50 protein-coding genes and 1 tRNA gene (2 of these 51 running past the window's edge) are annotated in these 57,671 nt (G+C 49.8%); 47 read left to right on the forward strand and 4 right to left on the reverse strand.

The genetic code is table 11. From position 1 onward, the window contains the following. A protein-coding gene (gyrB, locus tag ESZ91_RS10990) for a DNA topoisomerase (ATP-hydrolyzing) subunit B (protein ID WP_129227241.1) crosses the window boundary here: on the forward strand, positions 1 to 1,135 show its 3' portion. 773 nt of this gene lie to the left of the window's left edge; 1,135 of the gene's 1,908 nt are visible here — the last part of the coding sequence; its start codon lies off the left edge, out of view; it ends in the stop codon at positions 1,133 to 1,135. Between the two features lie 68 nt (positions 1,136 to 1,203). Further along, the gene (gene gyrA, locus ESZ91_RS10995; protein ID WP_129227432.1) at positions 1,204 to 3,699 is read left to right on the forward strand and encodes a DNA gyrase subunit A; all 2,496 of its coding nucleotides are present in this window, start codon (positions 1,204 to 1,206) and stop codon (positions 3,697 to 3,699) included. A gap of 43 nt (positions 3,700 to 3,742) precedes the next feature. Here the strand turns inward: gyrA and ESZ91_RS11000 are convergent, their stop codons facing one another. Beyond that, positions 3,743 to 6,532, reverse strand: coding sequence for an HAD-IC family P-type ATPase (locus ESZ91_RS11000; protein ID WP_161971152.1), 2,790 nt, complete (start codon positions 6,530 to 6,532; stop codon positions 3,743 to 3,745). 202 nt (positions 6,533 to 6,734) lie between these two features. Between ESZ91_RS11000 and serS the strand changes: the two genes are divergently transcribed. From serS to ESZ91_RS11085, 17 genes are all read left to right on the forward strand, one after another. Further along, a complete protein-coding gene (gene serS / locus ESZ91_RS11005) occupies positions 6,735 to 8,021 on the forward strand; it encodes a serine--tRNA ligase (protein WP_129227245.1) in 1,287 nt (428 codons plus the stop codon). Between the two features lie 51 nt (positions 8,022 to 8,072). Further along, the gene (locus tag ESZ91_RS11010; RefSeq protein ID WP_129227247.1) at positions 8,073 to 9,146 is read left to right on the forward strand and encodes a sensor histidine kinase; all 1,074 of its coding nucleotides are present in this window, start codon (positions 8,073 to 8,075) and stop codon (positions 9,144 to 9,146) included. Beyond that, positions 9,139 to 9,822, forward strand: a complete 684-nt coding sequence (locus ESZ91_RS11015; RefSeq protein WP_129227249.1) for a response regulator transcription factor — start codon at positions 9,139 to 9,141, stop codon at positions 9,820 to 9,822. Before ESZ91_RS11010 ends, ESZ91_RS11015 begins: the two co-directional genes overlap by 8 nt. A 133-nt stretch (positions 9,823 to 9,955) precedes the next feature. Next, positions 9,956 to 10,855 carry a 4-hydroxy-tetrahydrodipicolinate synthase gene (dapA, locus tag ESZ91_RS11020; RefSeq protein ID WP_129227251.1) on the forward strand — a complete coding sequence of 300 codons (900 nt, stop codon included), beginning with the start codon at positions 9,956 to 9,958 and terminating at the stop codon, positions 10,853 to 10,855. Further along, entirely contained in the window at positions 10,852 to 12,189 is a 1,338-nt protein-coding gene (locus ESZ91_RS11025; RefSeq protein WP_161971153.1) for an aspartate kinase, read from the forward strand. The genes dapA and ESZ91_RS11025 overlap by 4 nt, the downstream gene beginning before the upstream one ends. 87 nt (positions 12,190 to 12,276) lie before the next feature. Next, positions 12,277 to 12,600 carry a hypothetical protein gene (locus ESZ91_RS11030; protein WP_129227255.1) on the forward strand — a complete coding sequence of 108 codons (324 nt, stop codon included), beginning with the start codon at positions 12,277 to 12,279 and terminating at the stop codon, positions 12,598 to 12,600. Positions 12,601 to 12,606: 6 nt separating this feature from the next. Next, on the forward strand, positions 12,607 to 12,696 hold the full coding sequence (locus ESZ91_RS11035; protein ID WP_129227257.1) for a potassium-transporting ATPase subunit F: 90 nt from the start codon (positions 12,607 to 12,609) through the stop codon (positions 12,694 to 12,696). 26 nt (positions 12,697 to 12,722) lie between these two features. After that, complete coding sequence (kdpA, locus tag ESZ91_RS11040; protein ID WP_129227259.1) at positions 12,723 to 14,408, forward strand: potassium-transporting ATPase subunit KdpA; 1,686 nt, start codon at positions 12,723 to 12,725, stop codon at positions 14,406 to 14,408. Between the two features lie 12 nt (positions 14,409 to 14,420). Further along, a complete protein-coding gene (kdpB, locus tag ESZ91_RS11045; RefSeq protein WP_129227261.1) occupies positions 14,421 to 16,496 on the forward strand; it encodes a potassium-transporting ATPase subunit KdpB in 2,076 nt (691 codons plus the stop codon). 12 nt (positions 16,497 to 16,508) lie between these two features. Further along, on the forward strand, positions 16,509 to 17,153 hold the full coding sequence (locus tag ESZ91_RS11050) for a potassium-transporting ATPase subunit C (protein ID WP_129227263.1): 645 nt from the start codon (positions 16,509 to 16,511) through the stop codon (positions 17,151 to 17,153). Continuing rightward, positions 17,150 to 18,676, forward strand: coding sequence for a hypothetical protein (locus ESZ91_RS11055; RefSeq protein ID WP_129227265.1), 1,527 nt, complete (start codon positions 17,150 to 17,152; stop codon positions 18,674 to 18,676). The genes ESZ91_RS11050 and ESZ91_RS11055 overlap by 4 nt, the downstream gene beginning before the upstream one ends. A 121-nt stretch (positions 18,677 to 18,797) precedes the next feature. Beyond that, the gene (locus tag ESZ91_RS11060) at positions 18,798 to 19,916 is read left to right on the forward strand and encodes an aldo/keto reductase (protein WP_129227267.1); all 1,119 of its coding nucleotides are present in this window, start codon (positions 18,798 to 18,800) and stop codon (positions 19,914 to 19,916) included. An 11-nt stretch (positions 19,917 to 19,927) separates the two neighbouring features. After that, on the forward strand, positions 19,928 to 20,512 hold the full coding sequence (locus tag ESZ91_RS11065) for an ECF transporter S component (RefSeq protein ID WP_129227269.1): 585 nt from the start codon (positions 19,928 to 19,930) through the stop codon (positions 20,510 to 20,512). Continuing rightward, on the forward strand, positions 20,505 to 20,915 hold the full coding sequence (locus ESZ91_RS11070) for a DUF1893 domain-containing protein (protein ID WP_129227271.1): 411 nt from the start codon (positions 20,505 to 20,507) through the stop codon (positions 20,913 to 20,915). The genes ESZ91_RS11065 and ESZ91_RS11070 overlap by 8 nt, the downstream gene beginning before the upstream one ends. 330 nt (positions 20,916 to 21,245) lie before the next feature. Further along, positions 21,246 to 22,136 (forward strand): Fic family protein, encoded by an 891-nt coding sequence (locus ESZ91_RS11075; RefSeq protein WP_129227273.1) that lies wholly within the window; start codon positions 21,246 to 21,248, stop codon positions 22,134 to 22,136. Positions 22,137 to 22,153: 17 nt separating this feature from the next. Next, positions 22,154 to 24,493, forward strand: a complete 2,340-nt coding sequence (locus tag ESZ91_RS11080; protein ID WP_129227275.1) for a UvrD-helicase domain-containing protein — start codon at positions 22,154 to 22,156, stop codon at positions 24,491 to 24,493. Positions 24,494 to 24,737: 244 nt separating this feature from the next. Further along, complete coding sequence (locus ESZ91_RS11085; RefSeq protein WP_129227277.1) at positions 24,738 to 25,769, forward strand: hypothetical protein; 1,032 nt, start codon at positions 24,738 to 24,740, stop codon at positions 25,767 to 25,769. A gap of 70 nt (positions 25,770 to 25,839) precedes the next feature. Here ESZ91_RS11085 and ESZ91_RS11090 read toward each other — a convergent pair. Further along, positions 25,840 to 25,914, reverse strand: a tRNA-Arg gene (locus tag ESZ91_RS11090). A gap of 427 nt (positions 25,915 to 26,341) precedes the next feature. Here ESZ91_RS11090 and ESZ91_RS11095 point away from each other — a divergent pair. From ESZ91_RS11095 to scpB, 23 genes are all read left to right on the forward strand, one after another. Next, positions 26,342 to 28,051, forward strand: a complete 1,710-nt coding sequence (locus tag ESZ91_RS11095) for a VanZ family protein (protein WP_161971154.1) — start codon at positions 26,342 to 26,344, stop codon at positions 28,049 to 28,051. 118 nt (positions 28,052 to 28,169) lie between these two features. Continuing rightward, the gene (locus ESZ91_RS11100) at positions 28,170 to 29,555 is read left to right on the forward strand and encodes a carboxyl transferase domain-containing protein (protein ID WP_129227281.1); all 1,386 of its coding nucleotides are present in this window, start codon (positions 28,170 to 28,172) and stop codon (positions 29,553 to 29,555) included. Positions 29,556 to 29,565: 10 nt separating this feature from the next. After that, a complete protein-coding gene (locus tag ESZ91_RS11105) occupies positions 29,566 to 29,904 on the forward strand; it encodes an OadG family protein (protein WP_129227283.1) in 339 nt (112 codons plus the stop codon). A 12-nt stretch (positions 29,905 to 29,916) separates the two neighbouring features. Then, the gene (locus ESZ91_RS11110) at positions 29,917 to 30,276 is read left to right on the forward strand and encodes a biotin/lipoyl-containing protein (protein ID WP_129227285.1); all 360 of its coding nucleotides are present in this window, start codon (positions 29,917 to 29,919) and stop codon (positions 30,274 to 30,276) included. A 12-nt stretch (positions 30,277 to 30,288) separates the two neighbouring features. After that, a complete protein-coding gene (locus tag ESZ91_RS11115) occupies positions 30,289 to 31,482 on the forward strand; it encodes a sodium ion-translocating decarboxylase subunit beta (RefSeq protein WP_201270910.1) in 1,194 nt (397 codons plus the stop codon). A 58-nt stretch (positions 31,483 to 31,540) separates the two neighbouring features. Further along, the gene (locus tag ESZ91_RS11120; protein ID WP_129227287.1) at positions 31,541 to 32,959 is read left to right on the forward strand and encodes a pyruvate carboxylase subunit B; all 1,419 of its coding nucleotides are present in this window, start codon (positions 31,541 to 31,543) and stop codon (positions 32,957 to 32,959) included. A 66-nt stretch (positions 32,960 to 33,025) separates the two neighbouring features. Next, the gene (locus ESZ91_RS11125; protein ID WP_129227289.1) at positions 33,026 to 34,246 is read left to right on the forward strand and encodes a BaiN/RdsA family NAD(P)/FAD-dependent oxidoreductase; all 1,221 of its coding nucleotides are present in this window, start codon (positions 33,026 to 33,028) and stop codon (positions 34,244 to 34,246) included. Positions 34,247 to 34,271: 25 nt separating this feature from the next. Then, positions 34,272 to 35,273: a (d)CMP kinase gene (gene cmk / locus ESZ91_RS11130; protein ID WP_129227291.1), complete on the forward strand. Its 1,002-nt coding sequence runs from the start codon at positions 34,272 to 34,274 to the stop codon at positions 35,271 to 35,273. Positions 35,274 to 35,282: 9 nt separating this feature from the next. Beyond that, a complete protein-coding gene (locus ESZ91_RS11135; protein ID WP_129227293.1) occupies positions 35,283 to 35,912 on the forward strand; it encodes a lysophospholipid acyltransferase family protein in 630 nt (209 codons plus the stop codon). Then, a complete protein-coding gene (ispH, locus tag ESZ91_RS11140) occupies positions 35,909 to 38,032 on the forward strand; it encodes a 4-hydroxy-3-methylbut-2-enyl diphosphate reductase (protein ID WP_129227295.1) in 2,124 nt (707 codons plus the stop codon). Before ESZ91_RS11135 ends, ispH begins: the two co-directional genes overlap by 4 nt. A 59-nt stretch (positions 38,033 to 38,091) precedes the next feature. Beyond that, positions 38,092 to 39,924: a molecular chaperone HtpG gene (htpG, locus tag ESZ91_RS11145; RefSeq protein ID WP_129227297.1), complete on the forward strand. Its 1,833-nt coding sequence runs from the start codon at positions 38,092 to 38,094 to the stop codon at positions 39,922 to 39,924. A 101-nt stretch (positions 39,925 to 40,025) separates the two neighbouring features. Beyond that, positions 40,026 to 40,829: an NAD(+)/NADH kinase gene (locus ESZ91_RS11150; RefSeq protein WP_129227299.1), complete on the forward strand. Its 804-nt coding sequence runs from the start codon at positions 40,026 to 40,028 to the stop codon at positions 40,827 to 40,829. A 6-nt stretch (positions 40,830 to 40,835) separates the two neighbouring features. Then, positions 40,836 to 41,288 carry an arginine repressor gene (gene argR / locus ESZ91_RS11155; RefSeq protein WP_129227301.1) on the forward strand — a complete coding sequence of 151 codons (453 nt, stop codon included), beginning with the start codon at positions 40,836 to 40,838 and terminating at the stop codon, positions 41,286 to 41,288. Between the two features lie 4 nt (positions 41,289 to 41,292). Beyond that, positions 41,293 to 42,987, forward strand: a complete 1,695-nt coding sequence (gene recN / locus ESZ91_RS11160) for a DNA repair protein RecN (RefSeq protein WP_129227303.1) — start codon at positions 41,293 to 41,295, stop codon at positions 42,985 to 42,987. Between the two features lie 117 nt (positions 42,988 to 43,104). Beyond that, entirely contained in the window at positions 43,105 to 44,118 is a 1,014-nt protein-coding gene (locus tag ESZ91_RS11165) for a SpoIVB peptidase S55 domain-containing protein (protein WP_129227305.1), read from the forward strand. Between the two features lie 35 nt (positions 44,119 to 44,153). Further along, positions 44,154 to 44,756, forward strand: a complete 603-nt coding sequence (locus ESZ91_RS11170; protein WP_129227307.1) for a stage II sporulation protein M — start codon at positions 44,154 to 44,156, stop codon at positions 44,754 to 44,756. Positions 44,757 to 44,765: 9 nt separating this feature from the next. Continuing rightward, positions 44,766 to 45,965 (forward strand): phosphopentomutase, encoded by a 1,200-nt coding sequence (locus tag ESZ91_RS11175; protein WP_129227309.1) that lies wholly within the window; start codon positions 44,766 to 44,768, stop codon positions 45,963 to 45,965. Next, on the forward strand, positions 45,946 to 46,776 hold the full coding sequence (locus tag ESZ91_RS11180) for a purine-nucleoside phosphorylase (protein WP_129227311.1): 831 nt from the start codon (positions 45,946 to 45,948) through the stop codon (positions 46,774 to 46,776). Before ESZ91_RS11175 ends, ESZ91_RS11180 begins: the two co-directional genes overlap by 20 nt. Before the next feature lie 111 nt (positions 46,777 to 46,887). Further along, positions 46,888 to 48,048 carry a D-alanyl-D-alanine carboxypeptidase family protein gene (locus ESZ91_RS11185; RefSeq protein WP_129227313.1) on the forward strand — a complete coding sequence of 387 codons (1,161 nt, stop codon included), beginning with the start codon at positions 46,888 to 46,890 and terminating at the stop codon, positions 48,046 to 48,048. 138 nt (positions 48,049 to 48,186) lie between these two features. Further along, positions 48,187 to 49,512 (forward strand): diaminopimelate decarboxylase, encoded by a 1,326-nt coding sequence (gene lysA / locus ESZ91_RS11190; protein ID WP_129227315.1) that lies wholly within the window; start codon positions 48,187 to 48,189, stop codon positions 49,510 to 49,512. Positions 49,513 to 49,595: 83 nt separating this feature from the next. Beyond that, the gene (locus tag ESZ91_RS11685) at positions 49,596 to 50,273 is read left to right on the forward strand and encodes a site-2 protease family protein (RefSeq protein WP_161971155.1); all 678 of its coding nucleotides are present in this window, start codon (positions 49,596 to 49,598) and stop codon (positions 50,271 to 50,273) included. Then, complete coding sequence (locus ESZ91_RS11195; protein ID WP_161971156.1) at positions 50,273 to 51,064, forward strand: segregation and condensation protein A; 792 nt, start codon at positions 50,273 to 50,275, stop codon at positions 51,062 to 51,064. Before ESZ91_RS11685 ends, ESZ91_RS11195 begins: the two co-directional genes overlap by 1 nt. Next, complete coding sequence (gene scpB, locus ESZ91_RS11200; RefSeq protein WP_161971157.1) at positions 51,057 to 51,770, forward strand: SMC-Scp complex subunit ScpB; 714 nt, start codon at positions 51,057 to 51,059, stop codon at positions 51,768 to 51,770. Before ESZ91_RS11195 ends, scpB begins: the two co-directional genes overlap by 8 nt. Before the next feature lie 55 nt (positions 51,771 to 51,825). Here scpB and groL read toward each other — a convergent pair whose 3' ends face one another. Further along, a complete protein-coding gene (gene groL / locus ESZ91_RS11205) occupies positions 51,826 to 53,451 on the reverse strand; it encodes a chaperonin GroEL (protein ID WP_129227322.1) in 1,626 nt (541 codons plus the stop codon). Between the two features lie 42 nt (positions 53,452 to 53,493). After that, on the reverse strand, positions 53,494 to 53,778 hold the full coding sequence (locus ESZ91_RS11210) for a co-chaperone GroES (RefSeq protein ID WP_129227324.1): 285 nt from the start codon (positions 53,776 to 53,778) through the stop codon (positions 53,494 to 53,496). 246 nt (positions 53,779 to 54,024) lie between these two features. On the opposite strand from ESZ91_RS11210, the gene ESZ91_RS11215 reads away from it, so the two are divergent. The 5 genes from ESZ91_RS11215 to ESZ91_RS11235 form a co-directional block, all read left to right on the forward strand. Then, on the forward strand, positions 54,025 to 54,486 hold the full coding sequence (locus tag ESZ91_RS11215) for a deoxycytidylate deaminase (RefSeq protein ID WP_129227326.1): 462 nt from the start codon (positions 54,025 to 54,027) through the stop codon (positions 54,484 to 54,486). Position 54,487: 1 nt separating this feature from the next. After that, entirely contained in the window at positions 54,488 to 55,015 is a 528-nt protein-coding gene (locus ESZ91_RS11220; RefSeq protein ID WP_129227328.1) for a peptidylprolyl isomerase, read from the forward strand. Positions 55,016 to 55,096: 81 nt separating this feature from the next. Beyond that, on the forward strand, positions 55,097 to 55,876 hold the full coding sequence (locus ESZ91_RS11225; RefSeq protein WP_161971158.1) for a dipeptidase: 780 nt from the start codon (positions 55,097 to 55,099) through the stop codon (positions 55,874 to 55,876). 4 nt (positions 55,877 to 55,880) lie between these two features. After that, complete coding sequence (purB, locus tag ESZ91_RS11230; protein ID WP_129227332.1) at positions 55,881 to 57,317, forward strand: adenylosuccinate lyase; 1,437 nt, start codon at positions 55,881 to 55,883, stop codon at positions 57,315 to 57,317. Positions 57,318 to 57,394: 77 nt separating this feature from the next. Further along, positions 57,395 to 57,671: the start of an amidohydrolase gene (locus ESZ91_RS11235; RefSeq protein WP_129227334.1), read on the forward strand. 1,286 nt of this gene lie beyond the right edge of the window; the window shows 277 of its 1,563 coding nt (coding positions 1-277); it begins with the start codon at positions 57,395 to 57,397; its stop codon lies beyond the right edge, outside the window.

The following is a 57,671-nucleotide window of genomic DNA, read 5'->3' on the forward strand; positions in this document are numbered from 1 at the left end:
CGCCATTCAGTACAATGACGGTTACAGCGAACTCATCATGAGTTACGCCAACAATATCCATACCGAAGAGGGCGGCACGCATCTGGAAGGCTTCAAAGCCGCGCTCACCAAAGTCATCAACGACGCGGGACGCCGTCTGAACATCCTGAAAGAAAACGACAAACTTTCGGGCGACGACGTGCGCGAAGGCATTACCGCCGTCGTTTCCGTCAAACTCACCGAACCGCAGTTCGAGGGGCAGACCAAAACAAAACTCGGCAACAGCGCGATGCGCGCGTTCGTCATGAAGGCGACGACCGAGCATTTGGGCACCTATCTCGAAGAAAATCCCTCGGTGGCAAAAGAACTTATTCTCCGCTGTATCACCGCGCAGAAAGCGCGCGACGCCGCGAGAAACGCGCGCGAACTGACGAGGCGTAAGGGTATCCTGGAAAGCACGACGCTGCCCGGCAAACTTGCCGATTGCAGCGAAAAGCGGGCGGAACTGTGCGAGATCTATATCGTCGAGGGCGACAGCGCAGGCGGCACCGCAAAACAGGGCCGCGATCGCCGTTTTCAGGCGATTTTGCCCCTTCGCGGCAAAATATTGAACGTGGAAAAGGCGCGTATCAACCGCGTTCTGGAAAATCTGGAGATCAAGAGCATGATCACCGCGTTCGGCTGCGGCATTTCCGAAGATTTCGACGAGAGCAAACTGCGCTACGACCGCATCATCTGCATGACCGATGCCGACGTAGACGGCAGCCATATCAGGATTTTGCTTTTGACTTTCTTTTTCCGCTATATGCGTCCCCTGGTCCAGAACGGGCACGTTTATATCGCACAGCCGCCGCTGTACAAGGCGACGCGCGGGAAAGAGGAAAAATATATGTATTCGGACCAGGAATTGGACGAGTACAGAAATTCCAATCCAGGAAAATTCGACTTGCAGCGTTACAAGGGCCTCGGCGAAATGAACAAGGAACAACTTTGGGAAACGACGATGAATCCCTCCACGCGCACGCTGCTTCGCGTCACCATGAAAGACGCGGTGGAAGCGGATGAAATGTTTTCGCTCCTGATGGGCGAAAAGCCCGAACTTCGCAGACAGTTCATCGAAGAGAACGCGAAACTCGTTGCCGAACTGGATATCTGAGGTAAAAGAATATGGCTAAAAAAGAAACCAGTCCCGAACTTACCGAAGAGTTTAAAAAAACTCTTGAAATGACCAATATGATCAACGTCGAAGTGGACGACGAGTTAAAAAAATCCTTCATCGCCTATGCGATGGCGGTCAACGTCAGCCGCGCCATTCCGGACGTGCGCGACGGGTTGAAACCCGTCCATCGACGTATTTTGTATTCCATGCACGAAATGGGGCTGTACAACGACAAGGCGTACCGCAAATGCGCCCGTATCGTCGGCGACGTTCTCGGTAAATATCACCCGCATGGCGACTCAGCCGTGTACGACGCGCTCGTGCGGCTTGCACAGGATTTCACCATCAATTTTCCCTTGGTAGACGGGCACGGAAACTTCGGTTCCGTCGACGGCGATCCTCCCGCGGCAATGCGTTATACCGAGGCGAGAATGTCCAAACTCGCGGCGGAAATGCTGCGCGATCTGGATAAGGAAACGGTGGATTATTATCCCACGTTCGACGATACTTCCATGCAGCCGTGCGTATTGCCCGCGCGCTTTCCCAACCTGTTGGTCAACGGCAGCGACGGCATCGCAGTCGGCATGGCGACGAACATTCCGCCGCACAATCTTGCGGAAGTCATCGGGGCGGTCATCGCGCAGATAGACAATCCCGAGATCACCATCGACGAACTGATGGAATACGTACCCGCTCCCGATTTTCCTACGGGTGCCATTCTGATGGGGCGCGCGGGCGTAAAGCGTGCATACCGCACGGGCCGCGGCAGTTTCGTTCTCAGGGCGAAGTGCGAAATCGAAGATTACAATTCGGGCAACACCGTCCGTTCGAGGATCATCGTCACCGAGATCCCGTATCAGGTAAATAAGGCGCGTCTGATCGAAAATATCGCCGACCTTGTCAAAGAAAAACGGATCGAGGGTATTTCCGATATCCGCGAGGAATCCGACCGTGACGGTATGCGCATCGTCATCGAGATCAAAAAGGACGCGAACCCGCAAGTTGTTTTAAATCTTTTGTACAAACATACCGCGTTGCAGACTTCCAACGGCATTATTTTCCTCGCTTTGCGCGACGGCGAGCCGAAAGTCCTCAATCTAAAAGAGATCATCGACTGCTATATCCGTCATCAGATCGATGTTATCGTGCGCCGTACCAAATTCGATCTGAACAAAGCGGAAGAGCGCGCCCATATCGTCAGCGGACTCGTGCTCGCTCTGGCGAACATCGACGAAGTGATCGCCATTATCAAGGGATCGAAAGATAAATTCGTCGCGATCGACAAGTTGATGGCTACGTTCGAACTTTCCGAAAAGCAAGCCAACGCCATCATGGAAATGCGCCTGCAAAGACTCACTTCGCTGGAAGTCGATAAACTGGAAGAGGAACTGACGCAGTTGCAGGCGACCATCGCCGATTTACGGGATATCCTCGCCAACGAAACGCGCGTTCTGGAGATCATCAAGACCGACCTTCGCACGATCATGGAAAAGTATCCTTCCGAGCGCCGCACCGAACTTTCCTACGACTACGGCGAAATCGATATCGAAGATCTGATCGAGCGCGAGGACGTCGTCATCACCATGACGCATTCGGGCTACATCAAGCGTCAGCCTGTTGCCGAATACAAGGCGCAAAGGCGAGGCGGCATGGGCATTACGGCGCATAAGCCCAAGGACGAGGACTTTGTCGAACGACTGTTCATTTCTTCCACGCACGACGAAATTCTTTTCTTCTCCAGTTTCGGAAAAGTGTATTCCATCAAGGCGTATGAAATTCCCGAAGCGCAGCGCCAGGCGCGCGGCAGAGCGATCGTCAACCTTCTGCAGATCGAGCAGGACGAAAAAATCACCGCCGTCATTCCGCTGACGGAAGGGACCGAAGGCTATATCGCCATGGCGACGCACAAGGGACTTATCAAAAAGACGGCGCTCGAAGAATTTGCGAATATCCGCAAAGTGGGCAAGATCGCCATTAAGATCACCGAGGGCGACGAACTCATTTCCGTGCAGTTCACCACGGGCGAAGACGAATTGATCATCGCTTCCAAAGAGGGCAAGTGTATCCGGTTCAGCGAAAAGGATGTGCGCCCGATGGGACGCGACACGCAGGGCGTCAAGGCGATGAGCCTCAACGACGACGATTATCTCGTGGATATGCTGATCGTGAAACCCGACTGCGAGATCCTGACGCTCACTTCCAACGGCTACGGCAAGCGCTCCGACGTGGAGGATTACAGATTGCAGGGCCGCGCGGGCAAGGGGATCAAGGCGGGCGTGTTCAACGAAAAGACGGGCTATCTCGTCAATCTGAAGATCGTCAGCGAGCAGGAAGATATCATGATCATCACCGGCAACGGGACGATCATACGCATGCACGTGGCGGACATCACCAAGATCGGCCGCAATACGCAGGGCGTGCGCGTCATGCGCGTCAAAGACAGCGAAGTCGCAACCGTGGCGATCGCGCCGCGAGAGGACGACGAAGAGCAGTCTGATGCGGAAATTCCCGAAACGGAAACGCCGCAGGAAACCGCGGAAGAAACCAACGATAACGAATAACAAAAAAGGCATCGGATTTATCCGATGCCTTTTTAAGTGTTTTTTAATACAGTTTGTTGAGATTGAATCTGTCGTCGTACGATTTTTTACCCGACGTGAGTTTATTGGTAAAGGCGATCAGTATGCCCGACAGCGGTACGCAGATCATGACCACGCACATTACGAACATGATGCGTATCCAGTCAAGGTGGGCGTAGTCTTCGCCGAAGAACATAGAAGGCAGGAACACTAGCCCTAATATGCAGACGGTCGCCATCAGCAAGAGCAGCATCGCGCGGCTGAAATTGATGGGCTGACACAGTCTGTACAACATCACAAGTCCCGAAAAAGTGATCATAAGCACGGCAATTTCCTGATAACAGTCGGTAAAGTACGCGGGCTGCAACAGCCTCATCAGATTGACGGAGAGCACTGCCGAAACGAGCACGAGCGCCCCGGGAACGGATTTGCCGATGACATAAGATAAAAATTTGCCTTTCACTCGGTCTGTATTCGGCTGCAGGGATAAGAAGAAAGAGGGGATCCCGATGACGAACACTTCCAGAAGCAGCATATTGTTGGTCTTGAAAGGATAGGAGGAAGTCAGACAAATGGATATGATGGCGAACACCAGCGTAAACAGTGTCTTCATCAGGTACAGCGAGGAAGAATTCTGAATGTTGTTGATGACGCGCCGCCCTTCGTACACGACTTTGGGCATCGATGCGAAGTTGTTGTCCATGAGCACCAGATGGCTCACGTTCTTTGCCGCCTCGCTGCCCGAGGCGACGCTCACCGCGCAGTCGGCTTCCTTGAGGGCGAGAATGTCGTTCACGCCGTCGCCCGTCATCGCAACGGTATTTCCCGCCGCCTTGATGGATTTGACCAGAATGGCTTTCTGTTCGGGCGTCACGCGGCCGAACACGGTATATTTGTTGGCGATGGAAACGACTTCTTTTTCGTTGAGGCCTTCCAGCGAAATGTATTTATCCGCGTTCAATACGCCCACGCGGCGCGCCACTTCCGAAACGGTAACGGGATTGTCGCCCGAAATGACCTTTACCGCGACGTCGTTTTCCTTGAACCAACGGATCGTCTGCGCCGCGTCTTCGCGGATATTGTCGGAAATGGAGATGATCGCCAGCGGTTTGAATCCCGCGGGGAGTTTATCGCCGTTGATCTGTCCCGAAGAGAGGGCGACGACGAGCACGCGCAGTCCCATCGCGGCGTATTGGTTGATGATCTTGTTCAGTTTTTCGGGCACGGAAGAAAGCACGAATTCGGGCGCGCCCATCGCCACGGTCCCCACTCCGTCGAACGTGACGGCCGAAAGTTTTCGTTTGGAAGAGAAGGGCATTTTTTTGACGGCTTTCAGTTCGGTGCTGTGCCCGAAATAATTGTAGAGCGCGATCGAGGTCTGGTTGTTGTCTTCCAAAGAATGCAGACAGGAGCCCACGATCTCGTTGATGGTGTAGTCGGTCGGGTTATTGAGCAGCATACAGTCGTTGACTTTCATGCGCCCGTCCGTAATCGTACCGGTCTTATCGAGGCACAGCACGTTTACGCGCGCGAGCATTTCCAAAGAATACAGATCCTGTACGAGCGTGTTGTGCGAGGCGAGCCGTAAAATACCCACCGTCAGCGCGAGGCTGGTCAAAAGCAGCATTCCCGAAGGGATCATGCCGATAATGACCGATACGGTTCTCTGAATGGTTTCGGCAAGGCGGTCTACGCCTGCGGCATCCGCAAGATTCTGCCAGTTGACGAGGAACATACCGATCGCGATGGGGATAATCAGAACGCCGATGACGGAAATAATGAGTTTTGTCGAGCGCATCAGTTCCGAATTAGGCTTCTTGTACTTTTTCGCTTTTGCCGATAGGGTGTTGAGGTAAGTATTTTTTCCCACCTTGTCGGCGCGCACTTTGCAGGTACCGCTGGAAATGAAACTGCCCGCGTAGAGAATGTCGCCCGTTTCCTTTTTGACGGGAACGGATTCCCCCGTCAGAAGAGATTCGTTGACTTCCACGAAGCCTTCCGCCAAAAAGCAGTCGGCGGGCACCTGGTTTCCCAAAGACAGCACGATCACGTCGTCCAGAACGATATCCTTTGCGGGGATCTCGACGGCGGCGCCGTCGCGTATCACCTTTGCGGTGGGGGCGGACAGCAGCGAAAGTTTATCGATCTTGCGCTTTGCCTTGATCTCCTGCCATATGCCGATCGCGATATTCAGCGAAAAGATGATGACGAAGAAAAACTGCGAGATGCCCGCGCCCGAATAAGCAAGCGCGATGGTGGCGAGCACGCACAACAGGTTGAAGAAGGTGCAAAGGTTCCCGACAAAAATACTCGCGTAGGACTTTGAGTATTTCTGATTGGTATCATTGAACAGGAACTGCGAAAATCTCGTATTGACCTGTGCGCTCGTCAGCCCTTCTCCGATATCGGGGGTAAAACGCTGCACTTTATTATAGGAAGGGACTTCTGCTTTTTTCTTTTTGAATTTGGATTTGATGAGGGAGATATCGATCTCTTCCTCTTCTTCGGGCGCGGCGGTGGAGGCGCATTCCAGTTTCTGCGTCACGAAATCCTGCACGTTCACGATTTCGGGCGCTTTCTGTTCCTCCTGCAAGGGTCCCGCGTCCTGCGCGGGCTTGCCCGCCGTTTTCCGAGGTCTTGCGGCGGCGGGTTTTGCCGCAGCCGAACCGCTCTTTCCGGACGAGGTCGGCTTTGCCGCGCCTGCGCGCGTTCCCGCGGATTTTTGTTTCGCACGGGGCGCCGCGTCGATTTTTTCTTCCGCGTCGGCTTTTGCTTTATCGGAAGGAGTTTGCGAAGTATTGTTACTGCGAGTCATAATTTCTCCATTAAGCATATCTGAACGAAACTGTTCGAAATCATTATATCATAATCGCGTATGTTTTTCAAACATTTCACGCTCTTTTTCTTTGGCGGAGAAAAAGTAGTTTTGTCAAAAATTTCATGCGCATGCGTGATTGACTTGCAAAAATTTGCGGAATGGTTTAAAATAGAAAAGAATTTATTGCGGAGGCGAAAACATGATCGACATCAATTTGCTGCGGAACGATCCCGACCTGGTGAGAGAAAATATCAAAAAGAAGTTTCAGGATAAAAAACTGCCGCTCGTCGACGAAATATTGGCGCTCGACGAAAAACGGCGCGATCTGCAGAAAGAGGGCGATTCCAGAAGAGCGATGCGCAACGCTCTTTCCTCGAAGATCGGCTCGCTGATGAAAGAGAAAAAGACGGAAGAGGCGCAAAAAGTCAAGGCGGAAGTCGTGGAAAACAACGCCCGCATCGCTGAGATCGAAAAAGAGAGCGAAATCGTCGCCGCCGGTCTGAAAGAAAAGATGATGGCGATCCCCAATATCATTGCGGACGACGTGCCTATCGGCCGCGACGACAGCGAAAACGTCGAGCGCAAGCGTTTTCTGGAACCCAAGGACAAGCCCTTCGAAGTGCCGTATCATCTGGATATTTTAGAAAAATTGTGCGGCATCGATCTGGACAGCGCAAGGCGCACGAGCGGGCAGGGCTTTTATTATCTTTTGGGCGACGTGGCCAGACTGCATTCCGCCGTGCTCACCTACGCGCGCGACTTTATGATCGATAAGGGCTTTACCTACTGCATTCCGCCGTTCATGATCCGCAGCGACGTTGTTTCGGGCGTCATGAGTTTCGAAGAAATGGACGGCATGATGTACAAGATCGAGGGTGAGGATCTCTACCTGATCGGCACGAGCGAACATTCCATGATCGGCCGCTTTATGAATACGGTCGTGAACGAGAGCGATCTGCCGCTCACGCTTACGAGTTATTCGCCCTGTTTCCGCAAAGAAAAGGGCGCGCACGGCATCGAGGAGAGAGGTATTTACCGCATACACCAATTCGAGAAGCAGGAAATGATCGTCATCTGCAAGCCCGAAGAGAGCGCCGCGTGGTTTGAAAAACTGTATAATTACACGGTGGAACTGTTCGTTTCCATGCAGATACCCGTGCGTACGCTGGAATGTTGTTCGGGCGATCTTGCCGATCTGAAATATAAGAGTATCGACGTAGAGGCTTGGAGCCCGCGCCAAAAGAAATATTTCGAAGTTGGCAGTTGCTCCAATCTGACGGACGCGCAGGCGAGAAGGCTCGGCATCCGATACAAGACGGAAAAGGGCAACGCGTTCGCGCACACGCTCAACAATACCGTGGTGGCGCCGCCCCGTATGCTGATTGCCCTGCTCGAAAATCATCTCAACGAGGACGGCAGCGTGAATATTCCCGAAGTTCTTCAAAAATATATGGGCGGTAAAAGCAAAATAGAACCTAAAAAGTAATACCGACAAGCCGCTGTTTCGAATACAGCGGCTTTTTTGAGGAGGTATTCTATGATGAAAAAATCAGATATCTTAAAAAATATCGGGCTGACGCTCCTTGTCTTTGCCGTATGCACGGGACTCTGTTTTCTGTTGGATTTTTTCAAGATCAACGACTTGAATTTTTTGATCCTCTACGTACTGGGGATTCTTCTCGTTGCCGTCTTTACCAAGGGCTACGCCTATTCTGCGTCACTTTCGGTCGCCAGCGTGCTCGGCTATAATTTCTTTTTTACCGTCCCGCGGTTTACGCTGAAAATCGACGACCTTATGTACCTTGTCACGTTCTTTCTGATGCTCGCGGTAGGGCTTGGCATCAGCGCGGTAACTTTTCAGTTGAAAAAAAAGATGGCGCAGATCAACGCTCTCAACCTGGAAAAGATACGCCTGAAAAACAACGCGGACAAAGAATTGCTCAAAGCGACGCTTCTTCGCAGCATATCGCACGATCTGCGTACGCCGCTCACCGCCATCAAAAACGGCGCGGAGATTTTAAGAGACAATCCCTCGTTGGATGAAAAAGACCGTGGAGAAATTCTGGACGATATCCGCTCCAAATCCGACTGGACCATCCGCCTCGTGGAAAATCTTCTCTCGCTCACGAGGATCGACGGTGAAAATCTGACAGTGAAAAAGTCCTTCGAAGTTCTGGAAGAGATCTTGCCGCAGGCAGTACGCAATGTGAGCGGCGTTTTGGGAAACCGAAAGATTCATTACGATACGCCCGCGGATATGATGCTCATACCCATGGACGGCACGCTCATCATTCAGGTGCTCGGCAATATTTTGAACAACGCAGCAAAACACACGGACGACGACGGCAATATCTGGATCAAAGTGTGGAATACGGGCAAAAACGCGGTTTTCCGTATCAGCAACGACGGTCCGTGCATACGGGAAGAGGATCTTCCGCACCTGTTCGAAATGTACTATACGGCGGCGGATTCCAAAAGCGAAGGCGTGGGGCTGGGGCTGGCCATCTGCAAACTGATCATTACGGCGCACGGGGGCAATATTTCCGCCCGCAACGCAGACGGAAAAGCGGTATTCGAATTTAATCTTCCCATGGAGGAGTACAATGGCTGATATTTTAGTGATCGAGGATGACAAGGCGATCCAGAACCTTTTGAAGATCGCCTTAAAGCAGGAAAATCATACGGTCGCTGCCGTCCGGACGGCGCGCGAGGGGATAGACTACGTCGTCAAAAATATCGTCGATCTTATCGTGCTCGATTTGGGGCTCCCCGATATGGACGGCATCAACGTAGTGGAGACGGTGCGCGGCTTTTCGGAAAATCTGCCCATTATCGTGGTGAGCGCGCGCGACGACGAAAATGAAAAAATAAAATGTCTTGACGCGGGCATCAACGACTACGTGCAGAAACCTTTTTCGACCGCGGAACTGATGGCGCGCATTCGCGCCGCCCTGCGCCACAGCGCGGCGGGCACGGAAACGCAGGCGAGTACCTTTACCAACGGAAGGCTGACGATCGACTATGCCGCGCACAGCGTATTTCTGGACGATGCGGAAGTACATCTGACCAACTATGAATATAAGATCTTGTGCCTTCTCGCGCAAAACGTCGGAAAGACGCTGACGCATAACTTTATTATATCCAAAGTCTGGGGTGCGGGCGGAAACGACGCGAGCGGACTGCGCGTCTTCATGGCGGGAATACGCCGAAAGATCGAAAAAGATCCGTTTTTACAGGAACTGATCCGTACCGACGTGGGCGTCGGTTACAGAATGAACAAAATTTAATACCGAGCGTTTGAAGAACCTCGCCATTACGGCGAGGTTCTTTCTTTATACAATCTTAACGCCGCACAAGTATTTCTTTATGAGAAACGAATCCGATTTATTTTATAATGTAAAAAAATCAAAAGGAGTTTACATGCAAAATTTGATATTTAAGGGCGTTGCGACCGCCCTCGTAACGCCCTTTTTGCCGACAGGCGAAATAAATTTTACTGCGTTGGAAAATCTCATCGAATCTCAGATCGAAGGCGGGTGCGACGCTCTCCTGGTCGGCGGCACGACGGGCGAAAGCGCCGCGTTGTCCGATGAAGAAAAGAGCGCGATCGCGTCGTTTGCGGCAAAGATCATCCGTAAACGCGTGCCTTTGATCGCGGGCGCGGGTTCGAATTATACCGCCAAAGCCGCGAAAAACTGCGCAGAGATGGAAAAAGCGGGCGCGGACGCGCTCCTGCTCGTTACGCCGTACTACAATAAATGCACGAAAAAGGGGCTGATCGCCCATTATAAAGAATGCGCAAAAGCGAGCGCGCTTCCGTTTATTTTATACAACGTCCCCCAGCGTACAGGCGTAAATATTCTTCCTGAAACTTATGAAGATCTGTTGAAGATACCCAACGTGAAAGCAGTGAAAGAAGCGTCGGGCGACGTTCGGCAGGCGTCGCGAATTCGCAATCTGTATAAAGACGATCTCGCGCTGTATTGCGGCTGCGACGAACTGATGCCGTCCATGTTGGCGATCGGCGCGTCGGGCGCGATTTCCGTTTTATCCAATATCTGCCCGAGAGGGGTACATGATATCTGCGCCCGCTATTTTTCGGGCGATTCGGAAAAGAGCCTGGAATTGCACAACGCCTACTCGAAACTTACCGAGGCGCTCTTTCGTGAAGTCAATCCCGTTCCCGTAAAGGCCGCCTTAAATATATTAAAGAAAGACGCGGGAGGACTGCGGCTGCCCCTCACGGAAGCGGATAAAGAAACAAAGAACATTCTGAAAAAGGAGATCGCGCTGTTGCAATGCGCGGGATTGTGTCAATGAACGATATGGAAGAAACGCAGGCGTGCATCGTCTGTAAATTCGGCGGAACGTCGATGGCGGACAGTGAAAGTACGGAGCGTGTCGCAGAGATCGTGAAAAGTAATCCGCTGCGGAGGATCATCGTCGTTTCCGCACCGGGGAAAACCGAAAACAGCGAAAAAGTAACGGATCTTTTAATTGAATGCCATCGGGAAATCGAGGCGTGCGGAAAGTGCGATCAGACTTTTCCTCTGGTAGCCGCCCGCTTTTTACAAATTGCAACCGATACAAAAGACGCAGAGCGCGAACTGGCAAAAATAAAGTCGCAGATGGAAAACAGCGGGCAATATGATTTCTGCGTTTCCCGCGGAGAATATTTAAGCGCCTATTTTTTTGCGAAACGTCTGGGATTTGCCTTTATCGACGCCGCGGAGTTGATACGGTTTCACCGCTACGACGGATACGATTCGAAGGAAAGCGAGAAACTGTGCCGCGCGAAACTGAAAAACGGGTATGCCGTCGTTCCCGGATTTTACGGCGCGGACGAAACGGGCGCGATCGTCACGTTTTCCCGCGGCGGATCGGATATTACGGGAAGTATCGTTGCGGGCGCGATCAAAGCCGATCTATATGAAAATTGGACGGATGTGGACGGAATTCTGAATGCTGATCCGCGCATCGTGGAGAACGCCCGCATTATTCCCAAAATGACATACGGGGAACTCCGCGAACTTTCCTATCTGGGCGCCTCGGTTTTACATACGGACGCGCTCGTGCCTTTGATAAAAAACAGGACTCCGTTGCAAGTGCGCAATACGTTCTGTATGAGCAAGCGCGGAACCGTCATTTATCCGTGTCTGAAAGAACCCGAAAAAAAGCCGGTTACGGGCATCGTCGGCAAGAAAGATATTCTCGTGCTGTTCATCCATAAAATCGGTATGAACCAACAAAAAAGCATCGTGCGGAAAGTCTTATCCGTACTCGAATATTACGGGGTTTCGTTCGAGCATATGCCGTCAAGCATCGACGCGGTCAATTTCCTGATTCCGAAATCTTCTATCAACGACGCGATACGCTCCGCCGTATTGTCTGAGATCAAAAAGTCTATACGCCCCGACGAGATCAAATTTATCGATCGGCTTTCCATCGTATCCGTCGTGGGCAGGAATATGTATCAATGCGTGGGCGTAGCCGAAAAAATGTTCGCCGCGCTTGCGCGCGAAAAAATCAATATCCGCATGATCATACAGGGTTGCCGCGAACTCAACATTATTGCAGGAGTCGACGAAGACCGCTATGAAGACGCAATACGCGCGCTGCATCGCGCTTTTTTGGAGGAAGAAACTCCTTCTTAATACAATTTTAATGCGGTCGTGAAAAATCCATACGTACTTTTAATGTATTTTATTATAAAATTGTCATGAATCAAGGAGGTGGAGCGCATGCTGACGAAAAAAGCACAGCCGCCCGTCGACCCCGTTCTGGGGCTTGCGGCGCAGGCGATCGAAACGGGCGAATATTCCCGCGCCCGCCAACTGCTCAAAGAGTCGATGGCGAACGATATGGAAAATCCCGAAACGTATAATCTGCTCGGGATCAGTTATGAAAAAGAGGGCAATTTATTGAAGGCCTCGCGGTTTTACAGGGTCGCATATTATATGGATCAGACCTTTCAGGCGGCCGCGGATAATCTGGAGCGGGTATGCCAGTTCTGGCGCAAAGATTCCAAAGATATTCAATGGGGCTTATCGATCGACGGGAGGTAATGGAACATGGTTGTCGTAACGATCATATCCGCAATTCTGGCTGCGGGACTGCTCGGATACTTATTCTTTATGCTGTTTCACAGCGACAAGCGGTAAGACAAATTTTAACGGAGGCTTTTTGAATGATCGAAAGTGTTATCTTCACCGCCATACAGGACATCGTGTTTTTCGCGCTGTTCGTCGGGATCGCGATTTTCTTCGGGTTTGCCTTTTTCAGGATCTATAAAGGGCAGCCCGTTTTCATGAAGAGAGCGAGTATGGCGACGGAAAAAGGATTTTACAAGGCAATGGGCGTTTCGCCCCGCGAAGAGATGACGGCAAAAAAATATGCGTTCAGCGTGTTGCTGTTCAGCCTTTTCGGTTTGATACTGATGATGGCGATTCTGATGGGGCAGGCGTTTTTGTTCATGAACCCCGAACAGATCGGCGGCATGAGTTGGCATCTGGCCTTCAATACGGCGGCGAGTTTTATCACCAACACCAACTGGCAGGCATATTCGGGTGAAACGCAGGCGAGTTATCTTTCGCAGATGCTCTGCATGACCGTGCAGAACTTCTTGTCCGGCGCGGTGGGCATCGCCGTATTGTTTGCGCTTGTGCGCGGTTTTACGCGCAAAGAATGCAAAACGGTCGGCAATTTCTGGGCGGATCTCACGCGTATAACGCTCTTTATGCTGCCCGTATGTTTTATCGGCGCGCTGGTGCTCGTTTCCCAAGGCGTGCCCCAGACGATGAAGGGCGCGGTCACCTATGTGTCTTTGGAAGGGGAAACTTCAAAACTCTATTTGGGACCCGCGGCGGGACAGATCATCATTAAACAACTGTTTACCAACGGCGGCGGATTTTGGGGCGTCAATTCGGCATATCCTTTTGAAAATCCCACGCCGTTCGCGAACCTTTTGGAAACGCTCTCACTCGTGGTGATTCCGGGAGGTCTGTGCTTCACGTTCGGCAGAGCGGTCCTGGATAAGAAACAGGGCGTCGTTCTCTTTAAAGCGATGTCTTTCATTTTCTTCGCCTGCCTCATCGTCTGCACGACCTTCGAATATCTGTTTTCGCAATTTCCGCAGAGCGTGTCGGGTATCGGCAATATGGAAGGTAAAGAGGTGCGTTTCGGCATAGGCGGCTCATCTTTATGGGCGGTCGCGACCACTTCCGTTTCCAACGGTTCCGTAAACGCCATGCACGACAGTTTTACTTCCATCGGCGGAATGATCCCCATGTTTTTGATGATGCTCGGCGAGATCGTGTACGGCGGCGTCGGCTGCGGGCTATACGGCATGATCGCGTTTGCTATCCTTACCGTGTTTATCGCGGGGCTGATGGTGGGCAGAACGCCGGAATATATCGGCAAGAAAATCGGCGCGTTCGATATGAAAATGGTTTGTCTTGTCATTCTTACGCCTGTTTTGTGCCTGCTTTTGGGCACGGCGTCGACCGTTCTTCTGGAAGAGGCGCCCGAATGGCTCACCAACAGCGGCGCGCACGGATTTTCCGAGATACTGTACGCTTTCGCCTCGATGGCGAATAACAACGGCTCGGCGTTCGCAGGTTTTTCCGCGAATACGGTCTGGACGAACGTAGTGGGCGGCGTCGTCATGCTGCTCGTGAGATTTATCCCCATGACGGCCACGCTGTTCCTTGCCGGCAGTCTGGGCAGAAAGAAGATCGTGCCGCAGTCGGACGGAACGCTCTCCACGAGCAATTCCATGTTCGTCGGGCTTTTGATCGCCGTCATCATTATCATCGGCGCGCTGAGTTTCTTCCCCGCGCTGGCATTGGGACCCATCGCTGAATTCGTAGGCTAAGGAGAATTCGATATGAAACGTGAAAAACAAAAAAAGAGCGGCTTGATCGATAAAAAGATCGTGCTCGGCGCGACCGTGCAGTCGCTAACTAAACTCAATCCGAAAGTGCAGATACAAAACCCCGTCATGTTCATCGTCTATTTAGGCGCAATCTTTACGACGATCTTGTTTTTCCTCTCTCTGGGCGGCATAAAAGACGGAGGCAGTTGGTACATATTCGGAATTTCCATCATCCTTTGGCTCACTTCGCTGTTCGGTAACTTTGCCGAAGCAGTTGCGGAGGGCCGAGGCAGGGCGCAGGCGGAAAGCCTGAAAAAGGCGCGCCGCGACGTCATTGCCCGAAAACTTGTGCGCGCCGAACTCGAATCGGAATATTCGGAAGTCAAGAGCAATCAACTGCGGGCGGGCGATATCGTGCTCGTCAAGGCGGGCGAGCAGATCCCCATGGACGGCGAGGTTATCGTCGGCGTGGCGAGCGTGGACGAAAGCGCCATTACGGGCGAATCCGCTCCCGTCATCCGCGAATCGGGCGGAGACAGGAGCGCGGTCACGGGCGGGACTACGATCACGAGCGACTGGCTCATCATCCGCGTCACGGCGGAGGCCGGTAACAGTTTTTTGGATAAAATGATCGCCATGGTCGAAGGCGCCAGCCGTAAAAAGACGCCCAATGAAATCGCGCTGCAAATACTGCTCATCACTTTGACCATTATCTTTTTGGTCGTCAGCGCCTGTCTTTTGCCCTTTTCGAAATTTTCGGTGGATCTTGCGGGGCAGGGGGAGCCGGTCAGCCTGACGAATATCGTCGCGCTGCTCGTTTGCTTAGCCCCGACGACCATCGGCGCGCTGCTCTCTTCGATCGGTATCGCGGGCATGGCGAGGCTCAACAAAGCCAACGTCCTCGCCACGAGCGGACGCGCCATCGAGGCGGCGGGCGACGTGGACGTGCTCTTATTGGATAAAACGGGTACCATCACTCTGGGCAACCGCAGGGCGAGCGAATTTATCCCCGTCGGCGATACGAGCGAAAGCGATCTCGCCGCGGCGGCGCAACTCTCTTCCATTGCGGACGAAACCGCAGAAGGGCGCAGCATCGTCGTGCTTGCGAAAAACAGATTCGGTATGCGAGGCAAAGAGATTGCCAAACTGAATGCGAAATTTATCGAATTTACAGCCAAAACGCGCATGAGCGGCGTGGATATCGGCGACGTCCATATCCGAAAAGGCAGCGCAGATGCGATCAAAGCGTATGTACAGGCGCAGGGAGGCGTTTGCGACAAATCTTGCGATGAGATCGTGGAAAGAGTTGCGAACGAAGGCGGCACGCCGCTTCTCGTTGCGCAGAACGAAAAGATCCTCGGCGTCGTTTACTTAAAAGACGTCGTAAAAGAGGGTGTCAAAGAGAAATTCGAAGATCTGCGCAAGATCGGTATCAAGACGATCATGATCACGGGCGATAATCCCATGACGGCTGCGGCGATTGCCGCCGAGGCGGGCGTGGATGATTTCGTTGCGGAAGCGACGCCCGAAACCAAACTCGCGCTCATCAAAAAATTACAGGAAGAAGGTCACCTCGTGGCAATGACGGGCGACGGGACCAACGACGCGCCCGCGCTCGCGCAGGCCGACGTTGCGGTCGCCATGAATTCGGGAACGCAGGCGGCGAAAGAGGCGGGAAATATGGTCGATCTGGATTCCAGCCCGACGAAACTCATCGAGGTCGTGCGGATCGGAAAACAACTCCTGATGACGCGCGGCGCGCTCACGACCTTTTCCATCGCGAACGATATCGCCAAATACTTTGCCATTATTCCCGTATTGTTTGCGGGCATCTACCCCGGACTGGAAGCGCTTAATTTCATGCGGCTGACCAGCCCTACGACCGCGATCCTTTCTTCGGTCTTATATAACGCGCTCATTATCGTGGCGCTGATACCGCTTTCCCTCAAAGGCGTTCGTTATAAGGAACAGCCCGCGGGTAAAATGCTGAAACATAACCTTTTGATCTACGGGGTAGGAGGGGTGATCGCGCCTTTTCTGTTCATCAAATGTTTCGATTTGCTGCTCACCGTCTGCGGCGTGGCGTAAAGGAGGTCAACTATGCAGGAAATTACCGAAATCGCGGGCGAGGCGCCCGTCAAAAAGAAACGCTTTCAAACGGCCCGTGCGGCGATCGTTTGCCTTCTGATCTTCACGGTCCTGTGCGGCGTGGTTTATCCCATTACCCTGACTTTGGTATCGAAAGCGGCGTTTCCGTACGAGGCCGAAGGTTCGCAGATCGTCGTGACGTTGCCCGACGGTACACAGAGAGTTTACGGCAGCGAACTGATCGGGCAGAATTATGAAAATCCGAAATATATGTTCGGTCGTGTGAACACGGGCGCGCCGAGCAATCTGTCGCCCGAAAGCGACGAATATCAGGATCTTTTGAACGAGCGCATTGCCGAACGCAAGGAAAAACTTGCGAAGATCGGATACGCCGATACCGATAAAATTCCTTCCGAACTCATCACAGCGAGCGGCAGCGGCGTCGATCCGCACATTTCGCCGGCAACGGCTGAATTCCAGATCCCTGTGATCCTGGCGGCGAGAAACGCGGATAAGGGCGAGGATGAGGAAAAACTGACCGAAGAAGATCTGCGCGCGATCATTGATAAATATACCGAAGGCAGATTCCTCTGGATATTCGGGGAAAAGCGCGTCAACGTGCTTCTCGTGAACCTTGCTCTGGACGGACTGCTATGATTGCCGCGCGGGGCAAACTGAAAATCTTTTTCGGTTATTCGGCTGGCGCGGGCAAGACCTACGCCATGCTGAAAGCCGCCCAAGAGGAAAAAAGCGCGGGCGTAGACGTGGTGATCGGATATCTGGAACCGCACGATCGGCCCGAAACGCTGAAAATGGCGGAGGGACTGGAAGTTCTTCCGCTGAAAAAAATACAGTACCGCGGCATTACGCTCAACGAATTTGACGTGGACGCTGCGGAGCGCCGCCGCCCGAAGTTGCTGCTTGTCGACGAGTTGGCGCATACCAACGCGCCCGACTGCAAAAACAGAAAACGCTATCTGGATATAGAGGAAGTGCTCAACTGCGGGATCGACGTCTATACGACCGTGAACGTACAGCATATCGAAGGTCTGCACGATCTGGTGGATTCGGCGACGTCGGTAGATGTCAACGAACGCATCCCCGACGAGATTTTCGACTATGCGGACGAAGTCGTATTGGTGGATATCGAGCCCGACGCTTTGATCGAGCGCATGCGCGAGGGAAAGATCTATCCGAAAACGCGTGCGAAAGCGGCGCTGGAAAATTTTTTCCGCGCGGACAATCTCTCTTCTTTGCGCGAACTGTTCATGCGGCGGAGTGCCGACCGCATCGAAAAACAGGTGAATCACGGCGAGCGACGCACGAGAATACTCGTTCTGATCAGCCCGTCGCCCTCCTCGCAGAAGACCATCCGCGTGGCGGCGCGCACAGCGGAAGCGTTTCATTGCAAATTTTCCGCCATGTATGTGGAAACGAACGGCGCGCTGAGCGACGAAGCGGCGGCAAATCTCAAAAAACACATGAATCTCGTGCGCGATACGGGCGGAGAGATCATCGTAAAATACAGCGATGACGTTGTTGAAACGGTAGCGGATTACGTGCGGCTTGCAGGCGTCACGCATCTTATCCTCGGTAAGACCTGGCAGTCGGCAGGCAAAAAAGTTGGGCTGGAAGATAAATTTATCGAAAGGCTACCAAATCTGGAAATTCTGATCGTGCCGGATAACCAAAGGTTTTACGCGAAAAGAGCGTACAGGCAAACGCTGTTTGCCCGACTGTTCAACCGCAATAAATTACTGCAAAAATATAAGACGGCGAACAGGATACTCGATATCGCGCATTTACTCGAACGGGCTTCTTTGGAAGAATCGGAAAAAAATAAGCGGCAGGTACAGATCGCGCATATTTTGTCGCGCGCTTTTGACCGAAGCGTCGCTATATTGTCCGTAAAAGGAAAAAGCACCGCCGCTGTAAAGGGGGAGAACGTCGGATTTTTCGGCGAAGGCAACGAAACCGCCGTTGCGGAATGGTGCAGAAAAAATCATAAAGCGGCGGGGCGGGGAACGGATACGCTGCGAGAATCCAAAGCAATTTACTTTCCCGTAACGACGAATACGGAAACGGTCGTCGTAGCCTTTTCCTGCATGGAAAGGAAACTTACGGTGACGGAAAGACTGATTTTTTATCAGTTGGAAAATTTACTGCGCATGATTTTATAAAAGAGGGCGATCGCCCTCTTTTTATGCATACGGCGCATGATATAATATGAAAAATAAGTATTGGACATTGCGACGTTCATGTAGTATAATAATCCCGTGAAATTTTAACGGGAGGAAATTTATGGCTTATCTGGGAGAAGATATCAAAAAATTAGGCTTCGGAATGATGCGCCTGCCGCAGAAAGACGGGGCGATCGATATCGGGCAGACCAAAGAAATGGTCGATCTGTTTCTCGGCGCGGGATTTACATATTTCGATACCGCCTGGGCATATGCGGGCAGCGAAGATGCCGTCCGTCAGGCACTGGTCGAGAGATATCCGCGCGAACGGTTTCAACTGGCGACCAAAAACGCGGCTTGGATCAACTGCAAGACGCGCGAAGAAGCAATTTCGCAGTTCGATACTTCCTTAAAGCAGACGGGCGCGGGCTATTTCGATTTTTACCTTTTGCATAATCTCGGGGAAAGCAGAACGCGCTGTTTCGACGAATTCGACCTTTGGACGTGGATACTGCAAAAAAAGGAAGAAGGGGCGATACGCCACGCGGGATTTTCTTTCCATTCCACGCCGCAGGAATTGGACGAGATCTTAACGGCGCATCCTGAAATGGAATTCGTGCAGTTGCAGATCAACTATGCCGATTGGGAAAACCCCGCCGTACAGTCGCGCGCGTGCTACGAAGTCGCCCGAAAACACGGTAAACCCGTCGTTATTATGGAACCGGTCAAGGGAGGAATGCTCGCGTCGCCGCCCACGGAAGTGGAAAAGATTTTAAAAAACGCCGAGCCGAATTCTTCCAACGCTTCATGGGCGATCCGCTTTGCGGCGAGTCTCGACGGAGTCGTCACCGTTCTTTCGGGCATGAGCGATCTTGCGCAGATGCGCGACAATCTTTCCTATATGACGAATTTTACTTCGCTGAGCGATAAACAGAAAGCGACGCTTGCCGCCGCACAGCAAGAACTGAATAAAATGCCGCTCATTCCCTGTACGAACTGCAACTACTGCGCGAAAGTCTGCCCGAAAAACATCGGAATATCAGGCACTTTCACGGCGATGAATTATCTGACGATGTATCGAGACAGAGCACTCGCCGCGTCGCAGGAAAACTGGCTCGTGGAAGGTCACGGCAAGTCGCGGGCGGCTGATTGTATCCGTTGCGGCAAGTGCGAGGTTGCCTGTCCGCAGCACATATCCATCCGTCGCGAACTGGAAAAAGCGGCTGCTGCATTATATTGAGAGGAAAAAAAATGATCGAATCGATTTTAGTAAAGAAAAATGTTTCGTTAAAGGCAAAAATTACGATCAAAAGCCTGATATCTGCGGGCGTCGTTGCGTTTGCCGTTCTTTTGCCGCAACTGGTGCACATATGGGCAGGCTCTGCGGGCGGAGTACAGTGGCTGCCCATGTATCTTCCCGTCCTGCTCGGCGCCTGTCTTTTAGGCGTTTGGTGGGGGCTCGGCGTGGGGATCGTTTCGCCTGTCGTCAGTTTTTTAATTACTTTCGCCATGGGCAACCCCATGCCTGCGGCTGCGCGTTTGCCTTTCATGATCGCGGAACTTGCGATGATCGCAGCAATCGCCGGTTTATTTTCCCGAAAAATAAGTCAAAACGGATGGATGGCATTTCCCGCCGTGCTTCTCGCCTTTGTCGGAGGGAGAATATTTTTTCTCCTGCTCGCCGCGATCTTCCAAAATATCGCGCCCTTTACGGCGGCAGCCGTATGGTCGCAGATCACGACGGGGCTTCTCGGACTCGTTGTGCAGGCGGTTTTGGTGCCGTTTTTGATCTTGGGGATCCGTTATCTTGCCGATCGGGACAAAAATCATGACTGATTTGGAAATGGCCGTGCAGAATCTGGCGGGGCATACGCTCTGCCTTTGCCGCGATGGTATGTGCATATTTTCGGAAAGACGCGGGATTGCCCCGATGATGGATTTGATCGCCTCGCATGCGGACGTGACAGGATATGCGGCCGCCGACCTGGTCGTCGGCAAGGCGGCGGCATTGCTGTTTGTTTATGCGGGTATCCGCGAAATTTATGCGGAAGTCATATCGGATGGCGCAGTCCGCATCTTAAAAAAGTACGATATTCCTTTTCGTTTCAGCAGGCGTACGAAACAGATCGTGAACCGAAAGGGCGACGATATCTGCCCCATGGAAAAAGCCGTTCAATATATCGATGAACCCGAACCGGCGCTTTCGGCGCTTACAAACGCTATACGCAATATGACGTAAAAAGAGACCGCTGCCACCAGCGGTCTCTTTGGTACTCCCGCTGGGAATCGAACCCGGAACGGCCCCTTAGGAGCAATTAGAAAGAGCGTTTATCGCGTACAATTCAGGCATATTCAGCCGTTTTGTGCGTTATGAACGCTTATTTTTTTACTCTTTTTTCGTAATGTTTGGTAACTTTCATCTTGTATATTTCTGTTCGGGTGTAATTCGGGTGTAAAATTGAAGGTGTAAAGATCTTCCGACAACGGCAAAAATATTGTAAATTTGGTGTGTTGACTATTGCTTTTTTGCCGATAAAGTGCTATACTTATAAGCGAGGTGTTTTTGTATATGAAATATTTATCTGTAACCGAAACGGCAAAGAAATGGAATATATCGGAACGGAGCGTCCGTAACTACTGCGCATTGGGAAAGGTTGACGGTGCGTTTTTAACGGGCAAGACTTGGAATATCCCCGAAGACGCGCAAAAGCCCGACAGAGTTAATAAGAAAATAGAATTGCCGACTACCCTTTTGGAAGTGCTTACGGCGGAAAAAAAGGCAAAACTTTCGGGCGGAATTTATCACAAGGTACAAATCGAATTGACGTACAATTCCAACCATATCGAAGGCAGCCGCTTAACGCATGACCAAACGCGCTATATTTTTGAAACGAACACAATCGGTATTGACGGCGGAGCGGTAAAGGTTGACGACATTGTGGAAACGGCAAATCACTTTAAGTGTATCGACTTGATTATAGAAAACGCTAAAAAGCCGATTACGGAAACTTTTATAAAAGAATTACACCGCACATTGAAAAGTGGAACGACGGACGCACGTCAGGATTGGTTCGCCGTCGGCGATTACAAACGATTGCCGAACACCGTTGGCGATATGTTCACGGCGCAGCCCGAAGAAGTTGCCGAAAAAATGAAGGAACTGCTTTTCGAGTATAATGCGAAGAAAGAAAAAACTTTCGACGCCCTTTTGGACTTTCATTACAAATTCGAGTGTATCCACCCTTTCCAAGACGGCAACGGACGCATCGGCAGACTTTTACTATTCAAAGAGTGCCTAAAATACAATATCGTTCCGTTCATTATCGACGAAGAATTAAAACTGTTCTACTATCGCGGCTTAAACGAATGGCAAAACGAGCGCGGTTATTTACGCGATACCTGCCTAATGGCGCAAGACAAATTCAAACTTTACCTTGATTATTTCAAGGTTCAATATTAACAATACAGGAAAGTTATATGACGGATAAAAATTCGATGAGATTCGATTTCGGGCAAGCAAACGACGAACAGAAAAAAGCGATACAGCATATTGACGGACCAGCTCTTATAATCGCAGGTCCCGGCACGGGCAAGACTTTTACTCTTGTTAAAAGAGTTGTTTATCTTATCGTCGAAAAAGGCGTAAAACCAGAAAATATTTTGATTGCCACCTTTACGGAAAAAGCGGCAAAAGAGCTTATTACGCGTATCACAAACGAACTTATCAGGCTTAATATAAACGTAAATATAAATGAATTGTATATCGGTACGATTCACTCTATTTGTCTGCGGCTGATAAAAGAAAATGTCGAATTCACGAGATTAAAAAAGAATTATCGACTTATGGACGAATTTGACCAAAAATATATGATTTACAGAAACCATAAGATATTTGATGAAATTCCGAATTTAGAGCTTATAGCCGATAGATTAAGTCCTTGGGAAAAATCAAAGCAGCTTGCATATTATTTCAATGCTATATCGGAAGAAATGATAACCGTGGAAGATTTGTTAAAGGACAACGATGCGGCTGTTCAAGTGCTTGCCCGTGCTTATGAAGTATACTTAAAACTACTTGACGAAGAAAACGCTATGGACTTTTCGTCCATACAGGTTATCGCATATAATTTGCTAAAAGACCACGACCTGATACGCAATAAAATTCAAGAGCAAATACAATACGTTATGATTGACGAATATCAAGATACTAACTATGTTCAAGAACAGTTGATATTTTTGATAGCGGCAAAACATCACAATATCTGCGTTGTCGGCGACGACGACCAAGGCTTATATCGGTTCCGCGGCGCAACGATAAGAAATATTCTGGAATTTCCCAACAAGTGGAAAGACTGTGCGAAATTTAACCTTATAGAGAACTACCGTTCCGAAAGAGATATAGTTAATTTTTATAACGATTGGATGCAAAGCACCGAATTAAGTGGCTTTAAATGGCAAAATTTTCGTTATGAAAAAGCAATAAAGCCTTCCAAGAAAAACTTAATCGAAGGTGTACCGACGGTTGTTAAAGTTTCGGGACAAAGAAATTTAGAGAACTGGGGCGACAATATTATTGATTTTATCAATAAGTTAAAAGCAAGCCATACAATTACCGACTACAATCAAATAGCTTTTTTATTCCGTTCAGTTAGAAACGACCGCGTAAAAGCCCTTGCGGATTATCTGGAAAAACACGGCTACAACTATATGAAGTTACGCTATGAAGTAAACATACAGGCTTGTACGCTTGCCAATGCCTTTGCGGGTAAAGCCGTGAGCAAAAATTGGAGTAGCGATCTTGCCGAACGGATAGGCGTTCCGTTCGACGAATTGTTTAACGAAAAGATAACCGAAGAACCTTACGCATACGAAACGATACACAAATTCAAACGCATAATCCGAGCGGTACTTTCTCTTGCAAAGAAAAACCGTTTGGTTACGGATAACTACGCTTCGGCAGACTATATCAATTTTCCGAAACGTCCGCCACATAAAATCGAGTGCATGACCGACGAAGATGCCAAACGCTTTTACAAGTTTATTTTGGACTATCCCGATATTCGTTACAAAACGGCTATGTTATTATTTTTGCTGACAGGCTTTCGGCGCGGCGAAGTTGCAGGGCTTGAATGGAAAGACATTGATTTCGAGAAAAGCGAAATTACGGTATGTCGTTCGGTAACTACCGTAAAGGAATTTGGAATGATAGAAAAAGAACCGAAAACGGATATGTCGAAACGAACGCTCGCCGTACCCGAAGTATTGATTGAAACGTTAAAAGAGTACCACGAATGGCAAATTAACCGCCGCGCTGAACTCGGAGATTATATGCAGGAAAATGATTATCTTTTTACGCAGGAAAATGGCAAACGACTTTATCCGAGTACCTTTACGGGTTGGCTGAATAAAATGTTGCGCGAAGCGAATATCGACCACTATTCGTTGCACAGTTTAAGACATACGAATATCACTTTACAGATTGCCGCAGGTATTCCTATTGTAACCGTTTCCGCAAGAGCGGGACATGCCCGCACGAGTACGACGAGCGACATTTATGCCTATGCTCTGCGCAGTACCGACAGGATTGCGGCGGATAAGCTCGGCAGTATCTTTTCGGACGAGCAAAAGCCCACAGAATCCCCGAAACCTACCGAAGAAGAACCTTTATTCGATGTGGACGAACAAGCCGTTATGGCTGAATTTAAGCGTATGAAAAGCGAAATGAAAAGGCTCGGCTTTGAAACTATGGAAGAATACAAAGAATATCTCGAATTTTTGGAAATGAAGAAAGCAAAAAAGAAAGATTTTCAAATGTGAAATTTTCTATATATAAAAACAATTCAAATACACCGAAATCTTTTTGACTTGAATAACTTTTAGTGCTATAATATTAAATACATAAGAGTTAAACAGATTTGTGATGCTGTTTTTCTACCTATGAATCCGTTTGGATTGGAGTGGTGGTTAGCACTTGTGTATAATGCTGAATAATCAATTTAGCCAAGGCATCCTCACGCTATATTGTAGGGTGCTTTAATTATTGGCAATTCGGAGGTTGATTATGAAGAAAAATAGTAAGGCACGTTTTAATAATATGGCACTTTATAAGGCTATGGACAATTTTTATGATGATCCGCAAGCACAAATATTGTGTTGCAAAGCGGGAGTTCAAAATTGTCCGGCAGAAGACACACGTTATTACGGCGTATTTTTAACTAATTGTAAAGATAATGAAATTAAAATAGATATTAAGCGATTTGAAAAAATTCTTGGGTTACCGAAAAATGTTAGTGCGGTAATAAAAGAACGTACCGGACATTATTTTGTCCCTGCAAAAAAAGATTACTATGACTATAATTGCAATATATTTTTTGAAGTGATTGCAAAAATAAAAAAAGATTGGAAAGAAGAATATAAGCCCTTAATCGATAAGGCAATTAAAGATATACCCGATGCGGAGTATCGCTTTGAAGATATGTGCGGGATATTAGAACCCAATGAAGCGGTTACTAATTCAATGATTTTACAGGCTAAGGCACAAGCAAAAGTACAAGCAAGGCGTAATCGTTTATATTTGAGCCTTTATGCGCAGTTTTTTCATCAAATGGTATCTCAAATAGAAGCCATTACAGTATCGGTATTAACAAATAACGGTTATGAAGGGGATCGTTTCGATAGAAATGTTTTTTACGCTTTCAAGGGAGCTAACCAAAGCAAAATAAAAGAATTAAATGGTTTTATGGAATACGATACGCTTTATGCGATATGGCATTTTATTAAGCATAATAGTAAATCGACTTATGATACGCTTTTAGAAATTGCTCCCGAAATTTTAGTTAAAGACGCAACGAATAATGAAAAATTATTGAACTATAAGCAAGGCGATTTAGCAATATACTATATAAATTTTACAAATGAATTAATAGAAAAATTATTGAACCGAGTTCAAACTTTTTTTGTTGAATATTGCAAAATTGTTTTTGGTGAAAACTATGACGAAGCGCAATGGAATTATAGTAAGTTTTTCCTTTCGAAAGTAAATGATGAAATTGAAATGCTGCAAAATCCGTTAGGTCTGCCAGATTGGATATAAAAGCAATCAAAAATATATTTTATAAAAAACAAAAAAATCCGAAACTTATTAAAATAAGTCTCGGATTTTTTGGTACTCCCGGCGGGAATCGAACCCACAAAGCCTCCTTAGGAGGGAGGTATTATATCCATTTAATTACGGAAGCATATTCAGTTTGGAAGATAATTCTCAATCTCGAAAAATTAAGAAATATCCGTTCGGGTGTAAAAAAGATGTAAATACGTTTGCGGCAAGCCGTTTTGTCGGTTAAAAACCGCCGAAAACACACCTTTTTGCACCATTTTGCCCATAATCTCTCGGATATAGCAACCCCTTAGGAGGGGGCTGTTATATCCATTTAACTACGGAAGCATGTATTCTGTTTACTCAATATATATTACTATAATTCGCGCAAAAAATCAAATAGTTTTATATGATTCATAAAATAAATGTATAAAAACGTTGATAAAATACGCGTGAAACTATATAATGGTAACATAGAAATAAAAAGGCGGGAATTGGTTTTGGAAAAAAGGCGCTCGAAAACGAAAATATTTTTCAAAAATTTCTTTTTGGCAGGACTGATTGCGCTGATGCTGATACTCAGCGTCGAATCGTTGATGCCCGGGGAAAAATCGGCGGAAAGCAGCAACGGTGTGAGCGATAAGGTCGACGAGGTCATAACCGATATGACTGCGGACGCAATCAAAAAAATCCCGCCGCAATCCGTCCGTATATTGACGGGCGACGAGTCCGCGGAAGTTCTTATCCTGAACTGTAATTCGACGTTCACGCCGGAAATACAGATCTTACCTACGAATACCTCTGTCAATTATCGCAAAACGGTCTGGACGTCGAGCGCGGAAAATATCGTTTCGGTAGACGCAAACGGTCAACTGAACGCGAAAGCGATCGGTACTGCGACGGTCACGATTTCGTTGGAGGGGTATGAATCTGTCAATGACAGCATCGAAATACAGGTAGTGGAAGTTTTCGCGAATGATTTACAATTGCATCTTACGACAAGCGAATTACCCGTAGGAAAGACCACGGCACTGAAAGCGGCTTTATCGCCTGCAAACGCGACTTCCCGCGGTCTTACATATAAAAGTTCCGACAAGGAGGTCGCCGAAGTATCGTCCGCAGGGATCGTGCGTGCGAAAAAAGAGGGTAAAGTAACCATCTCGGTTTCCTATCTGTCGCTGACAGATAAAAACGGAGAAAAGTTTGCAATTACCAGGGAAGTGACCTTGACGGTCGTGCCCAATACCGAACCGAATATTCCTTTGGAAAAAATTGAATTGTTTCTGGAAGACAACGGCTCGATATTTTACGATGAGGGAAAAGATCAATACTATGTATTTGCGGGCGAAAGTATTTCGCAATCCGTGACCTTGGCTCCCGCAGACGCGACCGACCGTCTGCTCGTATGGTCGAGTTCGGACGCTTCCGTTTTACAGGCGGGCGGCGAGGACGGAACGTGTACTCTTACGCCTTTGAAAAAGGGCTCGGCAACGATCCGCGTCAGCGCGGCTGCAAACTCGAATGTTTCGACGGAATTCACGCTTGAAGTCCGTAACAGGACGCTCGGCGCCGTGATCGGCGTGCAGGGCGGCAAATCGGAATTGAAACCGACCGATCGGCCGAACGTATTTACTTTGAATATTTCGGCGGGCGCGCGCGGTATTCTCTTCGCGGTTTCCGCCGCGACGGAAGAATTTTACATAAAGTATGACACCGACGAACGTGAAATCGCAGAGATCTACGAGGACGGTACTTTGTCTACCTACAAATCTTCTGCGGGCACAGAGGAAGGTTATGTCACGTTGAAGATAATCGTTTCCGACAATGATTCGTTTTCTTCGGACGGAGGGGGACTGTGCGAAACGTATGAAGTCAGACTCACCGTCTCCAAGCAGACGTTCAGCGAAAACGTGAGCGGCTGGGCGCTGTTTATCCGAAAACTGTTCGGGCACTTCGGCGCGTTTTTGGTATTAGGCATTTTTGCGGCGGGCACGTTTATTTTGTTTTCCAAAAAAAATTGGAAATCACTGCTCATCGGTTTTTTCTTTGCGATCGTTTTCGGCTTTACCTTTGCCTGCGTAACGGAATTATTCCAGATGGATATATTTACGAGCGGGAGGCACGCGTCTTTCGACGACGTGGTCATCGATTGCAGCGGGTATATGCCCGCGGTCCTCGCGATCTACGGAGCGGTTTTAATTACATGGTTCATCATTGCGATCGTGCGGAAAAGCAAGAAAAAGAGAGATATACAAGACGATTTGAAAGGGGCGGAATAAACCGCTCCTTTTTTATTGTGTAACTTGTGAAAATCATGAGTTATAAATTTGATTTTTTGACAAAAATGTTTTATAATAGTATTCGGTAGAAATTGGTCAATAAGCTAATGGAGGTATTATGGATAAAATCAAGTTGCTGCAAACGAGGCGCTCCAAAGTATTGGAGGCGGGAAGCGAGATACGTAAAACGATTTCCGAACTCGTAGATGCCGACAGTTTTGTGGAACTTTCCGGGTACAGTTTTTCCAAAAACGAGTTTTACGGAGAGGATGCCGAAGGCGAAGGCGTGGTCACGGGATTTGCGACCGTAGAAGGGTATCCCGTTTACGTCGCGGCGCAGAATATTAAAGTGATGAGCGGCGGCGTCAGCAAGGCGAACTGCGAAAAAATCTTGAAATGCCTTACCTTGGCGGAAAAAAATTCGACGCCCGTCGTCTATATTCTCAACAGCCTCGGCGTTCAAGTCGGCGAAGGCGTCACCGTTCTGGAGGGGCTTGCCTCCGTTTTGGCTAAATCCGCGCGTTTGCACGGCGTCGTGCCGCAATTTACGATCGTGAAAGGCGAAGTGTACGGACAGGCCGCGCTGTTTACGGCGAACGCGGATTTCAATTTCTTTTTAAAGGAAGGCGTTCTGGCTGCCAACAGCCCGCTCGTCATTTCCGCAAAGAGCGGCAAAAATCTTCCCAAAGAGGAAGTTGGCGGCGCAAAGGCGCTCGATAAAACCAACCTCGTTTCCTTTACCGCGGAAAACATGGCGGAGATCCGCTCGAAGATCTTTAAGATCATAGACCTTTTACCCGATTACAATTCGGTAGTCGTGGAAAACGGTGCTGACCTCAATCGGGCGAACGCGAAACTCAACCAGCAATGTTCTTCCGACGAACTTGTAAAGGCTGTCTTCGACGCCGAAAGTTTTGTCGAGGTCGGCAACGCATATTCGCCCGAAGTAAAATGTATTCTGGGCCGCGTGGGCGGCGTATCCGTTGCGGCTGTCGTATTTGACGGTGAAGAGGGAACGGAACTCGACCAGTATAACATGGCGAAGATCAATTGGTTCCTGGAATTTGCAGCCTATTACAGCCTGCCTTTCATAAGTTTTGCCGACACGCTTTCGGTTGCGGCGAATACCTGCGTGAACAATTCGCTCGTTTTAAAACAGATATCCAAATTTATGGAGAATTTTGAACTGCTTGAAAACGCCAAAATTTCCGTCGTCTATAAAAAGGCCGTCGGCATGGGGTACACGCTTTTTGCGGCGAAATCCATGGGGTATGATTATACGTTGGCGTTTGCGAATGCGAAGATAGCGCTGTTTGACAGCGTGGCGGGTGCGGAGATTGAACTTGCCGCCGACGGGAGAACGCGCGAAAAATTGGCGGAAAAATACGCGGATGAAAATTCCGACCCCGTGAACGCGGCGAAAGACGGATATATCGACGATATCATCGAACCGCAGTTCGTAAAACAGTATCTGATAGCAGCGCTGCAAATGCTGCTCAAATGAGGTGTCGGGTATGAATTTTTTATTACTCGCAGAGAGCGCCGATAAGGTCGTTCAAAGAATTTCCATTCCCGAAAGCCTTCTCTATGCGCTTATAGGTTTCGTTGTCACGTTCCTGGGTATCGCAATACTGATATTTTTCGTTTGGGCGATGGGAAAGGTCATGGGAGTCGTAAATTCCCGTAAATCCGAAAAGAGCAAAGAGACATCCCCGGAGCCCGCCGTTGAGACGACTGCGGAGGACGGGATCAGTGAAGAAATAAAAGTTGCCATCATCGCGGCCATCGCCGCCTATTACGACGGGGAAAATACTTCCTGCGAATTCAAAGTCAAGAGAATCAGACGTTTATAAGGAGATAAAATCATGCGTAAATTTATAGTAACCATCAACGGAAACGATTATGAAGTCGGAGTAGAAGAAATCGGCGCCGAAGAACGCGTCGTAAACACGATTGCAGCCGCACCCGTAGCGGCTGCCCCCGCGCAGCAGGCGGCGCCCGCTGCGGCGGTAAACGGTGAAAAAATTCTTTCGCCCTTTCCCGGACTCATCAAAAAACTTCTGGTCGCGGAAGGTTCAGCAGTGAAAAAGGATCAGCCCATCCTCGTCCTCGAAGCGATGAAAATGGACAACGATATCACCGCTCCCTGCGACGGCAAAGTTTCCTTTAAAACGGCTGTCGGCAACAATGTCGAAACGAATGCAGTTCTGGCCATCATCGGTTAATAGGTGGCGTATATGCAGTCGGGTTTACTTTTAAATATCGGCGAGATGTTTAATAACTTATGGGAAGCATCAGGTTTGTCGCAGGGAAACTGGCAAAACTACGTGATGATATTGATCTCGTTCGTTTTAATGTATCTCGCGATCGTGCGGAAATTCGAGCCGTTGCTCCTGCTGCCCATTGCTTTCGGTATGTTTATCATCAACATCCCGGGTGCGAGAGAAGTCGTGTGGGGCGTGACCGATGATGCGGGGCATTTCGTCGAAGGCGAGGACAGGGGGCTTTTAGGCTACCTTTATTTCGGCGTCGAAAAAGTCATTTATCCGCCGCTGATCTTTTTGGGCATCGGCGCGATGACTGACTTCGGTCCGTTGATCGCCAATCCGAAAAGCATGCTGATCGGAGCGGCGGCGCAGTTCGGCGTATTCTTTACATTGTTCGGAGCGGTCGTTTTAGGATTCGATGCCGCTGCCGCGGCTTCCATCGCCATTATCGGCGGCGCGGACGGGCCTACGGCGATTTATCTGACGCAGGCGCTGTCTAAGTTTACGAACGAAGACCTGCTTGCGACCATCGCCATAGCGGCCTATTCGTATATGGCTCTGATCCCGATCATCCAACGGCCGATCATGAAAGCGCTGACCACCAAAAAGGAACGCGCCATCAAGATGAAACAACTTCGTACGGTCACCAAACTGGAGAAGATCATATTCCCGTTATTGGTGACGCTGGTCGTAGGGCTGTTGCTCCCCGATGCGATCCCTTTGCTCGGCATGCTCATGCTCGGAAACCTTATGAAAGAGAGCGGCGTCGTGGATCGCCTGTCTTCGCAGGCGCAGAACGGTCTGATGAATACGATCACGATCTTCCTCGGGATATGCGTTGGATGTAAAGCGTACGGAGAAGTATTCCTCGCGTTCAGTACTTTGAAAATCATTTTGCTGGGACTGTTTGCGTTCTGCATGGGAACTGTCGGCGGTCTGTTGATGGCAAAACTCATGAACAAACTTTCGGGCGGAAAGATCAATCCTTTGATAGGTTCTGCGGGCGTTTCGGCGGTGCCGATGGCGGCGCGTATATCCGAAAACGTAGGCAGGGAAGCCGATCCGAACAATCACTTGCTGATGCATGCGATGGGGCCGAATGTGGCGGGCGTGATAGGGTCCGCGGTCGCGGCTGGTTTCCTGCTCGCATGTTTCGGCGGCTAAACAGTCATTGCCGCAGATATTGCGGCAGAAGTATTCAGTTTGAATCAGGAGAAATATCATGGCTGAAAATAAAACGAAAAAGGTATTGATCACCGATACCATCTTGCGCGACGCGCATCAATCGCAGGCGGCGACCCGTATGAGGATCGACGAAATGATCCCCGTGCTGTCGCAACTGGACGATATCGGATATTATTCTTTGGAGGCGTGGGGCGGCGCCACCTTCGACAGTTGCCTCCGCTTTTTGAACGAGGATCCGTGGGAAAGATTGAGAACGCTGAAAAAGTATCTCAAAAAAACGCCCATTCAAATGCTTCTGAGAGGTCAGAACCTTTTGGGCTACCGTCATTATTCTGACGACGTCGTTGAAAAATTCGTCGCTAAATCCATCGAAAACGGCGTCAGCGTCGTCCGCGTGTTCGACGCGCTGAACGATCCTCGAAATCTGGAAACTTCCATGAAGGCGATCAAAAAATACGGCGGCATCTGCGAGGCGGCGATTTGCTATACGACCAGCCCCGTGCATACCACCGCTTACTTTGTAAAACTCGCCAAACAATTGGAAGACATGGGCGCGGACAATATCTGTATCAAGGATATGGCGAACCTTTTGCTTCCTTATACGGCGTTTGATCTCGTTACCAAACTTAAAAAGGAACTGAAACCCGAAACCAAGATTCACCTGCATACGCATAATACGGCGGGTACGGGCGATATGATCAACTTGAAAGCCGTAGAGGCGGGCTGCGACATCGTGGACACCGCGCTCTCTCCTTTGGGGAACGGAACCTCCCAGCCCGCGACGGAACCTTTCGTGGCGACGCTGAAAGGCACGCCGTACGATACGGGCATCGAGATCGAAAAACTCGTTCCTATCGTCAATCATTTCAAGGGCGTTGCGGAACGTCTGAAAAAAGATAAATTCCTTTCGCCGAAAGTTTTGCAGATCGATATCAACGCGCTGATTTATCAGGTGCCGGGCGGTATGCTGTCGAACCTGATCTCCCAACTCGCGCAGCAGAATAAGTCGGATAAACTTCCCGAAGTATTGGCCGAAGTACCCAACGTACGGAAAGACTGCGGCTATCCTCCGCTGGTCACGCCCAGTTCGCAGATCGTGGGTACGCAGGCGGTCTTGAATGTCGTGTGCGGCGAACGCTATAAAATGGTCACCAAAGAATTCAAGGGGATCTTGAAAGGCGAATACGGCAAACTGCCCGCCGAACCCGATCCTGCGATCGTCAAAAAGATCGTGGGTGACGAAAAGCGCATTACGTATCGTCCCGCGGACGATCTCAAACCCGAATACGACCAGTTCAAAGCGGAAATTTCCGAATATATCGAGCAGGAAGAGGATATCCTTTCCTATGCCGTGTTTGGTCAGGTCGCGATCAATTTCTTCAAATGGAGAAAAGCGCAAAAGCAGGGCGTAGACAAAAACCTCGCCGCGAATACGGACAAAGTCTATCCCGTATAATTACCATAGGCGCCTTATCGGCGAAGGCAGTCATTGCCTTCGCCGATATTCTATCAAGGATTTAATATGAAAAGAGTCATCGTTATCGGCGCGGGAGCATCGGGTCTTGTCGCGGCGTATTTCGCCGCAAAGCGGGGCAACGAAGTGATCGTGATCGAAAAAAACGAGAAATGCGGTAAAAAAATTTATATTACGGGTAAAGGGCGCTGCAATATCACGAACGATATTCTCCCCGAAGATTTCCTCTCGAACGTCGTTACAAATCCAAAATTTTTAACGGGCGCAGTGTATTCTTTTCCTCCGCAAAAGTTGATGCGGTTTTTAGAAGACGGGGGACTGCGACTGAAAACGGAACGGGGAGGCCGCGTGTTTCCGTTGTCCGATAAGGCGAGCGACGTTACGAAATGTTTGGAGAACTATTGCAAAAATGCGGGTGTTTGTTTTCATTTTAACGAGCAAGTGCAGGAAATTTGCGTTTTGCAGAGTACTATGTCAGACGTAATTACAGATAAGGCTCGCTATGCCTGCGACGCGTGCATCGTTTGTACGGGCGGATTGTCCTATCCGGGAACGGGCAGCACGGGAGACGGGTACGCTTTTGCCAAACAACTGGGACATACCGTCGTTCCCGTTACGGCCGCGCTATGCGGGATAAATTTAAAAGATACGGATACGGCGCCGTTACAGGGACTGTCGCTTAAAAACGTTTCTGTTTCAGCCAAAAGGGGCGGAAAGGAGGTCGGCTCGTTTTTCGGGGAGATGCTGTTTACGCATTTCGGGATCTCGGGACCGTGCGTATTGTCCTTATCCAGTCTGATCAACCGTTTCCCGATGTCGGAAATCGAAATTTTCATCGACCTGAAACCCGCGCTTGATGCGCAGACGCTCGATAAGAGGATCTTGCGCGATTTCGAAAAATATAAGAATAAAATGCTGATTCACGCGCTAGACGAACTTTTGCCGAAATCATTGGTGCCGGTCGTCGTCGCGAGAAGCGGGATTTTACCTTCGACACCCGTCAATACGGTTACGAAAGCGCAGAGGGGGCATTTGCTGGAAACGATCAAGCGCTTTACATTGCGCCCTTCGTCGCTGCGCGGAATACGGGAATCGATCGTGACGGCGGGCGGCGTGGACGTAAGGGAGATACACCCCAAAACGATGGAAAGCAGATTGGTCAAAGGACTGTATTTCTGCGGAGAGGTACTTGACGTAGACGCCTTTACGGGCGGTTACAATCTGCAGATCGCGTTTTCCACGGGATATGCCGCGGGAAATAACGTATAACTATAATATATAAGAAGAGGTTTTCATGAAAGCAATCCGGGGAGCAACGACGATATCGGCCGATACGCCCGCAGAGATCAAGGACGCCGTCGGCGAGTTGTTGATACAAATGCGTGAACAGAACGGTCTGACGGACGAAAATATGATCTGCATTCTGTTTTCCAACACGTCTGACATCAAGAGCGCTTATCCCGCCAAGGCGGCAAGGGAAGCCGGCTTTTATTCCTGCGCGCTTTTTTCTTCTTTGGAACCCGAAATCGAAGGGGCGCTTCCGCTGTGCATACGCGTGATGATCTTGGCGGAGATCGAAAATCCGGTGCCAGTATATCTTCGGGGAGCCGCCAACCTTCGCAAAGATCTCAAAAAATTTGCGGTGGCGCTCGACGGCCCGTCAGGCAGCGGCAAGAGCACCGTGGCGAAAATGCTCGCCCGAAAACTGAATATTTTATATCTCGACACGGGCGCCATGTATCGAGCATGCGCGCTGAAAGCGATCGGCGAAAAAGTAGAACGCTTCACCGAGGACGCGGTGGCGCCACTCATAGAAAACATATCGCTCAACATACAATATACGGACGGCGCGCAGCGGACGATCTTGGACGGGGAAGACGTATCGGAAAAGATACGCCGTCCGGAAGTTTCCATGGCGGCGTCCGCCATTTCGGCGCTGCCTTGCGTGCGAAAAAAAATGGTGGAGATGCAGAGAGAGATCGCGCGGAAAATGTCCTGCGTTCTCGACGGACGGGATATCGGAACGCACGTTCTTCCCGACGCTCCCTTCAAATTTTTCGTGACGGCGTCGAGCCGCGTCCGCGCGAAACGCCGCTACGACGAACTCAGACAAAAGGGATACGACGTCGAATACGACAATGTGTTGCAAGAGATCGAAGAACGGGACTACAACGATTCGCACCGTGCGTTTTCTCCGCTCCGACAGGCGGAGGACGCCGTCGTCGTGAATACGGACGAAATGAACGCACAGGAAGTGCTCGATTTCATCGTGCGCAAGATCCAGGAAAAAGTATAAGAGGACATTATGTATAAATTTTTGAAAGGCTTTTTAAACTTCATCGTGCAGATCATCTATCCCTATAAACTGTACGGAAAAGAAAAAATCGTAAAGGGGCAGGCGTGCGTTCTGGTCGGGAATCATTATCGGCTGTGGGATATCATTCATATGGCCTGCACGACCAAAGACCAGGTGCACTTTATCGCCAAACAGGAACTGTTCGACAAAAAGTTGATCGGTTATCTCGCCCGCAAAATCGACGCGATCCCCGTCACAAGGGAAGGCAACGACATCAAGGCGGTCATGACGGCGCTCAAATATCTGAAAAACGGCGAAAAGATATCTATTTTCCCCGAAGGGACCCGCAACCGTACAGACGCCGACCTTTTGCCCCTCAAAGGGGGCGCGGCGCTGTTCGCCATCCGCGCCAAAGCGCCCATTTATCCCGTCATGATGGACGGTAAAACGAGGCTGTTCCGCCGCACGCGCATCGTCGTGGGGGATCCCATCGATCTGACGGAATTTTACGACCGTAAAATGACGGCGGAGGACTACGCGAAGGCGGAAGAGATCATACGCGACAAGATGCTGGAGATCATTCACGGATTTCAGGCGGAACGCGCGGCGAAATCGGAAAAGAATAAGAAGAAAAAATGAAACTGTTTGTAGCAAAAAACAGCGGTTTCTGCAAGGGCGTGAAAAGCGCCGTGGAAACCGCCATGAATATCGACCCCGTCAATACCTTTTTATTGGGCGAACTCATCCATAACGAACTTATCAACGACGCCGTGCGTGCGCGCGGCATCGTCACCGTTGAAAGCGTGTCCGACGTTCCCGACGGCGCGACGCTGATCATCCGATCTCACGGCGCGGGAAGAAAGGTTTTCGGGGAATGCGAAAGGCGGAATATCCGCGTCGTCGACTGCACCTGTCCCTTTGTCAAGAGGACGCAGGACATCATCGACGGATTAAACGGCACGGGAAAAACGCTTGTCGTCGCGGGCGAGAGTCCGCACCCCGAAGTCGTCGGGCTTTTGGGCTGGTTCGAGGGGGAAACCGTCGTGATAAACGATCCCGACGATCAACGAATTTCCGCGCTTTCAGAAAAAAATTTGGCGATCGTGAGCCAAACGACCTTCTCGGAAGAAAAATTTAATAAAATTATTAAAAATATTGCAAAAGTTTGCAAAAAAACAGTTGAAGTTTTTAAAACAATTTGTTATACTACTAAAGAGCGTCAGAGGGAGGCGGAAAGACTCTCGTCTGTATGCGATGCGATGCTCGTAATAGGCGGTTTGAACAGCAGCAATACCAACAAATTATACGACATCTGCAAGCGCAACTGCGGGCATGTTTTCCGGTACGCCGACTCGGGCGAATTCGAAGCAGAAAAAATTAAAAAATTTAAAAATGTAGGTCTTGTGCTCGGCGCATCCACGCCGGACACGCAAACTCAGGAGGTTCTTTTTAAGATGGATAGTATCGACACAGAAGTGAAAGCAACGACCATGAACGAAATGGATGAAGTCGTTGCACAAATGGACAACGGACAGTCAAAATTAAAGAGGGGGCAGCTTGTAACTGCAATTATATCTTCGGCTTCGGACGAAGGCGTGGCTGTGTTGTTACCGTTCTTCAAAAAAGAAATACTCCTCGAAAAATCCGAAATCGAATGCGAAGAATACAAAAAGGAAGACTTCGCGGCGAAAGTCGGCGACGAGATCGAACTGATGGTCGTTTCCACCAATCCCGTCAAACTTTCCCAGAAGATCATTGCCCAGATCAAAGAAGAAGAGGGCAAGATGCAGGCGATTTCGGACGGCGAGGAATTCTCCGTTGTCTGCACAGGTTTCAATAAGGGCGGTCTGGTTTCCTCTATGGGCACCTATTCGGTTTTCGTTCCCGCGAAAGAGATCCGCATGGGCTATGTCAAAGAACTCGACAAATACGTCGGTAAAAAACTGCGTCTGAAAGCGCTCGAGATCAAAAAGAGCGACCGCAAAAAGGAGATCATCGCTTCCCAGCGCGTGATTCTCGAAGAGGAAAAGAACGCGAGAGACGCCGCCAAAGCGGAAAAAGAGGCTGAATTCTTTGCCAATATTCACGTGGACGACGTTGTGGAAGGCAAGGTCGAGCGCGTGACCAATTTCGGCGCGTTCGTATCCGTCAACGGTTTCGACTGCCTCGCGCACATCTCCGATCTCTCCTGGTCGGGCGTCAAGAATGTGACCGACGTTTTGGAGATCGGCAAAAAATACGATTTCATCATTTTGAAAGTCGACGAAGAAAACAAGAAAGTTTCCATCGGCTATAAACAGTTGCAGCCCCAGCCTTGGGATCTTGTGGCTGAAAAATACGCGACAGGCGACACCGTGCACGGCAAGGTCGTCCGCATCGTTCCTTTCGGAGCGTTTGTGGAGATCGAAAACGGCGTAGACGGTCTGGTCCACGTTTCGCAGATCTCTCACGAATGGCTGGAAAATCCCACCTCAGTGCTCACGATCGGCGAAGAGGTCGACGCCAAGATTTTGGTGCTCGATCCCGCGAACAAGAAAATGACCCTCTCTATCAAAGCCCTGCTGCCCGAACCCGAGGTCACGAAAGTGCGCCCCAGACGCGAGGACGGCGGCCGTGAAGAGAGAAGTGACAGACCGAGAAACAGAAAGCCCCGTGCCGCATCCAGAGACAGAGAAGAAGACGACTTCCGTGAATGGACCGAAGGCGGAGTCGGCGGCGCTTCCATTGCGGAGATGTTGCAAAACAAAAACGATAACTAAGAAAAAATCAGGCAACCCCGCTCGCAAGGCGGGGTTTTGCTTTATGTGAGGTGATTAAGATGTCTAAACAAGGTAACATTCGGATTGCTAGCGAGAACATGATGCCCATCATCAAAAAATGGCTTTACTCTGACAAAGACATTTTTCTTCGCGAGATCGTAGCAAACGGCGTAGACGCGATTACGAAATTCCGTAAACTTGCGGACATGGGCGAGGCACAGACCTCGGAAGAAGAGTATTGCATCAAAGTTTCCATAGACAAAGATGCAAAAACTCTTTCCGTAGAGGACAACGGCATCGGCATGACCGAGGACGAGGTGGAAAAGTATATCACGCAGATCGCCTTTTCCGGCGCCGCCGATTTTCTCGATAAGTACGAGAAAGCGGACGGAGACGGGATCATCGGACATTTCGGGTTGGGATTCTATTCCGCCTACATGGTTTCGGAAAATATCGAGATCTTTACGAAATCGTATCGGGACGAGCCCGCCGTTCGCTGGGAATCGGACGGCGAGAGCACCTATACCATCGAGCCCTGCGACAAGGAAACGCGCGGTACGAAGATCGTCATGCATATTGCCGACGCGGAAAAAGAGTTCTTGGACGAAGGTACGATCTCCACGCTCATTCATAAATATTGCGGTTTCATGCCTTACAATATTTATCTGAACTTTCAGGGTAAGGACGACAAGCCTTTAAACGATCCGCAGCCGCTCTACATCAAAAATCCCAAAGACTGCACGGACGAAGAATATAAGAGTTTTTATACCAAAACTTTTCACGATTTTCAGGAGCCGCTCTTCTGGATCCATTTGAATATGGACTATCCTTTCCGTCTGAAAGGGATCCTGTACTTTCCCAAAGTCAAAAATAAGGCGGAACTGGAACGCGGACAGGTCAAACTGTTCTGCAATCAGGTGTTTATCGCGGACAACATCAAAGAAGTCATTCCCGAATTTTTAACGCTTTTGAACGGCGTCATCGACTGTCCCGATATTCCGCTCAACGTCTCGCGCAGTTTTCTGCAAAACGACCGCGAAGTACAGAAAATTTCCCGTCATATCACCAAAAAAGTGGCGGACAAACTGACGGGACTGTTCAAAAACGACCGCGAAAAATTCGTGCAGTGCTGGAACGATATTTCCGTATTTATCAAAGTCGGGTGCCTGAAAGACGAAGATTTCTATTCCAAGGTCAAAGATATTCTCATCTTTAAAGACCTAAACGGCGAATATAAAAATCTCGACGAGTTTTTGGGCGTTGTGCCCGAGAGCGAAACGGCGGAAGAAAAGAGGGACGAGGAGAAAAAACCCGTTTCCGTCTACTACGTTTCCGACGAAGTAGGACAGTCCCAGTATGTGAACATGTTCAAAAACGCGGGGCTGAACGCCATCGTATGCGATACGTTCGTCGATCCTCATTTTATCAGTTTTCTCGAATACAAAAATCCCGAAAAGTGGAAATTCATGCGTATCGATGCGGATATCGATTCCGCGCTCAAAGACGGCGAAGTGAACGCCGACGACTTTAAGGACCTGACGGAATCATTCAAAAACTCGCTGAAAAATACTTCTATTGCCGTCAAGGCGGAAAAGTTCAAGAGCGCGGACGTGCCCGCCATCATCAACGTTTCGGAATTTACGCGCAGATTCAGCGAAATGAACGCGTTTTACGGGCTTGCGGGCGGCGATGCGGACCGCGACATGACTATTATTCTCAATACCGAAAATCCCGTCGTAGCGTCTTTTACGGGCTTAAACGACGAGATGAAAAAGTTTGTCGCCAATCAGATCTACTATATCGCCATGCTGTCCTATAAAAAACTCAATCCCGAAGAACTGAAAGATTTTTCGGACAACAGCATGCAACTTCTCAAAAATTATATCGGTTAAACCGCGGCGCGGGCAATCTTGCGAATTGCCCGCGCATTTATTTTGCATGAAGTTTTATACATTCGATTGCATAAAAGTATAAAATATTGTATAATGAAACTATGAAAGTCGGAATTTTTTGTAATAAGTCGCTGAAAAAATATTTACCCGTGCAAAAAGAACTGTTTCGGGTTTTAAAGGAACGCGGCATACACTACGATGTCTGCGAAAACGTGGACGACGCGGAAGGCATTGACGTCCTCATCGTGCTCGGCGGCGACGGTACGATGCTGAAAGTCGCTACGGCGGTCGGAAAAAAGGGCATCAAGATTTTGGGGATCAATTCGGGTAATCTCGGTTTTTTGACCGAGTTCGAAGGAGATGAGACCGAGAGCGCCGTCGAACTTTTGCAGGGCGATTACCGTTCGCAAAAGAGGGGCGTTTTGCAAGTCTGTGTCAACGGCCAAAACTTTTTCGCGCTCAACGAAGTATTTTTCCAGAGGCGTTACAACGAGGACGCGGATAACAACGTCGTATCCGTGACCGCTTTGATCGACGGAAAAAAAGTGGACGATTTCGTGGGGGACGGGATCATCGTCGCGACGCCCACGGGCTCCACGGCATACTCGCTTTCGGCGGGCGGTCCCATACTTACGCCCGATATCCACGCCTTTATCCTCACGCCCGTCTGCGCCCATTCGCTGCATAACCGTCCCATCGTGTATTCGGACGACAGCGTCATGCAGGTGCGTCTGACCGACGAGGAAGGAAAGATCTCCCTGTTTTGCGACGGGAAATTCATCGGCGTGATCTCGCAGAAAGATGCCGTCTTTATCAAAAAAGCGGATTTTCAGGCGGAATTCGTTGCAGGTCAAAACAACTTTTTCGATAAATTATTATTTAAACTCAATAAATGGAGCAACTGATTTACTATGATGAGAAGCGGAAGGCATACCACGATTCTGGATATCATTTCCAAGATGGAGATCGAAACGCAGGAAGAACTTTGCGCGGAGCTGAATAAACAAAATTATAAAGTGACGCAGGCGACGGTTTCCCGCGACATCAAAGAACTGCGCCTGTTTAAAGTGGCGGGCGTGGAGAAAAAATATAAGTACGCCTATATCGACGAGGGGCTCAACCGCATTTCTCCGAAAATGCAGAACCTGTTCCGCGAATGCGTGCTTTCCATGCGCCCCGCAATGAATCAGGTCGTTATCAAGACGCTGCGCGGCAACGGCAGCAATGCGGGCATGATCGTGGATAAACTGAATTTTCAGGAGATCGTGGGATCGATCGCGGGCGACGACACTCTTTTGATCGTAACGGAGAGCCCCGAACACGCCAATGTCGTCGTGGAGAAACTGAACGAGTTTTTGAAGTGAGCGTATGCTGAACAGACTTACGATAAAAAACGTCGCGCTGATCGACAGCGCGGAAATAGAATTCGGCGAGGGACTCAACGTCCTTTCGGGCGAAACGGGCGCGGGCAAATCGGTGTTGCTGGACAGCATCAATTTTGCGCTGGGCGCCAAAGCGGATAAAAGCATGATACGGCACGGCGAAAGCGAGTGTTTCGTTTCGGCGTGCTTTCTGCTTGCCGAGGACAGCCCCGTATTTTCGGAACTCGCCGAAATGGGCATAGAGGGCGAGGAGGAAATGATCGTTTCCCGCCGTTTCCGCGCGGACGGCAGGGGCGATATCAAAATCAACGGTTCACCCGTGAATGCCACCATGCTCAAAAAGATCACTTCGCATCTCGTGGACGTACACGGGCAGAGCGAGCATTTTTATCTCTTAAACGAACTCAATCAACTCAAAGTCGTGGATAAGTTCGCAGGCGATGCGGTCGAGGGGCTGAAAGGAAAAATTTCCGAAATTTTATCTTCCCTGCGCGAGAATAAAAAGCGTCTTTTTGCGCTCGGCGGCGATGAGAAAGAACGCGGCAGGCGCATCGATATTTTAAAATTTCAAATCGACGAGATCGAAAACGCACAACTGAAAGAGGGGGAGGAGGAAGAACTCCTCGCAAAACGGCTTTTGATCCATAACATGGAGCGCATCGGCCGCGCGTTGAGCGAGGCGCGCGAGGCGCTCGGCGGCGAAAACGGTGTGATGGACTGTCTGCGTGCGGCAGGAAGATGTCTTGCGGAGGTCTTCCGTTTCGGCGAGGAGTACGCGTCGCTTTCGGAGCGCTTGGAAAGCGTATGCCTGGAAGCCGAGGATATTTCCGAAACAGTCGCCGCCGCGGCGGAAGATCTGTCTTTCGACGAAAACGAAGCGGACAGGGTGGAAAAACGCCTGGACGTAATCCGATCGGTGCAGAAAAAATACGGCAATTCCTTTGCGGAGGTCATGAAATTCGAAGAGGAGATCGCCGAAGAATTGGATGTTTTGCAGCACTGCGACGAAGAATCGGAAAAACTGGAAAAATCGACGCGAGAACTTTGCAAACAGTTATATGCCCTTTGTAACGAACTGACAATTCTCCGTAAAGCCGCGGCAAAAGACTTTTGCGCCAGGGTGAGCGAGGAATTAAAGACGCTCAACATTAAAAACGCGAATTTCTGTGCCGAATTTGACTCCTACGGCGAAGAAGATGCGCCGCGCGCGACGCAGAACGGACTCGATTCGATGCGCTTTCTCTTTTCCGCAAACGCGGGCGAACCTTTAAAACCTTTGAGCAAAGTCATCAGCGGCGGCGAAATGAGCCGATTGATGCTCGCCATCAAGACAAAAATGTCCGATATCAACGAGATCGACACATATATTTTCGACGAGATCGACGCCGGGATCAGCGGCAATACGGCGCGCGTGGTCGCGGAAAAATTCGCAGATATCGCTAAGAAAAAGCAGATCATCGCGGTTTCGCATCTGGCGCAGATCTCCGCGATGGCCGACGAAAATTTCGTCATTTCCAAGACCGAAACCGAACAGGGTAAAACCGTGACGAGAGTTTCCCGCTTACGGGAAAGTGAAAAGATTGCGGAGATTGTCCGACTGGTCGGAGGCGAAAAGGACAGCGCCGCCGCGCAAAACCTTGCGGGGGAACTGATCAAAACTTCTTTGCGATATAAAAAATAGAAAGATAAGCCCGAACTTTCCGTTCGGGCTCTTTTTTATCCTTTCATGGAAAATTTTTCTCCGTATATTGCGCCCGCCTTTTACGCAAAGTAATGATATATTAAAACGGGGGCGATTATGCGAAAGTTTAAATTTTCTACATTGACAATCCTATTGATATTTATTATCGCCTTTGCCGTCGCGGGAACGCCTGTGGGCGCTTCGGCAGACGGCAAAGAAGTTTATATAGGAGGAATCCCCGCCGGGTTTACGCTCGGGCTGGGCGGCGCTCAGGTAGTCGGTATCTGCGAAGTATTGACTGTGGACGGCGCTAAATGCCCTGCTAAAGAAGCGGAAATTTACGTTGGGGATATTATTTTGACATTAAACGGGGTTACCATCGAATCGGCAAAAGATCTGGACACCGTGCTTGCAAAAGAAAAAAAGACGGAATATACCGTCGAGATACAGAGAGACGGCGAGGAGATGACGAAAGAAATCAAACCCGCCAAGGACATCACGAGCGGAAAACGCAAACTCGGCGTGCTCGTGAGAGACAGCGTATCGGGCATCGGGACGGTCACGTACATTGAAAAAGACACGCTTCGGTTCGGTTCTTTGGGTCATCCCGTTATGGGCGAAAACGGCGCGGCTATGAAGGTCGCTGGCGGCAAGATCTATAATTGCAGCATCGTGAACGTCGTCAAAGGGATCCGCGGCAAAGCGGGGGAACTGAAAGGCGTATTTCTGAATGACACGCATATAGCGACAGCCGAAAAGAACTGCGATTGCGGCATTTTCGGTCAATTCAAAAAGGGGTATGATTTTTCCCGATTCAAATGCGCGAAAACGGCTGCCGTAGGGGACACGCATCCCGGCAAGGCGAGCATTTTTACGACTATCGACGGAATCACGCCGAAAGAGTACTCTGTGAGTATTGTCAAGGTCGATAAAAATAATAAGCAAAACAAAAATTTTGTGATCAAAATTACAGACGACACGCTTCTGGCTCAGACGGGCGGCATCGTGCAGGGGATGAGCGGAAGCCCGATCATTCAGGACGGTAAACTCATCGGTGCGGTCACGCACGTGTTTTTGAACGATCCGACCCGCGGTTACGGCATTTCCGTGGATAATATGTTCGGGAATTGAGCATAAACGAATAGAAAGGTTCATATAAGATTTATATGAACCTTTCTTATTATTTCGAAGAAATCAAGACGTCCTGCAAGACGCATAAAATTATATTTTTCTGTTCCCTTCTCGCTGTGATCGCGGGAATACTGTGCGGGATCATACTCGATAAACCTCTCTCATTGGATCTGTATTACCGCGAATATTGTAGCGATCTGATCTACCGTATCGTCAATAAAGACCATTCGGTCTTTTCGATATTCTTCACGAGGATCTTAAACTACGCGCTGGTCTTGATCTTTTGCCTTCCGGGAGGTATCATCGTTTGGTGTCTTCCCGTGCATTACGTGATAATTTTTTATAAAGGCTTTATTTTCGGCACCGCTTGTGTTATAATGATAACGGTATATTCGCTGAGCGGCGTGATCATTTTGCTGTTGGTATTACTGCCTCAGCAAGTAATTTTCAGCGGAATTCTGGTGATCCTCGTATGTCCCGCATACGAAAACGCGAACAATAACAGGCAATCGGGATGTATCGCGCTGCGACCGTACGCGGATATCGTTGTTCTGGCGCTGATTGTATCCGTCGCTGCGGCGATTTTGGAACTTCTTACGATCGTCGCAGTCATCCGTCCCTTGAATTTCATTTTATAGGATTTTTATATGAGAATATTTTTACTTGTGATCGACAGTTTCGGAATCGGCGAGATGCCCGACGCCGACCTTTTTCATGACGAAGGCTCGAATACGTACGGAAATCTTTACGCGCGCACGGGAGTCGACCTTCCCAATCTTATACGGTTCGGTCTGAATAATATCGACGGCGTAGCCAATCTTTCTTTTCCCGACGGAAAAATATTGCGCCCCTGCGCGGCTCCCGTTGCGGCGTACGGCAGAATGGCGGAAAAAACTTTTGCAAAGGACACGACGGCAGGGCACTACGAAATCGCGGGCGTTATGATGAAAAAACCGTACGGAATCTACAAAACCTTTCCCTCCGAGATCGTATCCGAGATCGAACAAAAGGCGAACGTCGAATTTATGGGCAACGAGGTCGCTTCCGGTACCGAGATCATACAGCGTTTGGGCGAAGAGCATCTCCGCACGAAGCGTCCCATACTCTATACTTCGCAGGATTCCGTCATGCAGATCGCTGCGGATATTTCCGTCGTCCCGCTTTCCAGGCTTTATGAGATCTGCGAGATCGCGCGGGAGATCATGGTCGGCGACTGGGCGGTCGGCCGCGTCATCGCGCGTCCGTTCACGCACGCAGACGGTAAATTTACGCGTACGGAGGACAGAAAAGATTATGCGCTTCCGCCTCCCTCCGAAACAATGATGGAAAAACTTGCTGCGCACGGCGTGCCCACTTTTGCCGTCGGAAAAATAACCGATATTTTTTGCGGTAGAGGCATTGCGGACTCAACGCACACGGGCAACAACCGAGAGGGGATCGAAGAGACGCTCCGCCTCGTGCGAGAAGCCGAGAGAGGGCTTGTTTTCGTCAATCTCGTCGACACCGATATGCTGTACGGTCACCGCAACGATGCGGAGGGATATGCGCGGGCGCTCGAATATCTGGACGGGCATTTGCCTGCTATCGAAAGCGGAATGCGCGGCGACGATATTCTGATCCTGACCGCTGATCACGGCTGCGATCCGACAACGCCTTCCACCGACCATTCCCGCGAATACGTGCCGCTTTTGATCTACGGACGAAATATCGCAAGCCGGAATCTGGGCACGCTCGACGGATTCGATCACATTTCGCGATTCGTCCTGTCTTCTTTCGGCGTGCGCGGCAATTCTGAAATATCCGAAATTTTACAAGGGGAACAAGCACATGGAAAGAAAAATCTTTGAAGACGAACGCGTCTACGACATTGCGGAACAGATTTACGCCAGGACTGACGTCACGCCGTCCGTCGGGCTGATATTGGGCAGCGGTTGGGGCGCCGTCTGCCGCGGACTTGAAGAACCGATTACCATATCTTACGCATCGCTGCAAAATATGCCGACTTGCGGCGTAAAGGGGCATAGCGGTAATTTTGTATTCGGAAAACTCGGCTGCAAAAACGTCGTCGTTGCGCAGGGGCGCTTTCATTTGTACGAGGGAAAAGAATTTTCCGACGTGCTGATGCCAATCAAAGTCATGTATGCTTTGGGTATAGATACTCTCATCTTGACGAACGCCGCAGGCGGATTGAACCGCGCTTATCGCCGCGGCGATCTGATGGTTTTGAAAGACCACATTAATTTTACCTTTCGCAATCCGCTGATCGGCGAGAAGGCTACGGAAGAATATCCTGTCTTTTGCGACATGACAAACGTTTATGACGAAGCGATCCGAAATATTATATTAGAGGAATGCGAAGCGTTGGGGCTTTGCGCTCATAGCGGGGTGTATATCCAGGTACTCGGACCTTCCTACGAAACGCCCGCAGAAATTCAGGCGTTTTCGAAGTTGGGCGCAGACGCCGTGGGGATGAGCACGGTAGTCGAGGCTGTTTTTGCGAAATATCTCCGTCTCAAAGTCGCTGCGATTTCGGGTATAACCAATATGGGGGCGGGGATCGAGGACGAACGGCTCGACCATCACGACGTGCTTTCACAGGCGCGAAAGAATGAAGAAAACTATTCAATGTTGATAAAACGGGTTGTTAAACGCATTTGAAATTATTTTGCATAGTACTATGTATGAAATAGTTCGCGTATGATTGAATAAATTGCAGCAGAACACAAATAATAAAGGTATCGAAAGAAAAACAAACGGAGAGATATCTTTATGAAAAAAGTTTTAACGGCGATATTCGCTTTTCTATTTTTGTTTTCCGCCGTCGGCGGCGCAGCCGCTTATGTGAACGCGGAAGAAGATACCGAACTTGCAAAAAACTGCAAAGCCGCGTATCTATGCGACTGGCACAGCGGAACCCGTATTTATTCTAAAAACGAAACGCAGCATCTTCCCATTGCGAGCATGTGTAAGATCATGACGCTGGTGCTGATCATGGACGAATTGGAAAGCGGTTCCTTAAAACTGGACGAGGAGATCGCCGTCAGCGAAAACGCGAGCGGTATGGGCGGCTCGCAGGTGTTCTTGGAATCGGGCACGACTTATAAGGCGAGCGATCTGATCAAAAGCATCTGTATCGCGTCCGCAAACGATTCCTGCGTGGCGATGGCGGAGCGCATTGCGGGAACGGAAGATCTGTTCATTTCCAAAATGAACGAACGCGCGAAGAGCCTCGGTGCGGAGGATACCGTATATGTAAACTGTACGGGGCTTCCCAAACAGGGACAGTATTCCTGCGCGAAAGACGTCGCCCTGATCCTCGGCGAATTGCTGCGCCACGACGTGTATTATTCGTTCAGCAAAATCTGGATGGATAAGATTTCGCACCCGAAAGGCCGCGAAACGGAAATGGCGAACACGAACAAACTCATCCGCTTTTATAACGGCTGCGACGCGGGCAAAACAGGATTTACCAGCGAAGCGGGATTCTGCCTGGCAGCCTCCGCAAAGCGCGGCAATATGCGCGTCGTGTCCGTCGTCATCGGCGGCAGCGACAGCAAAGCCCGTTTCGGAGCGGTCTCCACCATGTTCGATTTTGCTTTCGCGACCTGCGAGAACAAAGTAGCGGTCGACAGCGAACGAGTGCTTGACGAAAAGTGCGAAGTGAGCGGCGGCAAAACCGACTGCGTGAGCGTAAAACCCGAACGCAGTTCCTACGTCTTTGTCAACAAGACGGAAAATCCCGAAATCGTTCTGGACGTCAATCTCACAGGGCTGAAAGCGCCCGTGAAGATCGGCGACGTTGCGGGCGAAGTGATCGTCTATAAAAACGGCGTGGAAACCGACCGCGTGACGCTGCGGGCAAACGAAGAAATCGCTAAAAATACGTTATGGGATGCGATCGGCAATATCGCGAAAAACTGGAACGTATAAAATTTGAAAAGCAGTCCGAAACAAACAGTTTCGGACTGCTTTACTTTACACCGAATTTTCAGATAAAATATTTGCAATCCGAGCGCATTTTTGGTACAATAGAACGGTAAAGAAAAAGTGAGGTGAGGTAGTCAAAACATGAACACACGTCCGACCTTGAAAGTGAATGACAAAGGGCATCTGGAAATCGGCGGATGCGATACCGTAGAACTTGTCGCCAGATTCCCCACGCCCGTCTATGTATTCGACGAACAGTACATACGCGATATGTGCGCCGTCTACCGCGAAACGATCGAAAACGAATACGGCGGGAACGGACTGGTCCTGTATGCCTCGAAGGCCTTTTCCTGCAAGGCGGTCTATAAAATCGTCGCCGACGAAAAGATCGGATGCGACGTGGTTTCGGGCGGGGAACTCTACACGGCGTTGCAGGCAGGTTTTCCTGCAGATAAGATCTACATGCACGGCAACAATAAATTGCGGCAGGAACTTTGCGAGGCGCTCGATTGTAAAATCGGCGCGATCGTCGTGGACGCATATTCCGAATTGGATATGCTCGACGAAATGGCGGGCGAGCGCGGCATGGTGCAGGATATCCTCATCCGCGTCAATCCGGGCGTGGAAGCGCATACCCATCACTTTATCCAGACCGCCAAGACGGACAGCAAATTCGGGTTTTCCATATCCGACGACACGGCGGAAAAAATAACCGCATACGCGCTGCAAAAGAAAAACCTGCGCCTGACGGGATATCACTGCCACATCGGTTCGCAGATATTCGAAAAGCAGTCGTTCACGCTCGCCGTCGATAAAATGACGGATTTTATGGTAAGGATCCGTAAAGACTTGAACTTTACGGCTAAGACGCTCAACCTCGGCGGAGGCTACGGCGTTTGGTATACCGACGAAGATAAAAAGATCACGCCCGCAGGCTATGCAGAATATCTCAAAGCGATCGTGGCGGAACTGAAAGAAAAATGCGCGCAATATGATTTCCCTCTGCCGTATCTCGTCGTCGAGCCGGGACGCTCGATCGTAGCGGAGGCAGGCATCACGCTCTACACGGTCGGTGCGATCAAAGAAATTCCCAACGTCAAAAAATACGTGGCTGTGGACGGGGGAATGTTCGACAATCCCCGCTATGCCCTCTATCAGTCCAAGTATACGGCGCTTCTCGCCGCGCGCGCGGACGAGAAACCCGAGGAGATCGTGACGATCGCGGGCAAATGCTGCGAGAGCGGCGATATCGTATGCGCGGACGTGCCTCTGCCCGCAGCAAAGAGCGGCGAAATTCTTGCGGTTCTCTCCACGGGCGCCTACAATTATTCCATGGCGAGCAACTACAACCGAAATTTTATCCCCGGGGCGGTGCTTGCGTATAAAGGAAACGCGGAATATATCGTAAAGCCGCAGACCTACGAAGATCTGACAAGAAACGATCTGATCCCCGAAAGATTAAAATAACGTATGAAGGAAAGGCTTGCCGCCTTTCCTTTTTCATCCTCGAAAATCTTGCTTTTTTAAGAAAAATACGGTATAATTTTTTTATGGATATTGTTATAAGGATAATTACTTTACTTGCAAGTTTTTTCGCCGTCATGGTCGTATTGTCGTTTCACGAATTCGCCCATGCGTTCGTGGCGTATAAATGCGGCGATCCCACCGCAAAGATCAACGGGCGGTGCAGCCTCAATCCCATGGTACATTTCGATCTTCTGGGACTCATCATGTTTACTTTCGCGGGCTTCGGCTGGGCGAAACCCGTTCCCATCAATCCGCTCAATTTCAACCATTATCGCAGGGGCTTGACCCTGACCGCGATCGCGGGCGTGGTCATGAATCTCATCATGGCGTTTCTCTTGTTCCCGATCTATAAACTGGTCGTGCTGTACGTGAATATCCCGCTCTGGCCCATCCAGACTTTTGTGGAAATGCTTTTTATGCTGTTATGGACGTACAGTATATCCTTCTGCGTATTCAATCTGATCCCGCTCGCGCCGCTGGACGGCTGGCGGGTGGTGGAAGCGCTCAACCGCCGACACGGGCGCGTTTACAGATTTTTCGAAAGATACGGCTCGATCATCTTATTGATTCTGATCGCGATCCATTTCGTTTCGGGTTATTTCACGGTTTTGGGTTATATCGATATCCTCGGCTATATTCTGGATTTTGCCGTGAATATCGTAGCGTGGCCGATCACGGCGTTTTGGGGGCTGATTTTCTGATGGTTAAAGATCCTGCCGAAAAATTCGAATCGGTCGTCGATTATACCACGGTCCTGGATAATTTCGAGGGCCCGCTCGATTTGCTTTTATTCCTCATCAAGCAAGAGCAGATCGAGATCAAGGATATATTCGTTTCCAAAGTGACCGAACAGTTCCTGCTGTATATGCAGGGGCTGCCGTACATAGACATCGACAAAGCGAGCGAGTATCTCAATATTGCGGCCGCGATTCTCGACATCAAGGCAAAGAGCCTCGTGCCCTCAGTCGTGGAGATGGAACCCGAAGAGGAGAGCAGCGAACAGACGCTCATCCGCGCGCTCGAAGAATACAAACTGCTCAAAGAAGAGAGCGCGAAACTGAAAGAACTGGAAACGATCGGATACTTCTATAAGGAACCCGATAAAAACGTCGGCGAGGCGAAGATCGTCTATAAGGATTTCAACCTCGACGGACTGTTGAAAGCGTTTACCGAACTGATGATACGCCAGGAAGCGTTAAGCCGCGAAAAAGGCGTGCAGAGGGAGATTCCCAAAGACGTCTATACCATTCCCGACCGCGCGAATTATATCTGCGACACGGTCAAAGAGCGCGGCACGGTGGGCTTTGACGAACTGTTCACGCCGTATTCTTCCAAAAACGAAATCATTACGACTTTTCAGGCGCTTTTGGAACTTTTAAAATATCAGTTTATCAAAGTAGAGCAGGGCGGCGTATTCGAAAAAATTCTGATCAAATACAATACCGAAAGAAGTGAGGACGAGACCATTGGAGATCTTGGAGAATTTGAGTAACATACTCGAAAGTATTTTATTCGCGGCAGGAAATCCCGTTCCCGTGGATATCATTGCGGAAAAACTCGGCGTTTCGGAAAAGGACGTCAAGGACGCGGCAAAAAAATTGCAGGAGCGGTATGGGGAAAAAGGCGGCTTGAAAGTTCTGTTCTTCAATAAAAAATTACAACTTTCCAGCAATCCGGAATACAAAGATTTTGTTTCCTCCGTGCTGAATCCCATTAAAGAGCGCGAATTTACGCGCACAATTTTAGAATGTTCCGCGATCATCGCCTATAAACAGCCTATTACCAAGGGCGAACTGGAAAATCTGCGCGGGCTCAACTGCGATTATGCGATACATACGCTTCTCGATCTGAAAATGATCGAACCGGTCGGGCGCAAGGACGCGGTGGGCAGGCCCATTCTTTATGCGACGACGGATAACTTTTTGAAGCGGTTCAACCTGACGAGCATTGCAGACCTTCCCGACTACGATACGCTGATGGAGAATATCGCCCGTCTGAACGGCGAAAACGCCGCGCCCGAGTCTTATCTCTATGCCAACAACGTATATGTGGACAACGGCGAAATACAGCCGCCGCAGAATCCAGACGGCGGGCAAATCGAGAAAAAGAGCGTTCCTTCCGAATCCGACGAGGAAGAAGAGGAACTGCCCGACTTTTTAAAGGATCTCGAAGACGACGATATCATGAAAATAGAATAAAAAAGACGCCCCGCAGAAAATCTGCGGGGCGTTTGTTCTAATGAAAATTTACGGCTTAGTACATTCCGCCCATGCCGCCGGGTGCGGGAGCGGCAGGCTCGGGAGCGGGAATATCCGCCACGACGCTCTCGGTCGTGAGCAAGGTAGCCGCTACGGAAGCCGCGTTTTGCAATACGCTTCTCGCGACCTTGGTCGGATCGATGATGCCGCTTTCGACCATATCGGTGTAACGGTTGTTCAGTGCATCGTAACCGTAGTTGGTCTTTTTGCTCGAAAGGATCTTATCGATAATGACCGAACCGTCGAGTCCTGCGTTCGCCGCGATCTGTCTGAGAGGTTCTTCAATGGCTTTGAGGATGATCTGCGCGCCTGTTTTTTCGTCGCCTTCCAGCGTTGCGATGAGTTTTTTCAGTGCAGCGGAAGTGGAGAGGAGAGCGACGCCGCCTCCGGGTACGATACCTTCTTCGACCGCCGCACGGGTAGCAGCCAGCGCGTCCTCGATACGGAGTTTCTTTTCTTTCATTTCCACTTCGGTCGCCGCGCCGACGTTGATGACGGCTACGCCGCCCGCAAGTTTCGCGAGGCGTTCCTGCAATTTTTCCTTATCGTAATCGGAAGTGGTTTCCGCGATCTGCGCCTTGATGGCGTTAACTCTCGCCTTGATCGCGTCCGCAGCGCCCGCGCCGTTGATAATGGTGGTGTTGTCTTTGTCGACTTTGACCTGCGCGGCTCTTCCGAGCATATCCATCGTCACGTCTTTGAACTCGTAGCCGAGATCGGAAGAGATCACGGTGCCGCCCGTCAAAATCGCGATATCTTCGAGCATCGCCTTTCTGCGATCGCCGAAACCGGGCGCTTTCACCGCAACGCAGTTGAATACGCCTTTTAGTTTGTTGACGATGAGTGCTGCCAAAGCGTCGCCTTCCACGTCCTCGGCAATGATCAGAAGACGCGCGCCCTGCTGAGCCAAAGGCTCGATCACGGGCAGGATCTCCTGCAGATTGGAAACTTTTTTATCGGTAATGAAAATGTAGGGGTTATCCAATACGGCTTCCATTTTATCGGTATTGGTGACCATGTAAGCGGAGGCGTAGCCTCTGTCGAACTGCATGCCTTCTACTGTCGTCAACTCGGTCATCATGGTCTTGCCTTCTTCCACGGTGATCACGCCGTCTTTGCCGACCTTTTCCATTGCGTCGGACACGATCTGTCCCACGGTATCGTCGCCGGCGGAGATGGATGCGACCTGTGTGATCGCGAGTTTGCTGTCGACTTCTTTGGAACTCTTTTTAATTTCGGAAACGGCGGCTTCGACAGCCTTGTCGATCCCTTTTCTCAAAATGATGGGGTTGGCGCCTGCGGCGAGGTTTTTGAGACCTTCGCGGATGATCGCCTGCGCAAGCACGACCGCAGTCGTGGTGCCGTCGCCCGCGACGTCGTTGGTCTTCGTGGAAACTTCCTTCACGAGTTGCGCGCCCATGTTTTCGAACGCGTCTTCCAACTCGATTTCCTTGGCGATGGTCACGCCGTCGTTGGTGATGAGGGGAGCCCCGAATTTTTTATCGAGAACCACGTTTCTGCCTTTCGGCCCGAGAGTGATTTTAACAGTATTCGCGAGCGTATTGACGCCCGTTTCCAAAGCCTTTCTCGCTTCGTCTCCGTATTTGATCTGTTTAGCCATAATTATCGATTCCTCCTAAAAAACTTTGACAAATTTTTACGATTATTCAACGATCGCCAGAATATCGCTCTGCCGCAGAATGGTAAATTCTTTTCCGTCGACTTTGAATTCGCTTCCCGAATATTTCGCGTAGAGAACCACGTCGCCGATCTTGACCTCCATAGTTACGTCTTTTCCATCGACTACTCCGCCGGGGCCTACCGCAACGACTCTCGCCGTCTGAGGTTTTTCCTGTGCCGAAGAGGGGAGAATGAATCCGCTCTTGGTCTTTTCTTCCGATTGAACGCTTTCAACAACTACTCTGTCAAATAATGGTTTAATGTTCATAATATTGCCTCCGTTTTTTATTTCTTATTTTTGAGTTAGCACTTTTCACTCCTGAGTGCTAATTTACCATATATTATAACCATTTCCATAAAAATGTCAAACGATTTATATAAAAAAAATTAAAATTTTAGCACTTTTCTTTTGCGAGTGCTAAAACAAGAAAAATGAAAGGAAAAATGTCACTGCGGCTTGCAATTTTTAGGGTAGTATGGTAAAATAAACGAAAAGGAAACAGAGGTTTTACCGATGAATAAGTGGGATAAGAGATTTATGGAACTGACGGAAACGGTCGCGGGCTGGTCGAGTTGTTTTCAGGAGAACAGGCACGTCGGCGCGATCATCGTCAAAGATAAGAGAGTCCTTACGACGGGTTACAACGGCGCGCCCGAAAATATACAGAGTTGCGCTGACCGCAAAGAATGCCTGCGCCGTAAACTGAATATCCCCAGCGGCACCAAACAGGAAATCTGTTACGCCGTGCACGCAGAGCAGAACGCCATCATCCAGGCGGCGAGGCTGGGCGTCAATATCAGCGGCGCCACCTTGTTCTGTACCCACCAGCCGTGCGTCATCTGCGCGAAAATGATCATCAACGCAGGCATTTCGCGCGTCGTGTACAGACACGGCTACCCCGACGAATTTTCCATGCAACTGTTCCGCGAAGCGAACGTGATCGTGGAAAAATACGAAGACATTGAAGGAGATTGATATGCAAAAGAATCCCATCGCGACCATCACTTTGGAAAACGGCAAGAGCGTCACGCTCGAATTATATCCCGACAAAGCGCCGAATACGGTCAACAACTTTATTTCGCTCGCCAACAGCGGGTTTTACGACGGACTGTGTTTTCACCGCGTCATTGCGGGATTTATGATCCAGGGCGGCGACCCTGCGGGCAGCGGCATGGGAGGACCCGGATATTCCATTGCAGGCGAATTCCGCATGAACGGCTTTGCCGCGAACGATCTCAAGCACGCGCGCGGCGTCATTTCCATGGCGAGAAGCATGATGCCCGACAGTGCGGGTTCCCAGTTTTTCATCATGCACGAAAATTCTTCCCATCTCGACGGACAATACGCCGCTTTCGGAAAGGTGACGGACGGCATGGACGCGATCGACGAGATCGCGGGCGTCAGGACCGACCATCACGATAAACCCGTACAACCTCAGATCATGAAATCCATACGCGTGGAAACGTTCGGTGTAGAATATCCCGAACCCAAAAAAGTAAAATAATCAAAAAAAACAGTTTGTGTAAATATGCGCACAGACTGTTTTTTTATGTTACTTTTATGCGGGCGCGGCATACACTGTACTATGAATGCGGATTTTCACAACGATATTTTGACGGTCAGACATTTGCCCCTCGGAAACGAATTGGAGGGACTGGACTGCGGCGTTCTGGCGCTGTATCTCGGCAAACGCTCCATAGAAGAATTGTTCGCCGTCGCGCGCGGCTTTCGTAAAACGGGCGGGTACGAACTCGCCTTCGAAGAGGTAAGCGGCATTACCGACGAACAGTTGGAAACGCTGATCTCTTTTCGGCCAAGGTACGTGACGCTCACCTGGAATCATGAAAACGATCTGGCGCACGGCTGCAAATCGTCGGGCGGTCTGAAACCGAGGGGAAAGGAAGTGATCCGTCGGCTGAACAGAGCGGGGATCGCCGTGGATACGGCGCATCTGTGCCGTCAAAGTTTTTTCGACGTTTGCGACGCGAGCGATCGTTTCGTAAACTCGCACACCTGTTTTTCGGCAGTCCACGCGAATGCGCGCAATATCGACGACGAACAGATCGAATGTCTGCACGAGGCGGGCGCGCTCGTGGGCGTGACGTTCGTCGGCGCCTTTTTGACGGCGGGAAAGGCTGATTCGGAAAACGTCGTGCGCCACGTCGATCATTACGTGCAGAAATACGGCGCGGAGGGCGTCTGTCTCGGTTCGGATTTTTACGGAACGCAGGATCTGCCCGCCGATCTATTAAATTATAAAAGTTGGGATATTTTAGTGGAAAAATTTTTGAAAATAGGATATAATAGAGAAGTTATCGAACAGATACTTTATCTGAATCTGAAAAATTTTTTATACGGGAGATAATCGTATGACGGATACGAGCATGTATGTCAATCCTTTGATCACGCGCTATGCGAGCCAAAAAATGTCCGCGATCTTTTCGGACGACACAAAATTCCGCCTTTGGAGAAAATTGTGGATCGCGCTCGCGGAATCGGAAAAGGAGTTGGGCCTCAATATTACCGACGCCCAGATCGCGGAAATGAAACGGTACGCCGATGATATCAATTACGAAGATGCGGCGAAGTTTGAAAGCGAAGTGCGTCACGACGTGATGGCGCACGTGAAAGCGTTCGGGAAACAGGCGAAATCCGCCATGCCCATCATTCATCTGGGCGCGACGTCCTGCTACGTGACCGACAACGCGGAAGTCATCGTTCTCGATCGGGCGCTCAACCTCGTTCTGGAAAAACTCGTCAACGTGATGGACAAACTCAAAAAGTTCGCGCTGCAATACAAGGACGTGCCTACGCTCGGATTTACGCATTTACAGCCTGCCCAACTGACGACCGTAGGAAAGCGCGCGACGCTGTGGCTGGAAGATCTGGAAATGGACTACGTTTCTCTGATGAATCTCAAAGCCGCCGTCAAATTGCGCGGCGTCAAGGGTACGACGGGCACGCAGGCAAGTTTTCTCGATCTCTTCAACGGCGACGGCGAAAAAGTCAAACTGTTGCAGAAAAAAGTCGTGGAAAAAATGGGATACGAGCGCGTGTACGGCGTGACGGGACAAACCTATCCCCGTAAATTCGACTATAACGTACTATGCGTGCTTTCGCAGATCGCACAGAGCGCCTACCGTTTTTCCAACGATATCCGTCTGTTGCAGCATATGAAAGAAGTGGAGGAACCCTTCGAGAAAAAGCAGATCGGCTCGTCCGCAATGGCCTATAAGCGCAACCCCATGCGCAGCGAACGGATCAGTTCGCTCGCGAGGTACGTTCTCAGCCTGCCCATCAACGCGGCCGTCACAGCCTCCACGCAGTGGTTCGAGCGCACGCTCGACGACAGCGCGAATAAGCGTATCGTGCTCGCGCAGGCGTTCTTATCCGTAGACGCGATCTTAAATCTCTATCTCAACATTTCCGAAAATCTCGTCGTGTACGAGAAAGTCATTCAAAAGCATATCGCCGCAGAACTTCCCTTTATGGCGACGGAAAATATCATGATGGAATGCGTGAAAGCGGGCGGAAACCGCCAGGAGTTGCACGAAGAGATCCGCGTACTCTCCATGGAAGCGTCGAAAAACGTGAAAATGGAGGGAAAGGACAACAATCTGATCGAACTCATCCGTCAGGATGAAATGTTCCGTCCCGTCTGGGACAAACTCGACGGGATTCTGGACGCGAAGAATTTTATCGGCCGGAGCGCCGAACAAGTTTGCGAATTCATCGGCGAAGAGATCGATCCCATATTGCAGAAACACAACGGGCTTCTCGGCGAAAGCGGAGAAGTGCGCGTATAGACACTAGAGGCAGAAAAAATTCTGCCTCTTTCCATATTATAGATATTTATATCACATACTGTTAAGGGGAGAAATGTATGCAAAAACTTTTTTATAACTGCGACATCATCACTTTGGAAGACACAAAGGGGGAATGCCTGCTGACGGAAGACGGCGTTATCTCTTTTGTCGGAGATTTAGACGAGGGCAAGCGGCGCGCCGCGCCCGACTGCGAAAAGATCGACCTTTGCGGAGCCTGCCTTCTGCCCGCGTTTATCGACGCGCATTCGCACATCTCGCAGGTCGCGCAGACGCTCACGCTTTGTGCGCTGCATGGCTCGCGTTCTCTTGCGGAGATCAAAGAAAAAATACTGC

The sequence above is a fragment of the Candidatus Borkfalkia ceftriaxoniphila genome (genome assembly GCF_004134775.1).
In the GTDB taxonomy this organism is placed as follows: Bacteria; Bacillota; Clostridia; order Christensenellales; family Borkfalkiaceae; genus Borkfalkia; species Borkfalkia ceftriaxoniphila.

What these genes read in the sequence shown, in the direction of transcription:
- serS (WP_129227245.1), top strand. Translation starts at nt 6,735, where the DNA reads ATGATCGACATCAATTTGCTGCGGAACGATCCCGACCTGGTGAGAGAA.
- ESZ91_RS11105 (WP_129227283.1), top strand. Translation starts at nt 29,566, where the DNA reads ATGAATTTTTTATTACTCGCAGAGAGCGCCGATAAGGTCGTTCAAAGA.
- ESZ91_RS11685 (WP_161971155.1), top strand. Translation starts at nt 49,596, where the DNA reads ATGGATATTGTTATAAGGATAATTACTTTACTTGCAAGTTTTTTCGCC.
- ESZ91_RS11080 (WP_129227275.1), top strand. Translation starts at nt 22,154, where the DNA reads ATGACGGATAAAAATTCGATGAGATTCGATTTCGGGCAAGCAAACGAC.
- ESZ91_RS11120 (WP_129227287.1), top strand. Translation starts at nt 31,541, where the DNA reads ATGGCTGAAAATAAAACGAAAAAGGTATTGATCACCGATACCATCTTG.
- ESZ91_RS11050 (WP_129227263.1), top strand. Translation starts at nt 16,509, where the DNA reads ATGCAGGAAATTACCGAAATCGCGGGCGAGGCGCCCGTCAAAAAGAAA.
- ESZ91_RS11075 (WP_129227273.1), top strand. Translation starts at nt 21,246, where the DNA reads ATGAAATATTTATCTGTAACCGAAACGGCAAAGAAATGGAATATATCG.
- ESZ91_RS11175 (WP_129227309.1), top strand. Translation starts at nt 44,766, where the DNA reads ATGAGAATATTTTTACTTGTGATCGACAGTTTCGGAATCGGCGAGATG.
- ESZ91_RS11000 (WP_161971152.1), bottom strand. Translation starts at nt 6,532, where the DNA reads ATGACTCGCAGTAACAATACTTCGCAAACTCCTTCCGATAAAGCAAAA.
- ESZ91_RS11215 (WP_129227326.1), top strand. Translation starts at nt 54,025, where the DNA reads ATGAATAAGTGGGATAAGAGATTTATGGAACTGACGGAAACGGTCGCG.
- dapA (WP_129227251.1), top strand. Translation starts at nt 9,956, where the DNA reads ATGCAAAATTTGATATTTAAGGGCGTTGCGACCGCCCTCGTAACGCCC.
- ESZ91_RS11180 (WP_129227311.1), top strand. Translation starts at nt 45,946, where the DNA reads ATGGAAAGAAAAATCTTTGAAGACGAACGCGTCTACGACATTGCGGAA.
- ESZ91_RS11095 (WP_161971154.1), top strand. Translation starts at nt 26,342, where the DNA reads ATGCTGATACTCAGCGTCGAATCGTTGATGCCCGGGGAAAAATCGGCG.
- gyrA (WP_129227432.1), top strand. Translation starts at nt 1,204, where the DNA reads ATGACCAATATGATCAACGTCGAAGTGGACGACGAGTTAAAAAAATCC.
- ESZ91_RS11110 (WP_129227285.1), top strand. Translation starts at nt 29,917, where the DNA reads ATGCGTAAATTTATAGTAACCATCAACGGAAACGATTATGAAGTCGGA.
- ESZ91_RS11035 (WP_129227257.1), top strand. Translation starts at nt 12,607, where the DNA reads ATGGTTGTCGTAACGATCATATCCGCAATTCTGGCTGCGGGACTGCTC.
- groL (WP_129227322.1), bottom strand. Translation starts at nt 53,451, where the DNA reads ATGGCTAAACAGATCAAATACGGAGACGAAGCGAGAAAGGCTTTGGAA.
- ESZ91_RS11060 (WP_129227267.1), top strand. Translation starts at nt 18,798, where the DNA reads ATGGCTTATCTGGGAGAAGATATCAAAAAATTAGGCTTCGGAATGATG.
- ispH (WP_129227295.1), top strand. Translation starts at nt 35,909, where the DNA reads ATGAAACTGTTTGTAGCAAAAAACAGCGGTTTCTGCAAGGGCGTGAAA.
- ESZ91_RS11150 (WP_129227299.1), top strand. Translation starts at nt 40,026, where the DNA reads ATGAAAGTCGGAATTTTTTGTAATAAGTCGCTGAAAAAATATTTACCC.
- ESZ91_RS11135 (WP_129227293.1), top strand. Translation starts at nt 35,283, where the DNA reads ATGTATAAATTTTTGAAAGGCTTTTTAAACTTCATCGTGCAGATCATC.
- ESZ91_RS11070 (WP_129227271.1), top strand. Translation starts at nt 20,505, where the DNA reads ATGACTGATTTGGAAATGGCCGTGCAGAATCTGGCGGGGCATACGCTC.
- ESZ91_RS11010 (WP_129227247.1), top strand. Translation starts at nt 8,073, where the DNA reads ATGATGAAAAAATCAGATATCTTAAAAAATATCGGGCTGACGCTCCTT.
- kdpA (WP_129227259.1), top strand. Translation starts at nt 12,723, where the DNA reads ATGATCGAAAGTGTTATCTTCACCGCCATACAGGACATCGTGTTTTTC.
- ESZ91_RS11210 (WP_129227324.1), bottom strand. Translation starts at nt 53,778, where the DNA reads ATGAACATTAAACCATTATTTGACAGAGTAGTTGTTGAAAGCGTTCAA.
- ESZ91_RS11225 (WP_161971158.1), top strand. Translation starts at nt 55,097, where the DNA reads ATGAATGCGGATTTTCACAACGATATTTTGACGGTCAGACATTTGCCC.
- ESZ91_RS11125 (WP_129227289.1), top strand. Translation starts at nt 33,026, where the DNA reads ATGAAAAGAGTCATCGTTATCGGCGCGGGAGCATCGGGTCTTGTCGCG.
- recN (WP_129227303.1), top strand. Translation starts at nt 41,293, where the DNA reads ATGCTGAACAGACTTACGATAAAAAACGTCGCGCTGATCGACAGCGCG.
- ESZ91_RS11085 (WP_129227277.1), top strand. Translation starts at nt 24,738, where the DNA reads ATGAAGAAAAATAGTAAGGCACGTTTTAATAATATGGCACTTTATAAG.
- cmk (WP_129227291.1), top strand. Translation starts at nt 34,272, where the DNA reads ATGAAAGCAATCCGGGGAGCAACGACGATATCGGCCGATACGCCCGCA.
- ESZ91_RS11055 (WP_129227265.1), top strand. Translation starts at nt 17,150, where the DNA reads ATGATTGCCGCGCGGGGCAAACTGAAAATCTTTTTCGGTTATTCGGCT.
- htpG (WP_129227297.1), top strand. Translation starts at nt 38,092, where the DNA reads ATGTCTAAACAAGGTAACATTCGGATTGCTAGCGAGAACATGATGCCC.
- ESZ91_RS11025 (WP_161971153.1), top strand. Translation starts at nt 10,852, where the DNA reads ATGAACGATATGGAAGAAACGCAGGCGTGCATCGTCTGTAAATTCGGC.
- ESZ91_RS11115 (WP_201270910.1), top strand. Translation starts at nt 30,289, where the DNA reads ATGCAGTCGGGTTTACTTTTAAATATCGGCGAGATGTTTAATAACTTA.
- ESZ91_RS11185 (WP_129227313.1), top strand. Translation starts at nt 46,888, where the DNA reads ATGAAAAAAGTTTTAACGGCGATATTCGCTTTTCTATTTTTGTTTTCC.
- ESZ91_RS11015 (WP_129227249.1), top strand. Translation starts at nt 9,139, where the DNA reads ATGGCTGATATTTTAGTGATCGAGGATGACAAGGCGATCCAGAACCTT.
- ESZ91_RS11220 (WP_129227328.1), top strand. Translation starts at nt 54,488, where the DNA reads ATGCAAAAGAATCCCATCGCGACCATCACTTTGGAAAACGGCAAGAGC.
- ESZ91_RS11195 (WP_161971156.1), top strand. Translation starts at nt 50,273, where the DNA reads ATGGTTAAAGATCCTGCCGAAAAATTCGAATCGGTCGTCGATTATACC.
- argR (WP_129227301.1), top strand. Translation starts at nt 40,836, where the DNA reads ATGATGAGAAGCGGAAGGCATACCACGATTCTGGATATCATTTCCAAG.
- ESZ91_RS11170 (WP_129227307.1), top strand. Translation starts at nt 44,154, where the DNA reads ATGAACCTTTCTTATTATTTCGAAGAAATCAAGACGTCCTGCAAGACG.
- ESZ91_RS11065 (WP_129227269.1), top strand. Translation starts at nt 19,928, where the DNA reads ATGATCGAATCGATTTTAGTAAAGAAAAATGTTTCGTTAAAGGCAAAA.
- kdpB (WP_129227261.1), top strand. Translation starts at nt 14,421, where the DNA reads ATGAAACGTGAAAAACAAAAAAAGAGCGGCTTGATCGATAAAAAGATC.
- ESZ91_RS11165 (WP_129227305.1), top strand. Translation starts at nt 43,105, where the DNA reads ATGCGAAAGTTTAAATTTTCTACATTGACAATCCTATTGATATTTATT.
- ESZ91_RS11100 (WP_129227281.1), top strand. Translation starts at nt 28,170, where the DNA reads ATGGATAAAATCAAGTTGCTGCAAACGAGGCGCTCCAAAGTATTGGAG.
- ESZ91_RS11030 (WP_129227255.1), top strand. Translation starts at nt 12,277, where the DNA reads ATGCTGACGAAAAAAGCACAGCCGCCCGTCGACCCCGTTCTGGGGCTT.
- lysA (WP_129227315.1), top strand. Translation starts at nt 48,187, where the DNA reads ATGAACACACGTCCGACCTTGAAAGTGAATGACAAAGGGCATCTGGAA.
- purB (WP_129227332.1), top strand. Translation starts at nt 55,881, where the DNA reads ATGACGGATACGAGCATGTATGTCAATCCTTTGATCACGCGCTATGCG.